This window comes from Microbacterium sp. IEGM 1404 (assembly GCF_030056775.1).
Taxonomy (GTDB): Bacteria; Actinomycetota; Actinomycetes; order Actinomycetales; family Microbacteriaceae; genus Microbacterium.
In genome coordinates, this window is record NZ_JASHKP010000002.1 from 942546 (window position 1) to 998501 (window position 55956).

Here is a 55956-nt window from a genome sequence, read left to right on the forward strand (position 1 = left end):
CGCGAAGCGTTCGGCTCATGCAGACCCGCCTCGACGCGGCTGCGGCCCGGCTCGGGTGAGGTCGCGGAGGAACCCCTAGGCCGCGCGCCGGCCCGACCGCACCCGGAACCACAGCGTCAGCTCGGCGAGCGCCCGCGCGGTCACCGTGGCATCCCCGGAGTCCAGGTCGTCGAAGCTGTCGCGGAACCCCTCCGGCGGTGCCGACGCCGACGTTCCGAGCGGTTCGTAGCCCATCGTCCAGTCGGGGAACCGGCGTTCCTCGACGGGCTCGGACACCAGGATCCGCACGTCGCGGTGACGGGGGTCACGACGGATGCGGTCGATGGCATCCCGGACCGCCGATTCGGGACCCTCGAGCACCTGCAGGAATCGGCCGCTGCGGTAGAGCAGCAGACCCGACAGGTCGGTGCCGACGTTGGCGACGCGGCTGGACTCCAGCAGCCGGGCGAGCTCGTCGTCACCGAACGGGGCGACGGCGCTGCTCGAGTAGGTCAGCGAGAACAGGTCGTCCGTCATCACTGCATCACCGACCCGGGGAAGACGTCGGGGACCTGGCGCAACTCGATCTCGGGCACGGCGTTCGTGGCATCCGCGTGCGCTTGGGCGACGGCCGCCATCCCGGCGACCAGTCCGGGGAAGCGGCCGACGAGACGCGAGCGTCCGTTGTAGGCCAGATAGCTGCCGTCAGCTTCGCGGTCGATGTACCCGAGGAAGACCCCGCTCGCACTGGCGACGTGGAATCCGTCCTCCACCCGCGCCCACACGACACCCGCACCGGGTCGATCGTCACCAGTCATGCGCGCTTCCTTCCGCCCCGGCAGGGTCCCCCTCCGAAAGTACACATGCCCGAAAGGCGCTCCAGCCGCTTGACAGGAGGACGGTCAGAGCACTGCGGCGAGGATCGCCTCGGCGTCGTCGGTTCCGGATGCCTCGACGATGCGCCCGCGCGCGAGCCGGTACATCGCGAACGAGGCGATGCTGACGCGGCGACGCGTCGCCGACACGTGCCGGAAGATCCCGGTGTGCGCGCCGCTCCCCCGCAGGTGGACGGCGAGGCGATCCTCCTCGACGACGATCTGGATGCGGCGCCACTGCCAATCCGGGAAGCCGCGCACCAGGTCGGCGTATTCGTCGAGCCACGCATCCGCCCCGGCGGGGAGGTGCGCGCGGCGCACGTCGGGGGCGAGGAACTCCCGCAGCGCCTCCGCGTCGTGGCGGTTCAGCGCGTCGAGGAACTCCTGGAACCACTCGCGCGTCTCCCAGGCCTCCACCCGCCCCATTATCCCCGCGCGTGAGTCGCCAGGATTTGTCGCCTCGGCTGGCAGAGAAGCGACAAATCCTGGCGACTCACGCGTTCAGGCGAGCTCCTCCGCCAGGCGACGGGCACCGCGGACGGCGATCGCGACGCTCGTGAGCGTCGGGTTCATCGTGTTCGCCGTGGGGATGAGGCCGTTGCCGCCGACGAACAGGTTCTCGAACCCCCACACGTGGGAGTACGGGTCGGCGACCGAGGTTGCGGGCTCGGTGCCGGCGCGCATCGTCCCCATGAAGTGGAGGCTCGAGCCGTTCGGCAACAGCCGCGGCTCGGCGGTGAACGAGCCGAGCGCCGCGCCCGCGCGCCGCAGCCGCTCGGTCGCCTCGGCGATCTCGGCATCCTCCCGCTCGGTCAACGCGTACTCGATCGTGAAGTTCGGCAGCCCGCGGTAGTCGAGCTCGTCGTCGCTGAAGGTCGCGCCGTCCTCGACGCGCGGGAACTTCCGCACGCCGAAGCCCATGTTGATGTACCCCCAGCGGTTCCCCGCGGCGGGGTGCGCGGGGTCGAGCGGGAACGGCGGGGTCTCGGCGTACATGATCTGCGCCGAATACGGGTGGTCGGGCTCGGAGAACGGGATGCGGTTGACTGCCGCGACCGGGTCGGCGGGGTTCAGCGCGCGCCGGTCGAGCTCGGCCTGCAGCTCGGCGTCGGACACGAGCTCGCTCATCCGCTCACCGTCGAGCACGACGGTGCCGATGACGACGTGGTGCTCCGTGAGGTAGCGGCCGAGGGGAGCCGGACGGATGCCGGAAGCCCACAGCAGCTGCGGCGAGCGGAACGCGTCGGCGGCGACGACGACGGCATCCGCCGGGACGAACGCCTCCTCGTGCGTGCGCAGGTCCTCCACCACGACGCCCCGCACGCGCGCATCGTCGTGCTCGATGCGCCGCACGAGCGAGAGGTCGCGCAGCTCGAACCGCCCCGCGGTGTCGGTGCCCGGCTCGATGAGCGGCCCCAGGACCGTATCGGTCCCGGCCCACCGCATCGTGCCGTCGGGCTGCGGATCGCCGGCGACCGGCAGCGTGCTCACGCCGTAGCCCTCGGGGAGCTCGGCCCCGAACTCGCGGTCGAGGAGCGTACGGATCGCGGCGCCCACGGGCGAGTCCGAGAACGCCGCGCTCTGCTTGTGCAGCAGGTCCTCGGCGGTCGAGATGAGGTCTTCCCACTCGTCGTCGGGGATGAAGTCCAGCTTCTCGCTGAACGCCGGACGCGGGATCGCGCAGGTCCAGTGGGCGCCCTGACCCCCGACGTTGGTGGCGGCGGCCGCCGCCGGGAAGCTCGGGGCGTGCGCCGACCCTTCGCCGCCGAAGTCCAGCAGGTGCGTCCCCTGGCGCGCCGTGAACATGCCCTCCACGATCGTGCCGGACGGGATGCCGAGCGAGTCGCGGAACTCCCCCGCCTGCGGCCCCTGCGACCTCTCGCGGGCGCGGGCCTTCTCGTCGGGGTCGGCGATGTTGCGCACGCTCTCCCCCGGGCGCTCGGTGACCTGCGGTCCGGCTTCGAACATGATCACGCGCGCCTGCGGAAGCGACTCCAGCAGCACCCGCGCGTAGGCGGCGCCGATGGGTCCGCTGCCGACGACGGCGATCGTGGGGGTGTCGGACATGGTCTCTCCTTCGAGATCAGGCGGGCTGAGAGATCAGACGGGCTGGCGTTCGGCGTCGGTCACGGCATCGAGGGGTGCGGGCGCCTCGTCGGACAGGCGCCCGCCGGGGAGCAGCAGTGCGAAGACGATGCCGCAGGCGTAGACGAGCGCGAGACCGGCGAACACCGGAGCGAAGGTGTCATGGTAGATCACGGCGACGGCGTCCTGAACCTCGGGGGACGCGGCGCGGACCACCGCGGGAGTGAGGGTGTCGGCATCCAGACCGACCGGGAGGGACGCGGCGACACCGAAGCCGACCACGCCGCCGACGATCGCCGTGCCGACGGCCGACCCCACCTGGCGCACGAGGTTGGTGGTGGCGGTGACGGCTCCGAGGTCGGAGCGGGCGGCCGCGCTCTGCACGACGGCGAAGATGAGGTTCGTGAACGAGCCGGTGCCGATGCCGACCGCGGCCATCACGACCATGGGCACCCACAGCGGCGCCCCCGCCGGGAGCGCGGCCATGGTCGCCAGTCCCGCGGCCCCGAGCACCGTGCCGAAGACGGGGTAGAAGCGGTAGCGGCCCGAGCGGCTGACCAACCACCCGGTGAGCAGGTTGCTGACGAGCATGCCGAGCACGGTCGCGATCGGCACGAGACCCGACACGGTCGCGGTCGTGCGATAGGCCATCTGGATGTACGTCGGCACGTACGCGACGACGGCGAAGAGGCCAGCGCCGACGATGAGCGAGAGACCGAGGCAGGCGAGGATCGTGCGGTTGCGCAGGATGCGGGGCGGCAGGATCGGCTCGACCGCCCGTCGTTCGATGGCGACGAGGGCCAGGATGCCGACGACCGCCGCCGCCGTGCACGCGAGCGCCGCCGGGCGCAGGGCGTCGTCGCCGATCCAGGTCACGGCGAGCACGAGCGCGACGAGCGTGCCGGTGAAGACGATCGAGCCGGGGATGTCGAAGCGGGGGTGGGCGCCACCGGGGAGACGGGGCACGGCGACCAGGGCGAGCGCGAAGGCCGCGAGACCCACCGGGATGTTGATCCAGAACACCCACGACCAGCCCCAGAAGTCGGTGATGAGTCCGCCGACGACGGGTCCGACGACGATCGCGACCGGGAAGGCGGTGCCGATCACGGCCATGTAGCGGGGACGCTGGCGGGGGCTCGTGACGCGGGCGATGATCGTCTGCGACATCAGCTGGAGCCCCGCGGAGCCGAGGCCCTGGACGACGCGCGCGGCGATCAGCCAGCCGAGGTCGGGGGCGAAGCCGCACGCGAGCGAGGCGACGAGGAACAGGCCGAGCGACACGAGGAAGACGCTGCGCGGCCCGACGACGTCGCCGAGCTTGCCGAGCACGGGCAGCATCACGGTGGCGGCGAGGGTGTAGCCGACCATGATCCAGCTCATGTGCTCGAGCGCGCCGAGGTCACCGGCGATCGTGGCGAGCGAGGTGGAGACCACCGTGTGGTCGAGGGCGCCGAGGAACGACACCGCGAGAAGCGCGACGACGAGGATGCGCACGCGCGCGGGGGAGAGAGTCATACGTGGGGCGCCCGTACGACCGGGCGATCGACGCGACCGTATGTGCCGCTCCGGCTCCCTCACCGGGCGAACGGACCCGCGGGGCCCCGACGTCGGAGCCATCATACCCGACTTATGTCGATTTTCAACATTAGCGGAGGGCGTCGGAGAGCACCGACGCCGCCCCCGACAGGGCCTGCCCGCCGTCGACACCGATCTCCGCTCCCGTGAGGAACGCCGCGGCATCCGAGAGCAGGAAGGCGACGATCTCGGCGACCTCGACCGCCTCGCCGACACGGTGCAGCGGAATGATCGCGGTGCTCGCCTCGGCGAACGCGGGCGGCGCCGACGCCGTCATCGGAGTGCGGATGAAGCCCGGATGCACCAGATTCACCCGGATGCCGCGGGGCCCGAGCTCCGTGACGCTCGCGTGCGTAAGCCCGCGCAACGCCCACTTGCTCGCGGTGTACGCGGCCGTGTAATGCCCCGTGAGTCCCGCGACCGAGCCGATGTTGACGATCGAGGAGCCGGCATCCATGAGCGGGAGGAGCGCTTGGATGCCGAGCATCGCGCCGGTGACGTTGACGGCGAACACGCGGTCCCAGTCGGCGCGGGCGAGCTCTCCGATGCGCGCGCGGTGCGTGATGCCGGCGTTGTTCACCAGCCCCCGCACGCGCCGTCCGTCGAGCGACGCGGCGAGTGCGGCCCAGTCCTCCTCGCGGGCGACGTCGAGGCGTCGGTAGGCGAGCGATCCCCGCAAGGGCGCCGCGCGCTCGCGCAGCTCGGGGGCGTCGTCGGCCAGGTCCACCGCGACGACATCCGCTCCGAGCGAGGTCAGCGTCAGCGCTTCCTCCGCCCCCTGGCCGCCTCCGGCACCCGTCACCACGAACAGGTGATCGGCGATGCCCGGCAGACGCAGATCGGTCATCGCCCGGCCGGGGATCCCGCGACATCGGTGCGGTACCGCGCCCGCGAACGCTCCCGCGCCCGCGGCACGGGCGGTGCGGCGACCCGCTCTCCCACGACGTTGACGATCTCGCCGACGCCCTCGATGACCATGCGCACCTCGTCGCCGGGTTCGAGAGGCCGCGGGTCGAGCGCACCGCGGCGCCCCCACAGCTCGCCCAGGCATCCGCCGTGGCCCACCGTGCCCGACCCGAGCACGTCGCCCGGCACGACGACGGAGTTCCGCGCGGCGTACATCACCAGCTCGGGGAACGGCCAGCCCATGTTCGCCACGAGGTCGTCGCCGATGAGCTCGCCGTTGATGAACAGCTCCGCCCGCACGGCGAGGAAACCGTCGGCGTCGAGGTACGGCTCGAGCTCGTCGGCCGTGACGATCCACGGCCCGAGCGTCATCGCGAAATCCTTGCCCTTGGCAGGGCCCAGCCGCACCTTCATCTCGCGCGACTGCAGGTCACGCGCCGACCAGTCGTTCATCACGGTGTAGCCGAAGATGTGGGCGGCCGCGCTCGCGGCATCCAGGTTCTCCCCGTCCGAACCGGGCATGCCGCCGATGACCGCGGCCAGCTCGAGCTCGACGTCGAGCCGCTGCGTCTCGGGGATCGCCACGACGTCGCGGGTCGCCCGGACCGTATGCGGGTTGGTGAAGTAGAAGGTCGGGGCCTCGTACCACTCGGGCACGACCTCGCTCTTGCCGTCGACCGACGCGCTCACCCCCTCGACGTGCTCCTCGAACGCGACGAAGTCACGGATCGACGCCGGCACGAGCGGGGCGAGCAGACGCACGTCGGCCAGGGGCCGCGCCGCCGCGAGGTCACGTCGTCCGAACAGCGCCGAAGCCCGGTCGAGCCCCTGCGCGAGCACCTCGGCGACACGCAGCCCGTCGGGGAACGGGATCACCGCCGCACCGTCGACGAACCCCTCGCCGATGTCGGCGCCGTCGACCCACCGCGCGATCCTCACGCGTGCACCCGCGTGCGTAGCAGCGCCTCGGCGTTGCCCCCGAGGATCGCCGTCGCCTCGGCGTCGGCGAGCCCGGCCCCGCGGACGAACCCGACGGGGTCGTCGAGCCCCATGTCGAACGGGAAGTCGCTGCCGAGGAGCACCCGGTCGGCTCCCGCGACCTCGACGAGCCACCGCAGGGCGCGCTCGTCGTGCACGACCGTGTCGAACCACAGCTTCGCGAGGTAGGTCGAGGGCGCGTGCGCGCACCCGTGCGCCTCGGGCCGCACCTTCCACGCGCGGTCGGAGCGGCCGATCGCGGTGGGCAGGTACCCGCCGCCGTGCGCCGCCACCAGACGGAGGCCCGGATGCCGGTCGAGCACACCCGCGAAGATGAGGTGCGAGAGCGCGACGGCGTTCTCGGTGGGCTGGCCGACCGTGTTCGAGAGGTAGAACCGGTCGAGGCGCTCGTCGAGCGAGCAGCCGAACGGGTGCAGGAACACCACCGCCCGCAGCTCCGCGGCGCGCGCCCAGAACGGCTCCAACCGGTCGTCGCTCAGCTCGACGTCGCCGGCGAAGGAGGAGATCTCCACGCCCGCGAGCCCGCGCCCGAGCACCGCGTCGTCGAGCGCGTCGACCACGAGCTGCGGGTGCTGCAGCGGCACGGTGCCGAGACCCACGAGACGATCCGGAGCCTGGGCGACGTGCTCGGCGATGAGCCGGTTGGCTTCGCCGGTCGTCCACGTCGCGAGACCCTCGTTCGCCCACGGGTAGAAGTGGTTCGGCGACGGGCTGACCCACTGCCGGTCGACGCCCTGCGCGTCCATCGCGGCCAGACGTGCCTCGACGGAGGTCAGGCGCGGGAACCGCTCGCCGATCATGCGCCCCGACGCCTGTAGGCTCGCGAGCCCGTTGCGGCGCAGCTCGAGATCGGCCGCGGCCTGCACCTCCTCGGGCACCCGCCGCTCGACCTCGGCGTGCAGGCCCGGCATGAGCAGGTGGGCGTGGACGTCGACGACCTCGCTCATGCGGGCACCGAGGTGATCTGCGCGACGCGGAACATCAGGCCGCTCGCGTCCGCATCGCGGACGCCGTCGAGCTGCCACTGGGCGAGCTGCGCCGACGCGTCGACGATCGCCTCGGCCCGCGCCACACGACGCTCGTGGAACGCGTCCCACAGCGCCTGGTCGACGGCATCCCTGTCGATGAGGAGTTCCGTCAGTACCGCGGCGTCCTCGAGTCCCTGCGCGGCGCCCTGCGCGATGGTCGGCGGGCAGCTGTGCGCGGCGTCGCCGATGACGACGACGCGGCCGCGGTTCCAGGGCGCCTCGACGAGGTGTCGGGTGAACCAGGTGTAGTTGGCATCCGCCCCGGCTTCGATGTCGGCGCGGATGGAGTTCCACGGACCGTCGTACGCGCGCGACTGCTCGACCATGATCCGGCGAGCCTCCTCGGGGGAGGCGCCGGAGCGGTCTTCGGCCTTCTCGACCAGGAACGCGTACATCGTGTCGGCACCGGTGGGCGTGTACCCGGCGATGTACACCGGACCGCCGTAATACAGCTCGGTGCGGTCGACCCCCTCGGGAAGCGACACGAACGTGCGCCAGATGCCCATGCCGTTGCGCTCCGGAGACACGTGGATGCCGACGAGCTCGCGCACCGTCGAGTGCAGGCCGTCCGCGCCGATGACCAGGTCGTAGCTTCCCGCCGGCGCACCGTCGACCTCGAGGTCGACCGCGTCGCCGGACGGCGTGAGACCGGTGACCCGCCGGCCGAAGTGCACGCGGGCGCCGTGCTCCTCCACGGCGGCGAGGAGGATGCGGGCCAGGTCGGGTCGCGACAGCCCCATGGCCGAGGGGTAGTCTGCACCGCCCGTCTTGAGATCGGGGAGCGCTGCGACGATCGGGGCCCCGGGCCCCGGCGCGCGCAGGTTCAGGCCCTCGAACGCGTTGCCGGCCGCGGCGATCTCGTCCCACACCCCGAGCGCGTCGAACACGCGCAGGGCGTTCCCCTGCAGCGTGATGCCCGACCCCCGGGTGGGCAGCGACGGTTGCGCGTCGAAGACGTCGACCTCGACGCCCGCGCGGGCGAGGAAGATGGCGGATGCCAGGCCCGCGACGCCGGCTCCGGCGATCGCGACTTTCTGAACGGCGGTCATGTCAGAACCTCTCTGTTCTTTCCACGGGGATCAGGTTTACAGCAGGGCCACGGGATTCACCGGCGACCCGACGGCGCCGGTGATGGGGAGCGGCGGCGCGGAGAGCAGGAACTCCCAGCGCCCCGCCGACGCGCACGCCTCGGCGAGCGCGTCGAGGTTCCACATCTCGCCGATCGTGAGCCCGAGATTGGGGATCACGACCTGGTGGAGGGGCTGGAAGGCGGGCACGTCGAACTCGTTCGGCCGCACCTCGAACCCCCAGGTGTCGGTGGCGATGGCGGCGATCTCGGTGCGGTGCAGCCACCCGGCGGTCGTGAGCGACAGCCCCGGCGCGGGGCCGCCGGCGTAGTCGCCCCACCCCTCGCGCGTGACGCGGGCGAACTGCCCGGTGCGCACGAGCACGATGTCGCCGCGACCGACGGTGACGCCCTCGGCGGCCGCGCACGCGTCGAGGTCGGCGGCCGTGATGGCGTACCCGTCGGCGAGCTCACCGCTCTCGGGCGCGAGGTGCCGGCCGACGTCGAGCAGCACGCCGCGCGACACGATGACGTCGGCCGCGTGCTCGATGCCGGTGACGAGGTCGCCGTCGCTCGTGACGACGTCGCCCGCCCGGCGCCCGTTCCACGCGAACCCGTGGTCGAAGATGTGCCCGAGGCCGTCCCACTGGGTCGAGCACTGCAGGGGCATCGCGATGACGTCGTCGGCGCCGCCGATGCCGTGCGGGAAGCCCTGGTTGCCGCGCTCGGCATCCGTTCCCGTGTCGGTCATCGTGTGCACGGGGTTGGTCCGGCGGCGCCAGCCCTTCTGCGGTCCGTCGGTGTCGAAGCGCTGCGAGAGCGAGATGGAGCGCCCCTCGCGCACGAGCGCGGCGGCCTCGCGACGCTTCGCGGCGTCGATGAAGTTGAGCGTGCCGAGCACGTCGTCCTCGCCCCACCGCCCCCAATTCCGGTGGGCCTCGGCGCGCGCGGCGATCTCCGCCTCGGGGTTCTGCCGGTCGAGGTCGGCCGGATCCTCCGACGGCGCGCTCACGCGTTCTCCTCCGCGACGCACCGCACGACCTGCGTGCCGAGCGCGCCGATGGTCCCCGTCATGACGTCGCCGTCGCGGAGGAACCTCTTCCAGTGCTGACCGTTTCCGGCGGGACTGCCGGTGAGCAGCAGGTCGCCGGGGAGCAGCGGGTGGGTCTGGGACGCCGCGGACACCAGCGCGGGGACGTCGAACAGGAGGTCGGAGGTCGAGGCATCCTGCATGACCTGTCCGTTGAGCTCGAGCCGCACCGGGGTGTCGGCGGGGTCGACGAACCGGGCGGGCACGAGGAGCGGACCCGTCGGCAGGAACCCGGGCGCGTTCTTCGCCCGGTACCAGTCGGTGCCGATCTCCTTCATGTCCTTGCGGAAGACGAGGTCGCGCGTGGTGATGTCGTTGACGATCGTGTAGCCGGCGACGTGGTCGAGCGCCTCGTCGCGCGAGACGCGGAACGCCTCGCGCCCGATGACGACGGCGAGCTCCAGCTCCCAGTCGTGCACGTCGCTGGAGGCCGGCAGCACGAGCGGCACGTCGTCGCCGACGACGCACGCCGTGAGCCCGATGAAGAAGTAGGGCTCGCCGGTGCGGGCGCGCTCGTCCATCATGTCGGCCGCGAAGGCGCGGGCCTCCTCCGGCGTGCGGTCGGTGTTCTGCGTCAGGCCCGCCGCCACCAGCTCGATCACGTGCTGGCGGTAGTTGGCGCCGGTCTGCAGCACCTGCCGCGGCTCGACGGGCGCGGTGAGGGTGACATCCGACAGCGGATGCCACTCCCCCGGCGCCGCAGCGAGAGCTTCGAGGCGATCCCAGTCGGGGTCGGCGAGGAACGCGTTCAGGCCACCGCCGAGCTCGTCGTCGGCGAGCGCGCGGATGCGGTCGCCGGCGACGAGGCCGACGTGCACGGCATCCCCGTCACGGAAGCGCGCGAGGGCGAAAGGTGCGGTGGTCATGGTGGTGCTCACTCTCCCCGACCGGGATCGACGTTCAGCCCCGGCCCTGGACGGCGTAGGGGTTCAGCAGGGCGTCCTTGATCTCGTCGGGCACGCCCTCTTCGGTGGCGCTGGGGCCGTCGGCGGGCGGGAACGACTCGGTCATCGACATGGGCATGGCGCCGTTGCGGTACAGGTTGTTCGAGCCCTGCGACGGCTTCCAGGTGTTCGCCTCCCAGTCGGGGACGTAGTTGCGGTAGCCGCCGGTGTTGAGCTCGATGCGCAGCGTCGAGGGCTCGCGGTAGTAGAGGAACGTCTGCTCGCCGATGCCGTGGATGTTGGGGCCGTACTCGATCGGGATGCCGTTCTCCATGAGGGTGTCGGCGGCGATGAGCAGCTCTTCGCGGGTGTCGACCCAGAAGGCGTAGTGGTTGATGCGGCCGGCGCGGGTCGAGCCGTCGAGGACGACGCCGAGGTCGTGCGACTTCTCGTTCGTGGTCAGCACCGAGAACACCGAGATGGGCGCCTCGTCGAGGACGGTGCGCGCCATGAAGCGGAAGCCGAGGGTGTCGACGTACCACTGCACGAACGCGTCGACGTCAGAGGTCGCGACGGTGACGTGGTCGAGCTGGCGGGGAGCGCCCGCGACCGAACTGCGCTTCTCGGGACGGTCGGGGAAGATCGACGCGGTGTGGGGCTCGGCACGGTGACGCTCGACGTCCCAGTGCAGCGTCATGTTGTGGCCGAACGGGCCGGTGAAGCGGTAGGCGCGGCCGATGCCGCGGCCGTCGAACCACTCGCCCTGGATGCCGGTCGCCTCGACGCGCCTGGCCGCCTCTTCGAGGGCCTCGGCCGACGAGGTGCGCCAGGCCATGGTCTCGAGCGCGGGCTCCGCGCCGCGGACCACCACGACGGAGTAGGAGTAGTAGTCGCCCCAGCAGCGCAGGTAGACGCGGTCGTCCTCGCGCGCGACTTCGGTCAGACCCACCTGGTTGACGTAGAAGTCCACCGAGGCATCGACATCGGGCGTCGTGATCGCAACGAAGGACAGGTGCGAGAGAAGCTTGATCATCTTCGATCCTTTCGGTGAATCGGGCCGTTCCGACTCTTCTTCCACTATCCGACCGAAGTCGATATCAGGGAAGCCGATCCTGTGGATGCCGAGTATCGACCCGGTTTATTCCACCCCGAGGATGCCGTCGTCGTGGGCCAGCTCGTCGAGGTCACCGGGCCGCACGTCGGTGGCGACGGCATCCCGGAGCCTCCGGAGAGCCACGCGCTCGGCCGCCTCGCGTCTCGGAGCCGCGATGCGCCGGCCCTCGAGGTCGTCGATCTCGACGTGGATCGTCGCCGCCGCAGAGTCGGTCCGCACCTCCACGCGCCGCGGTCCGAGCGCGATCGCCGTCAGCGCGTCGCCCACCCCCGCGCCACCGAGCGCCCGGGTCACGCTGACCCCGATCCGCCCGCGGGCGAGGGCGAGGACGTCGGCCGTCGGCGTCGCGGCGTGCGCGACGACCTCGAGCGGCCCGCCGGCGAGCACGCGCGCCCAGCCGACGGCGTCCCTCAGCACCACCGCCGCTTCGGACGGCGCTCCCCACGCATCGACCACGACATGCGCCGCGGGCACCGGGGCGACCGTCGCGACGACATCGGCCCGCAGCCGGCGCCGGGCCACCACCACGGGCACACCCAGCACCCGAAGCCGCTCGTGGGCGGCGGCCGGCGCGGGCTGCGGTTCGTCCACCACCACCCCGAGGGCGTCGGTGAGCCGCTCCACACGGTCCCACCACGCGCCGCGACCGTCGACGACCCGCAGGACGCCGGCCTCATCGGCATCCGCGAGCCGCACGAGGGGCGCGAGTTCGGCCACGGCCGACCGGTAGGCGGCCAGGTCGGTCCCCACCGCCATCGCGCTCACGCGGCCACCCCCGCCCGCACGGCCGCGGCGGCGCCGTCGGCCACGGCGATGACGAACGCGGCATCCGCGCGCAGCTCGTCGTACTCCATCGCCGTCTCGCCCCGCAGCAGGGCCGCGAGCGCGCGCCACTCCGCGTCGTACCCGTCGCGCCGGTCGATCGGATACGCGGTCTGGATGCCGCGCCCGTCGCGGACCGTGGTGCGGGCGCTGCCCGCGTGCACGAACGGGGGCGGGAACTCGACGTCGATGCGCGCGCCGTCGGTCGCGACGTTCACCCGCCACAGCGAGTCCGCCCCGTCGGGCCCCATCACCGCGGTGAAACGCACGATCGCATCGGGCGAACGGAGGGCGAGGTCGAACCCGATCGGAGCGACCGGTCGCGCCCACACGACCTCGGTGGCATCCGGGACGAGATCGCGCACGAGCGGCAGATCGTGCACGGCCAGCCCGACGACCAGCTGCCGGACGATCCGCGCGCTCAGCTCGCGGTCGTCGGGGTCGATGGGCGGGCGAGCGGGCCCCGGTGCCGCGGGAAGGGGCGCGCCCGTGACGAGCTCGTGATACCTCCCGTTGGGCGCGAGCGACAGCGTCACCGACACCGACCGCACGCGATCGCGCGTGGCGTGCAGGTGGTGAGTGGCCCGCGACCACGCCGGGTCGAACAGGTGATTCGTGCCCACCACCAGGAGGGCGCCGGCGTCGGCGCACTCGGCGACGATCCGCTCCGCGTCTTCGAGGGTCGTCGCGAGCGGCTTCTCGCAGAAGATGGCGCGGCGCCCCGCGGCAAGGCTCGCGCGCACGTGCGCGGCGTGCTGCTCGGGCGGGCTGCACACGGCGACGACCTCGACCTCGGCGTCGGCCAGCAGCGCTTCCACGCCGGTCGAGGAGCGTGCGCCGAAGCGCTCGGCGATCACGGCGGCGCGCTCGCTGCCGCCGTCGCTGACGTGCACGAGGCGGAAGTCGCCCGCGGTCCGCGCCAGCGTCGGCGCGTGCAATGCCGCCACCCCGGGACCGGCCCCGATGATGCCCACTCCCCAGGTCATGTCGCTCCTTCGCGGCCACTTCAGTACGAATAGCACCGAAGTTCGAGACTAATGAACCATAGATGACGCGAAACCGGGAGCGGGAGGCCGCCCTTGTGTGAAGATCGAGCATGGCCAACGTCTCCACGCTCCGCTTCGGCGCACAGACCGACGAGGTCACGAGCCTGCTGCGGATCGTCAACATGGTCCGACTCGGCGAGGCGGTGACGCGTCCCGAGATCGGTCGCGTCACGGGACTCGGCCGCGGCGTCGTGACGCAGCGGGTCGATCGCGCCGTCGAGATGGGCTTCCTCGAGGACGCCGAGTACGCCCCCTCCTCGGGCGGGCGGGCTCCGCGCACGCTGCGCTTCCGCTCCGAGCGCGGACGGATCGTCGTGTGCGCGCTCGGCGGACTGCACATCCACGTGGGCGTCACCGACCTCGACGGCGAGATCCGCGCCGAGGCGCACCGGGTGTGGGACATCGCCAGCGGCCCCGACGAGACCCTCGCAGTCGCGACGTCGATGGTCGACGAACTCCTCGAGAGCGACGGGAACCCCGCGGTCTGGGCCGTGGTCGTGGGCCTCCCGGGCCCGGTCGACTTCGAGACCGGCCGGCCGGTCGCCCCGCCGATCATGCCCGGGTGGAACAACTTCGACGTCCGCTCGCGCTTCGAGGAGCGCTACTCGGCGCCGGTCTGGGTCGACAACGACGTGAACATCCTCGCCGCCGGGGAGCGCGCGCGTCGGCGCGAGGACAACCCCGACCTCATCTACTGCAAGGTCGGCACCGGCATCGGCGCGGGGCTCGTGTCGCACGGGCGCCTGCACCGCGGCGCTAACGGCGCCGCCGGTGACATGGGCCACGTCCGGGTTCCGGGGGCGGAGCAGCAGTGCCGGTGCGGGAAGATCGGATGCCTCGAAGCCGTCGCCGGCGGCTGGGCCCTCGTGCGCGACGCGCGCGAGGCTGTCGCGGCCGGGGGCACGGGTGCGATCGCGGACATCCTCGCCTCGGGCACCGAACTCGCCCCCGAAGACATCTCGAAGGCCGCCGAGCGGGGCGACGCGCTCGCGATCTCGCTCATCCAGGCCTCCGCGCGGCAGATCGGCGAAGCGGTCGCCGCTCTCGTGAACATGTTCAATCCGAGCGTCATCGTCATCGGCGGAGCCGTGGCGGCCGCGGGCGAGCTGTTCCTCGCCGAGGTGCGCCACCGGGTCTACGAGCTCTCCCTGCCGCTCGCCACGCGGGACCTGTCGATCGTGACCAGCGTCAACGACGCCCGCGAGCCGTTGCGCGGCGGGGTGGACCTCGCACGAGAGCAGCTGTTCGAGGCGGTGTTCCCGCGATGGTTCGCCGAGGGTCGCCCGACGCTCGCGGCGATCCGCGGCGCGGCGATCCCCGCCTGACACTTCTTCCTATTTGCGACATTAGTCGGTAGATTCGGGACCTATGATCCTGACCGCGCTGCGCGACGATGCGCTGCACACCCTCCCCGACGGGTACGTCCTCCGCCTCTCCCTTCCCTGGATCCGCTCCCTGCCCCTCGCCGGTCTCGTCGACCCCGAGGTGCGCATCGACGGGCGATCCGCCCGCGCGACCGTGGAGCTCGGCGACCGCCGCGTCGACCCCGCCGACCTCTCGGCCGAGCCGCTGTGGTGGCACGTGCAGGACCGCGTCGCCCTCCGCGTGACGGATGCCGCGAGCCCTGGCATCCACGAGGTGTCGGTGTCGTTCCGGCTGGAGGTGCCGTACCTCGACGGCGGGCCCGACGGCCCCCTCCGTCTGCCCTTCTTCTTCACCCGCGAGCTGGACACCGAGACGCCGACGACGGGTGTCTCGCGAGACGTCGGGAGCCGCGTATGAGCGGGCTGCCGGCGGGCTGGACGCTGTCGGCGAGCGCGTTCAACCTCACGCCCGAGGTCGTGCGCGCCGAACGCACGGCCCCGGATCTCGCGGTCGCCCTGGTCGAACGGGGGCTCGCGTCCGCGATCGAGGTGGAGCTCGGGCAACTGTGGCGCGGCTACCCGGCGGCCACGCTCGCCGAGGCGCACGACCTGCGCGATCGCCTCGACGCGGTAGGCGGGCGAGTGAGCATCGTCGGCGTGAGCATCGACGAGTGGGACGGTCACCGCCGCCGCACCGACGACGAGCGCCTCGCCTTCCTCGAGCCGCAGCTGCGCACCTCCGCGGCGCTCGGCGCGCAGGGCGTGCGCCTCCCGATCGGCCAGGCGGGCGCGGTGCTCAAGCGCGCGCTGCCCCTGCTGGAGGAACTCGACCTCGTGCTGTACGAGGAGGCGCAGGGGCACCAGACGCCGGCCGCGTCGCCCGAGGCCTACGCGCGGATCGCCGAGATCGACAGCCCCCACGTGCGCCTGCTGCTCGACATCAGCATGCTCATGCCGGCGCTCCCCGTGACGTACCTTGAAGCGCTGTCCCGCGGTGGCGTCGACCCGGCGCTCGTGACGCTGCTCCGGGACCACTGGCGCGAGCCCGGAACCCACGGCGCGGTCGTCGACCACCTGCGGTCGGGCCGAGTGCCGGGACCGGTGCACACGCTGTACATGAACCTGCTCGTGCGGTTCGGGCGCTCGGACGTCTCGGACGTGGCATCCGTTCTGCCCCTCATCGGCGGAGTGCACCTGAAGTTCTGGGACCTCGACGACGCCGACCACCGACTTTCCGACCCCCTTCGCGACGTGGGCGCCGCCCTCGCCGCGACGGGCTACACCGGCACGCTCTGCAGCGAGTGGGGCGGCCAGGAGTGGCTCGACGACGACCCGTGGGAGATGACCTCGCGTCACCTCGCACGGGCCGCCGCTCTCCTCTCCGACCGTCCATCCCCTCACGCGTGAGTCGCCAGAATGTGTCGCCCGGAGCCCGCTCGCAGCGACACATATTGGCACCTCAGGCGCTCGCGCATCAGAACAAGGAGCACCCATGACCGACCGCCCCATCAAGTGGAGCTACATGGACCACTGGCGGGCCCAAGGACCCGCCGGACCCTACGACCAGTGGCAGTCGAAGCTGGCGATGAAGCGATTCCTCCAGCAGGTCGCCGCCGTCGGATTTGACGCGATCGACACGTTCGACTTCCGGATCTGGCAGATCTTCGAGCAGTACGGGTCCGTCGCCAACTACCAGGAGTTCGTGCAGGAGCAGGGCCTCGAACGGATCGTCAACACGTTCCACGGGGTCTACTACTCCCCCGACCGCTACGCCCCCGAGGTGCCCGCGACCCACGCCACGATCCTGGAGGACTTCCAGCGGACGCTGGACATGTGGTCCGGCATCCAGCTCGACAACATCATCGTGATGCCCGGGTCCCGCTACTTCGACGAGGCCGGCGTGCCCGACGACGGGCTGAAGCACGCGGCCGACATCTGGGGGAAGGTGGGCGAACTCACGCAGCAGTACGGCGTCAACCTCACCTGCCACCACGAGTTCTACGCCGGCATCCGCACGCGCGACCAGATCGACCGCTTCTACTCCTACGCCGACCCGCGCTACGTGAAGTTCTTCGTCGACACCGCGCAGCACTGCATCGCCGACGTCGACCCGGTCGATGTGTACGAGACGCACCACGCGCGCGTGACCGGTTTCCACTTCAAGGACACCCGCCACAAGGACGTCAACGACGACTACCGGATGTTCCCGGATGCCGAGGTATCGGCGAAGACGACCGAGAAATGGTTCTACGAGATGGGCACCGCTGAGGGGCTCGTCGACCTCGAGGCGATGATGCGCTCGGTGCGCGACAACGGCTACACCGGCTGGATCAGCGTCGAACACGACAAGGCCGACAAGCTCGGCGGCGACTACGCCGAGAGCACCGCGATCTCGCGCTGGTACGCCAAGAACGTGCTGGACGGCATCTACAACGAGGAGGTCGCGCGATGAGCGACGTGCGCTGGGCCTACGCCGTCAACCAATGGGACACGAACATCGACTCGTTCGTCCGCAAGCGCGAGCACGAGCGGGCGTTCAAGACCGTGTCGATCAGCGGCTTCTCGGGCATCGAGCTCACCGCCGTGAGCTTCGGCGCGTGGGAGCCGCTCGGGACGCCCCAGCAGATCGCCGACCTCTACGGCTCGCTCGAGGCGTTCCGCGAGGTGCTGTCCGCGTGCGCGCTCGACGCCGTGAGCAGCTACGTGTACGACCCCTCCGTCGGCTTCGAGGTCGAGATGGGCCGGGGCCCCGACCCGCTGGATCCGGCGTCGGTCGGCGAGATCACCCGCACCGCACGCTGGTTCGCGGATGCCGTCCGCCGCCTCGGCGGGAGCGTGCTGGTCGTGCGCGCCGCCCCCTCGGCGTGGCAGACGGGGCCCCTCTCCGACGAGCAGATCGGTGTGCTCGCCGACCTGTGGAACACGGTCGGCTCGGCCGTTGCCGAGGATGGCATCGCCCTCGGTCTGCACGTCGACTTCCTCTCGGCGCTGCGCCTGGGGGATGGCATCCATCGCCTGCTCGCCGCCACGGACCCGACCAGGGTCGGTCTCGCGATCGACACCGCCGAATACGCGATCGCGGGGATCGATCCGGTCGCGCTGTACCGGCGGTACGCCGACCGGGTCGTCCACGTGCAGCTGAAGGACGCCCGCGAGACGGTCGACGACGCCGAGGCGTCGACGCCGCACGCCGAGCAGTTCGTCCGCACCGAGGGCGGCCCGCGCAAGATCCTGCGGTGGTTCTACGAGCCGAGCGACGAGCGCGCGCTGGTCGACTTCGAGGCTTTCGTCGGCGCCCTGGCCGAGCACGGCTACCGCGGCTGGATCGTGGTGGAGTCCGACCAGAGCCCTCACCCGGCCGAGAGCACGATGGTCGCGGGCTGGTACGTGCAGAAGGTGCTGCGCCCTCTGCTGGGCTGAGGTTCCGCCCTTCGCGTGAGTCGCCAGGATTTGTCGCCTCGGCATGCCGAGAAGCGACAAATCCTGGCGACTCACGCGCTCGTCAGCGCGGGAGCAACCTGGCCGCGCGGTAGATCTGGTCCACGACGCGCATCGTGCCGACGGCGCGGCGGGCGTCGAGGATGCTGTCCGCGCCGGTGGTCAGCACGTCGCGCAGGTGCTCCAGCTGCCGGGCGTAGCTGTTCTCGGCGGGGTCGACCGCGACCTCGCGCAGCACCGTGCCGTCGGGGGTCGTCACGCGGAGGGTCGCGCCCCACTGCGGCACGATGACGCTCGTCGCACGCAGCGTGGCCGCGACCCCGAAGACCCGCACCTCCATCGCCCCGGCGTCGTCGCCGAGGAACGACGCCCGGACCGCGGCCGGGATGCCACCGGGCAACAGCAGTTCGGCGTCGGTCTGCAGGTCGATGCGGGGGTCGACGTCGTACGTCCGCATCGACGCCGAGACGACCTCGGGCTCACCCCACGCCGCCCGGAGCAGATCGACCGCGTAGCAGCCGACGTCCATCACGGCGCCGCCGGCGAGGTCGCCGTCGAGGCGGATGTTGCCGGGCTTCACGACGAAGTGCGGGATGCTGAAGTCCACCTCCACGCGCCGCACGTCGCCGAGGACCCCCGACCCGATCGTGGCGAGGAGCTCCGCGATGAACGGATGCAGGCGGTAGTGGAAGCCGACGAACGCGCGTCGGCCGTTGGCATCCGCCGTGTCCGCGATGGCCGCGGCGGTCGTCCCGTTCGCCGACAGGGGCTTCTCGCACAGCACGTGCTTCCCGGCCTCGAGCGCCCGCGTCGCCCACTCGGCGTGGACGATCGGCGGTAACGCGAGGTAGACGAGATCGACCCGGGGATCCGACAGCACCGCGTCGTAGTCGCCCCACGCGGGGAGGTCGAGCCGGTCGGCGAACGCACGCGCCCGCTCCGGATCCCGCGCGCCGATGGCCACGACCTCGACACCGTCGACGGTCCGCGACGGCTCGACCATCGCGCGTTCCGCGATGCCGCCCGCCCCCAGGATGCCGATCCCGATCATGCCTCTCCCTCACTCATAAACGCGATCCACGCGCATAAACACGGTGTGCTCGCGTTTCTGGGCGCGAATCGCGTTTATGCGTGACACGGCCGCAGCCCGGACGCCGGCCCGCCCCGCCCCGCCCGCCCCGCCCGCGCCTCACCCCTCGCCGTTGTAGTACGGCCAGGGGTTGATGCGGCGGTCGCCGCGGCGGTCGGGGCCGGTGAGCGTGACTTCGCCGGTCGCGGCCCACTCGACGCCGCGCGGGAACATCCGGATGAACTCGATGCGCCGGAACGTGTCGATGTCGTGCCCGATCGTGATCGTGAACGACCGGCCCGCGCCGTACTCGTTGATCCATGCGAGCGGCTGGTCGGTGTTGATCCCGGGCAGCGCCGCGATGCCCTCCGGCGGGATGTCGACGGGGTAGTGCGACATCGGCCACACGGGTGCCTTCTCGTACGCCTCGAGGTCGTCGAACGTCGTCAGCAGCACCTGGGCGCCCTCGTACATCTGCACACCGACGAGGATGTCGTCACCGGTGACGGTCCAGGTCTCGTTGATGCCCTCGGTGATGGGATGCCGGGGCTCGGCGGTCCGCAGCAGGGCTTCGCCCCACGGGCGGGGGCGCAGCCCCGTCTCCCACGCGCTGAGCTTGGCTCCGCGCATGACGTTGTACTCCTCGGGGTAGCCCCAGCGGTCCTCCTGGGCGGCGGAGCCGTGGAACCACACGATGCCCTTGCCCTCGTCGTGCACGAAGCGCAGGATCGCGGCATCCGTCTCGGCCCCGAACCCGGTCGCGATGTCGTGGTAACCGTCGCGGCCCTCGAACACGACGATCAGCACGTCGTACTTGTCGATGACGCTCGCCGGCAGCCCGCGCGGGTCCTCGACGACCCGCACGTGGAAGCGCCCGGTGTCCTCCAGGAGCGTCGTGATCCACTGGTTGTGCAGGCGGAAGCTGCGGTGGGCGTTGTCGTGCTCGACGGTCATGTGCCCCGAGAGGATCAGCACGTTCAGCACGGCTCAGTCCTTTCGCGAGAACGCGGCGTCGAACAACTGGTGGGGCGGGGTGATCTCACCGAGCTTGCGGACGAAGGCGAGCGCTTCGGGGCCGCCGACGAGCCGGTCCATGCCGGCGTCCTCCCACTCCACGCTCGTCGGACCGTCGTAGCCGATCGCGTTCAGCGCGCGGAACAGCGGCTCCCACGGCACGGCGCCGTGCCCGGTGGAGACGAACGTCCAGCCGCGCCGCGGGTTGTCCCACGAGAGGTGCGAGCCGAGCACGCCGTTGCGGCCGTCGAGGTTCGTGACCGACTCCTTGCAGTGCACATGGAAGATGTGCTCGGCGTAGTCGAGGACGAAGGCGACCGAGTCCAGCTGCTGCCAGACGAAGTGCGACGGGTCGAAGTTGAAGCCGAAGCTCTTCCGGTGGCCGATCGCCTCCAGCGTCTTCTTCGCGGTCCAGTAGTCGTACGCGATCTCGGACGGGTGCACCTCGAGCGCGAAACGCACCCCGACCTCTTCGAACACGTCGAGGATCGGATGCCACCGGTCGGCGAAGTCGCGGTATCCCGCGTCGATCATCGCTTCGGATGCCGGCGGGAACATGGCGACGTACTTCCAGATGCTCGACCCCGTGAAGCCGGTCACCGTCGAGACCCCGAGCTTCGCGGCGAAGCGCGCCGTGTTCTTGAGGTCTTCCGCGGCGCGCTGCCGCACGCCCTCGGCATCCCCGTCGCCCCACACGCGCGACGGCACGATGTCGTGGTGCCGCTCGTCGATGGGGTCGTCGCACACGGCCTGGCCGACGAGGTGGTTCGCGATGGTCCAGACCTTCAGTCCGTGGCGCTCGAGGATGTCGAGACGCGACTGGACGTAGTCGGCGTCGTCCCAGCGCGAGACGTCGATGTGGTCGCCCCAGCAGGCGATCTCGAGGCCGTCGTAGCCCCACTCGCCCGCGAGACGCGCGACCTCTTCGAAGGGCAGGTCGGCCCACTGGCCGGTGAACAGGGTGATCGGGCGTGCCATGACGAAACCTTTCACGAGACCGGAACGGGGGATGCCACGCTCGTCCACGCGGCGGCTGCGGCGGAGCTGCGCTCGACCGCGTCGAGCACCTGCTGGACGCGGAGTCCCTCGGCGAACGAGGGGTGCGGGTCGGTCCCGCTGTCGATCGCGTCAACCAGGTCGACCACCTGGTGGGTGAAGCCGTGCTCGTAGCCGAGCAGGTGACCGGCCGGCCACCACGCGGCGACGTACGGGTGCACGGCCTCGGTCACGAGGATCTGGGTGAAGCCCTGGCGTCCCTCGGGTGCCGTGCGGTCGTAGAACCGCAGGCTGTTGAGGTCTTCCAGGTCGAACGCGAGCGCCCCGCGGTCGCCGGACACTTCGATCGTGAGCGCGTTCTTGCGGCCCGTGGCGAACCGCGTCGCCTCGAACGACGCCAACGCACCGTTGGACAGCCGGCCGGTGAAGATCGCGGCGTCGTCGACCGTGACGTCGCCGACGCCCTCCCCGGCCGAGCCCGAGAGCCCCGACCCGGCCGCCTGCAGCGGACGCTGCTTCACGATCGTCTCGAGCGTGCCGGTGACGCTGTCGATGTCGAGCCCCGTGACGAACCGGGTCATGTCGATGATGTGCGCGCCGATGTCACCGAGCGCCCCCGACCCGGCATGCTCCTTCTGCAGACGCCAGGCGAGCGGCATCCCGGGGTCGACGAGCCAGTCCTGCCGGTACGCCGCGCGCACCTGCTGCACCGCTCCCACCGCCCCCTCGGCGATCATGTCGCGCAGCAGCGTCACCGCCGGGACCCGCCGGTACGTGAACCCCACCATCGACCGGATGCCGCGCGCCCGCGCCCGCTCCGCCGCCTCGGCCATCGCCTCGGCCTCGGCCACGGTGTTCGCCAGCGGCTTCTCGCACAGGACGTGCTTGCCGGCCTCGAGCGCCGCGATCGCGATCTCGGCGTGGGAGTCGCCCGGAGTCACGATGTCGACGATGTCGATGTCGTCCCGGGCGATCACCTCGCGCCAGTCGGTGGCCGATTCCGCCCAGCCCCACTTCGCGGCGGCGGATGCCACGGCATCCGCGTTCCGACCGACGACGACGGTCATCTCCACCGGGCGCGTCAGATCGAAGACGTGCGGCGCCTGCCGCCACCCGACCGAATGCGCCGCCCCCATGAAGCCGTAGCCGATCATCGCCACGCGCAGGGGCCGGGCGGATGTCATGCCAGCACCAGCTCGCGCTCGACCGGCACGCGGTTCGTGACGTAGCGGCCGGGGCCGCCGTCGACGCCCGGCATGATCTGCATGTAGAGCAGACGCATCGTCAGCACCACCTCGACGGTGATCGTCTCGCCCGCCGCGGGCGGCGTGTCGAGGTGGATCCGCACGTCAGGGCGGTCGGCGACGAACCACAGGGTGTCGGACTGCTCCGGCAGCTCCTCGACGCGGTACTCGCGACCCTCGAGGACGAACCGGAGGTCTTCCGTGGGGATCGCGACGCCGTTCACGGTGGCGGCGACGCCGTCGACCGCCGACAGCCAGAGGCTGCGGTACCACGGCAGCTGTACCGAGACGGCGAGCCCGTCGTCGGTGCGACGAACGTCTTTCTCGGCGAAGAGCGAGTTGTGGGTGGCCACGGGGACTCCTAGGCGAAGGTGTCGACGAAGTGCTCGTGCGCGACCGGCGGCACGGGCTCGAGCTTCTGCGTCGTCTCGGGGCTGTAGGGGTGGTTCTTCGACGGCACCGGCTCGTCGGCCGGCGGCATGAAGACGGGCTTGCCGTCGTCGCCGAAGTACATGAGGTCGAGGTCGAACGCACCCTGGTTCTTCAGGCCGAAGCTGACCCAGTTCTCTTCGAAGGGGGCACGGGCGAGCTCGTAGCAGCGGAACTTCCAGAACTTCCACTCGCCGTCCTGCTTGAGGAAGTCGATGGCGTACTTGCACCACACCCAGTGCGCCCAGACCTTCTTGCCGAGTACCTCGTCGGGCGAGTACATGTCGGGGAACGCCTCGGCGACCCGGGGGTCGGTCAGGCCCGATTCGGTGCCGGCCATGAGCCAGACGCCCTTCGCGGTCTCACCGTCGGCGGCGACCTCGATCACCGGGGTGTTGGTGGTGTGGAGGATGAGCTTGCCCTCGGGGTGGGGGCGGCCGCGGTGGTAGTCGGTGACGCTCTTCCACGTCGTGTACTGACCGGCGTTGGTGTAGCGCGCGCGGATCCCCTCGGTGCCCTCCTTCACCCACATCGGGATGATCTGCTCGTCCTCGAACGCGTTGTGCAGGTGCATGTAGCGGTTGAACAGGTTCTCGACCTGTCCGCGGTCCTCGGCGCGCTGCGCGAGGGACTGGGCGGCCTCGACCTGCTCGCGCAGGCGCGCGATCTCGGCGACGAGGTCCGAGAGGGATGCCTCGGTGGTGGTGTTCGACACGGATACTCCTTCGTACGTGATGGGGTGTCAGGCCGGCTGGCGCGCGGCGACGGTCTCTTCGATGGCGGTGCGCATGAGCGCGTGCTGCTTCTTGACGAGGTCGATGGGGTCGCTCTCACCGAGATCGCTGAAGGCGTGGCCCTCCCACTCGCTGGAGAGGTAGCCCCGGTATCCCCCGTCGACGAACTGCTTCACGATGCGCGGGATGTCCATGGCGGGCTCCTGGCCGTCGGGCCCGATGTCGTAGAACTTCGCGTGGACGTGGAAGATCTGCGGCATGATGTCGAGCCACTCCTCCGGCGGCACCAGCCCGTGCATGTTGAACGCGAGGCGCGTGAACGGTCCGAATCGCAGCGGGTCGACACCCTCGCCCGAGAGGTAGTCCTCGAAGGTCTGGTTGCGCACGTGCATGGGGGCCGGCTCGTGCCAGATCTCGTCCATGACCGGGAAGTGCTTCTCGTCCATGCCCATCTGGCCGAGTGTGCGCAGCAGAGTCGGGGAGAGGGAGTGCATCGTCGAGGAGAAGTCGGCGGTGAAGCCGAGGCGGTCGCTGCCGAGCTCCTCGTACACCTCGCGGATCTCGAGCACCTTCGGGTCGTTCGGGCCGGAGGGCGCGTGGATCTCGTAGGCGAGCTTCTGGTCGTACTTCTCAGCGAGGGGCAGCAGACTGCGCAGCAGTTCCTTCCCCGCCGAGCGGATGACGACCGTGCGGAAGCCCAACGTGTGCGCCGACTTCAGCTGGCGGGCGAAGAACTCGTGCTCCTCGTCGGGCGTCATGTCGCGGTCCTTGCGGCGCCCCATGTCGAGGTTCGTGCCGACCGCGCTGGCCTCGAGGCCGTATCTCTCGAGCGAGTCGAACCACAGCTGCACGAAGTCGTCGTCCACGTCGGGGTACGACCGCAGCAGCTGCGCGAAGTTGAACTCGACGCCCGGGCCGATGCCCTGGTCGTGGACCTCGCGGATCAGCGTCTCGGGCGTGTACAGCCCCGCGGCGAACTCGCTCGTCATCGAGTAGAGGGTGGTCCCGAGCTGGATGCCGGTCCCGGCGATGCCGTCACTCATGGCGGGTGTCCTTTCAGGCGCGCACGGCGTGCGACAGGTGGGTGTCGAGGGTGCGCCGGGCCTCGGCGGCATCCGTGATCATGCGCGAGCCCGCGGCCGCGGCGGCCGTGCGCTGGATGACCTGCTCGGCGCGGATGATCTCGAACGGGCTCTGCCAGTGGTTCCAGTGCCAGCCCTCGTACTCGCTGGACACGGCGCCGCTGTAACCGTTGTCGACGAGAAGGGTGATGAGGTCGGCGACGGGCACCGAGGGCTCCTGGCCGTTCTCGTCGATGCCGAAGAACTTGCCGTGCACGTGCTTCACCCAGGGCATGATCTCGAGCCAGTCGTCGACCCGCGCCGGACCGAAGAGTCCGGTGCCGTTGATGCCGAGATCGATGCCGAGGTCGGGGCGGCCGTACTGGTGCGAGAGGCCGATGAAGCGGCCGAACCGCTGACCGTGGTCGGCCTGGTCGGCGGGCGGACCCTGCTCGTAGTACTCGTCCCACAGCGCGACGACGGCGGCGAGCAGCTCCTCCGACGCGCCCCGGCGGCGGTACGCCTCGAGGAGCGAGGGCGCGAAGCCGGTGACGGTGGCGCCCCAGTCCATCGTGAACCCGAGGAACGGCGAACCGACCTGCTCGTACCGGTCGCGGAGGGCGAGGATGCGCGGGTGCGAGGCGTACTGGTCGGCGTGCACCTCGAGCGCGAGGGTGACGCCGTACTCCTCGGCGATGGGGGCGAGGGCCTCCATCGAGTCGGGCGTCAGCGAGATCTGCACGCGCGCGATCGGGAAGCCGAGTTTCGCCGCCGCCGCGATCTGCCGGCGCATGTAGGCGATGAGCTCGTCCTGGTCCATGAGCTTGTCGGGGCGCAGGCCGATGTCGGCGTTGACCGCGAGCGAGGTGCGGACGAGGCCGACCTCGTCGATCAGGTCGGAGAAGCGCCCGGCGAAGTGGTCGTCGATGTCGGGGAACCCGCGGAAGCTGGAGAATCCGATGATCTCCAGGCCCGGCCCGAAGCCCTCGGCCGCGGTCTTGCGGATGAGCTGGTCGAGGTCGTACTGGCGCCCGTGGAACGCGCGGGTGAAGCTGTAGAGCGTGACGCCCTGGATGGGCGTGCCGAGCGCGGTCATGCGAGGGCCTCCTCGGCCTGACGAACCGTCATCGTCTTCGTGTCGTGCTCCTCGATGTGGAGCACCTCGTCGTCGGCGATGATGATGTACGGGATGTAGAGCGTCAGATCGACCCGGACCTCGTGCTCGCCGGCATCCAGCGCGAGGTCTCCCGAGAGCACGGCGGAGTCGGTGGGGAACCACCACTCCTGCGTGTTCGTCGTCATCTCGCCGAACGTGAACTCCTCGCCGTTCATCTCCCAGCGGAGCGTCTCGGTCGGGGCCTCGACCCCGTCGATCGTGAGCTTCGCCGCGGAGATGCAGGATGCCGGCAGCGCCCGGTACCAGGGGAGGCGGACCTCCACCGCCGCACGTCCGTCGCGGGCACGCAGCGTGCCCTGTTCGATGATGCGATCCGGGATCACCGCGACCTCCTCGTCGGTGCGGCCGAAGCCGCGAACTTCTTTGTTCTGATTTCTACACTCTATTGTCTGATTCTGGCATAAGCAAGGAATCAGGCGAGGGATGCCGCGATCGCGCGAGCCCCGCGGACCGCGAGCGCCACAGATGTCAGCGTGGGATTGCAGGCCGTCGCAGTCGGGATGACGCCGTTGCCGGCGACGAACAGTCCCGGAACGCCCCAGACCTGACCGTCGGTGTCGCACACGCTCTCGCCGTCATCGGCGGCACCCATGCGCGTCGAGCCCTGGTAGTGCAGCGACGACCCCAGCGGGAGGGTGAAGGGCCGGTCGCCGACCGGATCGCCGACCGCCTCGGCCAGACGCGTGATCTCCGCGCGGGCGCGCTCGATCACCTCATGGTCGCGGGCGGTGAGGGTGTAGTGGATGCGGGGAGCCGGCATCCCGTACCCGTCGACGTGCGCGTCGTCGAACTCGACGCGGTCGTCGGCCCGCAGGTCCTTCGCGCAGAACAGCCCGAGACCGACGATCGACCCCGGCACGACCGGGTCGTCCTCGGCGAGCGCGATCGGCGAGGCGTCGAGCTGCATGATCTGCCCGTGGAACGGCACGGCGTCGGTGAACGGCACCCAGCTGACGCCGCTGTACTCGGCGAGTCCGGTGGCCGGAGCGTCGGCCCCGAGGGGGGCGACGTCGCGCAGCCGCGACGCGAACACCACCTGCGCCTGGTCGTTGAGGTATCGGCCGAGGGCCGGCGGGCGCACGCCCGAGGCCCACAGCAGCTGCGGCGTCCGCAGCGCGTCGGCGGCGACGACGACCGCCCGCGCGGCGATCTCGTGCACCTCGCCCGAGCGCAGGTCGCGGACGACGACGCCCGCCGCGCGCCCGTCGGCGAGGACCACCGAGGTCACGAGCGACTCGTCGAACAACGAGAACGCCGGGTTCGCCCGCGTCACATCGCCCAGGACCACGTCCGACCCCGACCACACCAGGCGCCCGTCGTCGCGCCGGTGCACGGCCAGCGGCATCCGCTGCACCTTCGTCGCGTCCGTGCGTCCGTCGTCGACCGCGGCAGCCAGCCGTTCGCGCACGATCTCGCCGAACGGGGCGGAGTCGAAGGCGTCCCGCGTGACGCCGAGCAGACGCTCGGCCTCGGCGAGGAGTTCGTCCATGTCGGGGAGGAACCCGATGCGCTCGCTCTCGTTCGGCCACGGGCACGCGCCGGTCCAGTGGGCGGCCATGCCGCCCACGTTGCTCGACATCGCCGCGACCGGCAGGCCGTCCTCGCCCTCGAAGACGTAGCCGTCGTCGAGCAGGAACGTTCCGGGACGCGCCCCGCGCACCCCGGCCTTGGCGGCGCCGGGGCTGGCGACCTTCGTTCCCCGCTCCCCCGGGCCCTCCGACGCGACCTGCGCACGCGTGCGCTCGGCAGGCTCGGCGATGTTCTTCACGTGCGCGCCGGGCGGGTCGGACACGGTCGGACCCACCTCGAACATCGCGACCGTCAGGTCCGGCGCGCGCTCCGAGATCACGCGGGCGTACGCCGCGCCCGTAGGGCCGCTGCCGACGATCGCGACGTCGACCGACGCGGGGTACTGCCGCCCGCTCATGCCGTGCGCCCCAGCTCGACGATGTGGGCGACGGATGCCGCGGACTCGGTCGTGGGGTAGTACTCCAGGCCGATCGGCCCGTCGTAGCCGCTCGCGCGCAGCAGGCGGAAGCGCTCGGCCCAGTCGAGGTCTCCCGTCCCCGGCTCCCCGCGCCCGGGGGCGTCGGCGAGCTGCACGTATTTGACGAGGTCGCCCGCGTTCTCGAGCTCCGCCTCCATGTCCTCGCCCTCGACGGCCGAGTGGTAGATGTCGTAGAGCACACCGAACTGCGGCGAGTCCACGCCGCGCGCGACGTAGACGGCCTCGGACGTGCGGTCGAGCAGCGAACCCGGGTGGTCGACGCGGACGTTCACGGGCTCCAGCACGAGCGTGACGCCCGAGCCGTCGATCTGCGCGACGGCCTTCCGGTAGATCTCGATCAGCTTGTCCAGCTGCACCTGCCGCTTCCAGCCGCCGAAGCCCGTGCCGCTGCCGACGACGATGCGGGCGCAGCCGAGGTCCTGCGCGATCGCGACGCCCTCGTCGAGCTTGCGGTAGAACTCCGAGTGGTCCCACGGCGGGATCATGAACTGCGTCCGCGGCTCGGCGAGCTGCGCGGTGAGCTGCGTGCCGGTCTCCTCCAGCGCAGCCTTCAGGGCCGGGAGGTCCTTCGGGGTCGCGGGGGCGTCCACGCCGGTCGGACCCCAGATCTCGACGGCGTCGAAACCGGCCGCGGCCGCCGCGCGCACGCGGTCGTGGTATTCGCCGGCCTCGGTGAAGAGCAGTTCGATGTTGGGGGCGAGCTGATACATGGAGGTCTCCTGGGGTCAGAACATCGGGTGATCGTGGACGGCATGCCCGGGGACGGGCTGCAGCACGTCCCAGTGCTCGACGATCCGGCCGTTCTCGAATCGATAGATGTCCGCGACGGCGGCGTCGGGGGCGCCGGGGCGGGAGGCTTTCACGTGGACCATGGCCAGGTCGCCGTCGACGAGGATCCGCTGGATCTCGAACCGGGAGTCGGGCGTGCCGGCGAACTTCGGCGTCAGCATCTCGATCGCCGCGGCAGGGCCGTCGGGCACGTTCGGGTTGTGCTGGATGTAGTCGTCGGACACCAGACGGGCGAAGGCATCCCCCACTCTCTTCTGCGTGTAGAAGAGGTCGCAGAATGCTTCGAATGCGGCACGGTTGCCGGTCATGGTCAGCCCTTCAGCCCGCCGGCGAAGCCCTGGATGAAGCGCTTCTGGGCGAACAGGTAGAAAGCGAGGATGGGGATCATCGAGATGATGACGATCGCGAAGATCTGGTTCCACTGGGACACGAGCGAGCCGATGTAGTAGTACATGGCGACCGGGAGCGTCTGCGCCTTGGATCCGCCGAGGAATATCAGCGACGTGAAGAAGTCGTTCCAGACGATCAGGCCGGCGAGGATCGCGACGGTTCCCGTGGCCGGCGACATCAGCGGCAGCACGATGCGGAAGAAGATCTGCGTGCGGCTGGCTCCGTCGATCGCAGCGGCCTCCTCGTACTCGGTGCCCAGGCCCCGGAAGAAGCCGGCGTAGAGGAAGATCGCCAAGGGCATCAGCATCCCCGAGTAGAGGAGGATCATGCCCCACGGCGTGCCCGTCAGTCCGAGGGTGCGGGCGCCGATGTACAGCGGGACTGTGCCCAGCTGAGTGGGCAGGACGATCGCGATGAGGAACAGGTAATAGACGGCGCGGCTCCAGCGGCGGGTGCTGCGGGCGATGACATAGCCGGTGAGGGACCCGAGCAGGACCAGGAGCAGGATGCTCCCCGCCGTGATGATGACGCTGTTCACCAGGCCCAGCACGACGTTCGAGTTGCCCGTCGCGGTCAGCACCTTCGTGAAGTTGTCGAGAGAGGGAGCCGTCGGCAGCGCCAGCGGCGACGAAGAAACGCTTTCCTGGTCGCCCTTGAGCGAGATCGTGACGAGCAGGTAGAACGGTGCGAGGTAGAGAAGGGCGACGATCCAGAAGCCGACTTCGCGCAGCGCCGAGAGTTTGGTGTAGCGGAACATGGGGTTCAGTCCTCCGCGGAACGGCCCTGCCCGACGCGCTGCTGCACGACGGCGAAGACCAGGATGATGAGGGTGAGCAGGAGCGCGAGGGCCGCGCCATAGCCGAAATTGCCCAGCGAGAACGCCTGCTTGTAGACCTCTGTCGCCAGCGTCGCCGTGGCGTTGGCCGGGCCTCCCCCGGTCAGCGCCATGATCTGATCGAAGATCCGCAGGCCGTTGACGAGCCCGAGGGTCGTGGCGATAGCGACAGCGGGGCGGATCGACGGCAGAGTCACGTGCCAGAAGCGCTGCCAGAGGTTCGCGCCGTCGATGGCCGCGGCCTCTTCGATCTCGACGGGAACGGCCGCGAGCCCGGCCATGTAGATGACCATGGCGAACCCGATGTTCTGCCAGACCACGACGATGAGGACGGTCCAAATCGCCCAGGTCGGGTCGGCGAGCCACGACCGGGCGAGGTCTCCGAGACCCACCGCGCGCAGCAGGATGTTGAGCGGGCCGTCGAACTGGAAGATGAACTTCCAGATGTAGGAGGTCGCGAGGGGGCTGAGCACCACGGGCATGAAGAACAGGGTGCGCAGGATGTAGCGGGTCTTCAGGACGCGGTTGAGGCCGATCGCGATGCCGAGTCCGGCGACGTTGGAGAGGATCACCGAGCCGAACGCGAGGAAGAGCGTGTTGCCCAGGGCCGCGACCTTGGTCGGATCCGCGAAGATCTTGCGGAAGTTGTCGAACCCGACGATGTCGAAGTCGCCGATGCCCGTCCAGTTGGTGAAGGCGAAGAAGCCTCCGACCGTGGTGGCGACGTAGTGGATCGAGAGAACCATGAGGATGCCGGGCAGCGCCCACCACCAGTAGCCGAATTTCAGCAGGCCGGGGCGACGGGGGCGGGGCCGGCGCCGGTTCCCCGCGCGGCGCGGCACGATCACCGCTTCGGTTTCGGAGTGCAAGGTGGCGGTCATCTCATCCTCTGTGACGTCATCGTGGGGGGATGGGGACAGCGCCGGTCGGAGCCGACGAGGCTCCGACCGGCGCGGGAGGTCACTGGTCCCAGGCGGTGTCCAGCGAGGCGAGCACCGAGTCGACCGTGCTCTGACCGGTCAGTAGACCCTGGACACCCGTGGCCAGCGCGTCGTAGACCGAGGCGTTGGGCCAGTCGGAGTTGGCCAGCGGCGTGAAGTCACCGTTGTTGAGCAGGTCGGCGACGTCGGCGTAGATCGTGCTCGACAGGTCGAGCGACGACAGTCCGCTCACGGGGAGGCCACCGGAGGCCTGGGCGAACAGGTCGGCCTGCGCCGGCTCGGCCAGCCAGTCGAGGAACTTCTTCGCGGCCTCCTTGTTGGGGGAGGCGGCGTTGATGCCGAGGGAGTAGGTGGGGCTGGCCACACCGTAGGCCTTGTCGCTGCTCTTGGCCGGGGGGAACGCCTCGGCGATGAACTTCTGATCGGGGGCCGCCTTCTGCAGCTCCGACGCCGATCCGAGCGGTCCGAAGAAGCCGACGGTCGAGCCGGAGCTCATGCCGTTGGTGATGGCGTCGAAGCCGGCGCCCTCAGCGCCTCCCTGGAAGCAGCCCGAGTCGTACAGCTTCTTGACGGTCTCGAGGGTGTCCTTCCAGCCCTGGCTGTCGGCGAAAGTGACCTTGCCGTCGAGGCGTTGCTGGTTCCAGTCCGGGGTCTCCGCGTAGACGCGGGTGGCGGCGATGATGGATGCCGTGATGCCGGCGTTCGGCACGGTCGAACCGGCCAGCACGAACAGCGTCTTGCCGGCGGAGGCCGCGGTCTGGCACTGCTGGAGGAGGGTGCTCTCGTCCTTGGCGAACGTCGTGATGCCTGCCGCGGTGGCGGCGGTCTGGTTGTAGACGATGCCCGCGTACGAGATGCCGAGCGGCTGGCCGTAGACCTTGCCGTCGACGGTGACGAGGTTCTCACTGCCGGCCGGGATCATGCTCGCGGCGGTGTCGTCGAGCGGCTCGAGGAAGTTGGCCTTGGCCAGCGGGATGACGCTGCGAGTCTGGCCGCTGCCGGCCTCGGTCTCGAGGACGTCGGACGCGTTGCCGGCCTGCAGCTGGGTGCGAAGGGTGTCGCCGTAGGTGTCGTTCGGCTGCGGGTTGAGCGTGATCTGCACGTCGGGGTTCGCCGCCTGGTATTCCTTCGCCAGGACCTCGAACGGGCTCTCGATGTTGTTCGACGTGGCGTACGTGAGGGAGAAGGAGTTCGATCCTCCCTGCGAGGCATCGCCAGAACCCGAACCGGAGCAGCCGGCGAGGACCAGGGCTGCGGTGGCGGGGAGAGCGATGAGACCTGCGATCCGCGAAGCGCGGCGGGATTGAGTCATGGCCAGCCTTTCTGACGACGTTGTCGGCGGCTCCTTCGGTGGAGCGCCTGTGCTGTGATCCTCAGTATCAAGGGGATGCGCCGAAAAAGCACATAAGTGTCGTAGATAGAGCACATAAGGCCCGCCCGGGCGTATGGCATCCACCCCCGCGATAACTCACGTGCGGCACATAGACCCCGTGGATACACTGGCGTCACGCATATCCGAGCGAAGGATCACATCGTGGTGACCGATCATGCGACGCTGTCGCGCCTCGACCTCAACCTGCTCATCGCGCTCGACGCGCTGCTCACCGAGCGGAGCGTGACGCGGGCGGCCGACCGGCTGCACCTCAGCCAGCCCGCCCTCAGCGCCTCGCTCGCGCGGCTGCGCACGCACTTCAACGACCAGATCCTCGCGCGGCGCGGGAACACGTACGAGCTCACGCCGTTCGCGGTGCGTCTCACCGATCACACGAGCACGGCCCTGGAGGCCGCCCGGCGCGTCTTCGAGAGCCAGGCGTCGTGGTCGCCCGCCGAGTCGACCCGCGAGTTCTCGATCTACGGCTCCGACTACGGCTTCGTCACCGTGGGCACCGTCGTCTCGCAGCTCGCCGCCGAGCAGGCCCCCGGGGTCCGGTTCCGCTACATGCTGCACAACCCCGGCATCGTCGAGGACGCCGCCAACCGCCTCCGCTCCGCCGACGCCATGGTCATCCCGCACGGTCCGGTCTCGGAGCTGCCCTACCTCGACCTGTGGCAGGACGACTGGCTCGCCGTCGTCTCCGACGACAACGACGAGGTCGGGGAGTCGCTGACGATGCAGAACCTCGCCGACATGCCGTGGGTGCTGACGTTCCAGTCCCGCTCGGCGTTCACCTCGGCCGCGCGCCAGATCCAGCAGCTGGGCGTCGAACCGCACATCGAGGTGGTGCTGGAGAGCTTCCTCCCGGTGGGGCACTTCGTCAGCGGCACGCGCCGCGTGGGTCTCGTGCAGTCGGCTCTCGCTCCGCACCTGCTGCGCATCGGCGGCATCCGCGTCGTGCCCCTGCCGTTCGCCGCGACACCGATCGTGAGCGCGCTGTGGTGGCATCCCTCGCACAACCGCGATCCCGAACACGAGTGGATGCGCGGACTGTTCGCCGAGGCCGGCCGCCGGGTCGCCGCGGGGCACGCGCCGCACTGAGTCCCGCTCTCCTGCATAAACGCGATTCGCGCACATAAACACGGTGTGCACGCGTTTCCACGCGCGAATCGCGTTTATGCCTGGGTAGGGGTCGGCTATCAGTGATCGTGATGGAGCGCATCCGGATGCCACCGCGCCCATCGCTGGCCATCCTCGGCGCCCCCTGGCTACGGTGAAAATCAGAACCAACGTCCTGATTCTGTAAATCGCGCGTTCGTCCCCCTCCCGATGCCCGCTCAGTGAGGAGCACCCCATGGCACAACCGTTGCGCATCCTTATCGTCGGCGCCGGGATCGGAGGCCTGAGCACGGCCTCGGCCCTCGCCCGGATCGGCGCGGAAGTCGACGTCATCGACGACAAGCCCGAGATCAGCGTCGCCGGCGTCGGCTTCGGCCTGCGCATCAACGGCCTCCGCGCGGTGCGCGACATCGGTCTCCTCGAAGACGTGCTCGCGATCGGCCACCCCGCGCCCGGGATCGACAACTACGACGCCGACGGCACGCTCCTGAGCACCATGAGCTACGGCACGCAGGATGAGGGGCTCCCCGGCTGCGTGACGATGTCTCGCATCGCCTTCCTCGAGCTCGCCGCGAAGCACGCCCTCGACAACGGCTGCACCTTCCGGATGAGCACGACCGTCACCGACATCGCCCAGGATGCCGACACGGCCACGGTCACGTTCAGCACGGGCGACCGCGCCGACTACGACCTCGTGCTCGGTTTCGACGGCCTCCACTCGCAGATCCGTCGCGAGTACTTCGGCGAGAAGTACGCTCCCCGCCCCGTCGGCGGAGTGGCGTGGCGCGCGGGACTCCCGAACCGCCGCAAGATCATGCAGCCCATCATCTGCCAGGGCTACGGCGGCAAGATCATGCTGACGCCCCTGTCGGAAGACCTCATGTACATGGTGCTGACCGTGGCGGAGGAGGGGCGCCCGCGTTACGACGCCAGCAAGATGGCCGAGATCATGCACGATCGTGCGGCCGCGCTGACCCGCGGGTCGGAGTTCCTGGCCGATGCGCTCGAGGACGTCCGCCACGCCGAGAACGTGGCCTACACGCCCTATTCGACCGTGTGGGTGCCGTACCCGTGGTTCCGCGGCCGCGTGATGATCCTGGGCGACGCGGCGCACACGATGACCCCGTACCTCGGGTCGGGGGCGGCGATGAGCATCGAGGACGGCGTCGTGCTCGCGCAGGAGCTCGCGAAGGACCAGTCGCTGCTCGACGCGCAGCTGAACTTCATGAAGCGCCGCCTTCCGCGCGTGCGCGCGGTGCACGAGAGGTCGATCGAGTCGATGCTCGAGGAGTTCGACTCCGTCACCGAAGAGACCTACCGCGCCCGCATCGACCACCTCCGCCACGACGAGCCGATCGCCAATGAGTACGCGAACCGCCTCCTGCGGATGCCCTACTGAGACCCCCGAGGAGACGCCCGTGTCGCACACCCCCACCCGCACCCTTGTCGTGGATGCCGCCCGGGAGAGCGCCTTCCGTCCGCTGAACGGCGTGGGCGGCGTCCCCGGCCCCGTCGAGGGATACCCCGAATTCCCCGACATGACGCCGCTGTGGCGGGAGGCGGGGGTGGCGGTCGTCCGCTCGTTCGACTGGGTGTCGCGCCTCGACACCCGCGACAACCCCACGAGCCTGTTCCCCGACTGGAGCGCCGACCCCGACGACCCGGCGAGCTACAACTTCACCGCGACCGACGAGTGGGTGGAGGCGGTGCACGCGATCGGCGCGGAGGTCCTGTTCACGGTGGCCAGTTCCATCCCGAAGAACAAACTCCCGGCCGAAGACGTCGAGCTCTACGGCAGGGTCGTCGAGCACGTCGTCCGCCACTACTCGGCAGGGTGGGCGGGCGGACCCGCGAAGCCCGTCCGCATCTACGAGTTCGGCGACCAGCCCGACTTCGGCCCCCTGCACTTCGGCGGGCGCCCCGAAGAGTTCTACGCGATGTACCGCGCGTTCTGCGAGGCGGTTTCCCGCGTCGACCCCTCCCTGACGGTCGGTGGGCCGTCCCTCGCCTTCGCGCTCGAGGCCGACGCGCCCTACCGCGAGGGCTTCCTGGAGTTCGTGCGCGAGAACGACCTCCCCCTCCACTTCTTCTCGTTCCTGTGGTTCACCGACGGCAGCCGCGATCCGCTGGACTACCGCTACGTCGCCCGCGAGCTGCGGACCGTGCTCGATCGTCACGGGTTCACCGATACCGACCTGACGCTCTCGTACTGGAACTACCTCGCGGTGCCCAGCAGCTCGGCCCCGGCCGCCGAGAAGGGCGCGTTCCAGGTCGCGACGGCGATCGCGCTGCAGGACACGGTGATCGACCACGCGTTCTTCTTCCGCGCCGACAGCGGCCGCGACCCGCACTACGGTTTCGTCGACCCGGGCGGCGTCGGAGACGTGGACGGCACCCCCGACGAGCGTTCCCGCGCACTGGCCCTGGCCGGACGCGCCCTCACCGGGCGACGCCTCGCCGCCTCGGGCGGGGACGAGTCGGGCCTGGCCGTCGCCGCCGGACGCGACGGCGACACCGTGCGCGTGCTGGTGTCGAACTACGTCGCCCCCGACAGCGCCCTCGCCCCGCGCGAAGAGGACCGCTTCACCTTCCGCATCCCGATCGGCGAGCAGCGGATCGAGCTGGGCCTGACCCTGCCCCCGCAGCGCCCCGACCTGGCATCCGCCGGGGTCGAATCGGCTCGGATCCAGGTGCAGAACCTCCCCTGGACGGATGCCATCGTGCACGCCACGATCACGTCCCTGGACGGCGTGGTCGAGGGTCCTCACCCGGTGACGGTGTCCGCCACCGGCGCCCTCCAGCTCGATGTGCCCCTGCCGCCGCAGTCTGCGATCCTCGTGGAACTGACGGCGTGAGCACAGGGGGTCCCGTGAGCGGCGTATCGGAGCCCAAGCAGCAGCGCAGCCGCGACTCGTTCGCGAAAGTGCGCGCCGCCGTCCTCGAGCTCCTGCACGAGCGCGGGACCGGTCAGTTCTCGCTCGCGGAGGTCAGCGCGCGGGCCGGCGTGTCGATCGGGTCGATCTACGGACGGGTGCCGGGCAAGGCGGAGCTGCTGCGGGCCGTCCAGACCCAGGAGTTCGATCGCCTCGACGCCGAGACCGAGCAGCGCGTGAGCGCGGCGGGGGTCGGGGCCGCGAGCTTCGCGAGCGCAACGGCCGAGATCGTCAGGGCCTACGCCGGGATCTTGCGCGAGAACCGCGACCTGTTGTCGCCCTTCTTCCTCCTGGGGGTGGAGGATGCCGAGATCCTCGCGCGCGGGCGACGCTCCGGTGACGCGGGGCAGGCGGTCTTCCTCCGCGCGCTCTTCGCCGCCGCCGCGGAGCACGGCGTCGACCTCCCGACGGAGAGCGCCGTCTGGGCGTTCGAGATCTTCTACAGCCTGTGCGTGCGGTACCTCGGCCTCGGCGTGACGGCGACCGCGAGCCCCCACGACACCTACGCCTGGCCCGACCTCCTCGAGCGCCTCTCGCGCACGGTGTACCTGACGATCGCGGCGGGCTGACCCGGCGCGTGGCCGCTCACCGGCCGATCCGGCTCCCGCGCGCCGCTACCCCACCGGCACCGCCCGCATCGCCGACCGGATGAGGTCGTGCTGGCGCCGCACGAGCAGCAGCGGGTCGACCTCGCCGAGTTCGGCGAAGGCGTGCCCCTCCCACTCGCTCGACCAGAAGCCGCGGTATCCGCCCTCGACGAACACCCGCACGAGCTCGGGGTAGTCGATCGCGGGCTCCCGGCCGTCGTCGTCGATGTCGTAGAACTTCGCGTGCACGTGCAGGATCTGGGGCATGATGTCGGCCCACTCCCGGGGGTCGACGTGCCCGTGCATGTTGAACGCCAGGTGCGCGAACGAGCCCAGGCGGCCGGGGTCGAAGTCACGCCCGCGCAGGTACGCGAGGAACTCCTGCTGACGCGCCTGCATGGTGGCATCCGTCGCCCAGATCTCCTGGAGACGCGCGACCGCTTCGTCGTCGAGCCCCGCGCGACGGACCGCTCGCAGCAGCGTCGGCGACATCGCGTGCATGGTGGACGAGAAGTCGGCGACGAAGCCGAGCAGCGGCGAGTCCAGCTCGGCATAGGTCTCGCGCACCCGCAGGATCGGCTCGGCGTTCGGGCCCATGGGTGCGTGGATCTCGTACGCGAGCTTCAGCTCGAGGTCCTCCGCGATCGGCAGCAGCCGGCGTAGCAGCTCGGGCTTGGCCGACTGGATGCGCACGAGCGGGAACCCGAGCTTCTTGGCGCCCTCGAACATGAGGGTCGAGAACTCGAACTCCTCGTCGGGGGTCATGTCGCGATCGCGCCGGCGCCCCATGTCGAGGTTGGCGCCGAACGAGCTCTCGACGAACCCGTGCCGGTCGAACGCCGCGCGCCACGTGCGCACGAAGTCGTCGCCGACCACCGGGTAGGTCGGGACCATCTGGGATGCCACGATCTCGATGCCGGGGCCGATCCCGAGATCCGCGACCCGGTCGAGCAGGCCGTCGAAGTCGTACCAGCCGGCGCGGAACTCCGCGCTCGCGGAGTAGAGCGTCAGACCGAGCAGGAACGGGTCGTCGTCGGTCGCGGGCGGCGCGGGAACCGTCTCGTGCACGAGAGCCGGGGGTACGGCATCCGTCTCGACGACCGTCAGGGACTCCACGTCGTGGACCACGTTCGGCACGTACATGCCGGGGCCGCCGTCCTGGCCGGGCGCGATCTGCATGTAGGGCAGGCGCAGCTCGCCGTGCAGCACGACGTCGTGGGTCTCTCCGAGCGCGACGGGTTCGACCCGTCGGACCACCAGCAGCGGGTGCTCCTGCAGGAACCACAGCGTCTCGCTCTGCTCGGGCAGCTCGTCGAGGCCGTAGCGGCGCTCGCCCAGCTCGAACCGGAGGTCGTCGGCATCCACCGCCTCTCCGTCGATCGAGAGCGCGAGCGAGGTGACCGACGAGAGCCAGAGGCTGCGGTACCAGGGAATGGTCAGCCGGAGCGCGAGCCCGTCGGGGTGGGTGCGGAGGCTGTCGGCGTGGAGGAGTCCGTTGGGCATGACGCGCCTCAGAGCCGGTCGGCGATCTGGCGGATGAGCGAGTGCTGGCGGCGCACCTGCTCGATCGAGCGCCACGGTTCGCGCTCCCCCTCGTACTCGCTGGAGAGGTAGCCGGTGTACCCGGCGTCCTTGAGCGCGCGGAGCACCGGCTCCCAGGGGATCTGCTTGTCGTCGAGCTCCTCGTCGATGTCGTGGAACTTCGCCTGGATGAACACGACGTTCTCGATCACGTCGAACACGTCGTTGGGGTCGACGTGGATGCCGTCGAGGAACGCCGGACGCCGACCCGGCAGCTCGCCGACCTTCAGCGGGATCGGGCGGTCCTGGAAGATCCCGGTGTCCAGCAGCAGCCCGAAGTGCTTCGTGCCGGTGCGGCGGATGAGGGCGATGTAGTCCTCGACCACCTCGTGCTTGATCGGGGTGGGCGAGTGGATCTCGGGGCAGATGATGACGTCGAGCTCCTCCGCGAGCGGGAGGGAGGCCTCCACGGCCTCGGTCCAGATCGGGTGGGGGACGAGGTCGCTGGACACGACGCCGATCTTCGGCCGGACGAACCGGAAACCGAGGCGCTTCGCCAGACGCAGGTCGCGCTGCAGGACGGCGGCGCCCTCTTCGGCGGTCATGTCGCGGGCGTTGGGGCCGCTGGAGTGCAGGCGCGTGTCGATCCACGAGCCGTAGTTCGTCGGCTCGAGGCCGTACTTCTGCAGCAGCGCGAACCACTGCTCGACCCACTCGTCGGAGGGGTTCGGGTAGTTCGGGATGTGCGCTTCGCCGAGGATCTCGAGGCCCGTCGCGCCAAGGTCGGCGATCGAGGCCATCGCGGTCTCGAGGTCCAGGACCGTGCCGAAGTCGCTCATGTAGCTGTACAGCGAGACGCCGTACCGGAAGGGGGCACCGGATGCCTCGGGCGCGAGCGTGACGTGCTTGGTCACGCGGTACGTGCTGGGCTGGTGCTCCTGCGGGATGTACGACATGCGCAGCCGGAGCTCGATCGACAGCTCGTGCACGCCGTCGGGCAGACCGCCGGCGAGCGGCACGGTGATGATCGCCGCGTCCTCGAGCGGCCAGCGCACGCCGTCGCCGTCCCACAGCTCGGCGAGCGTGTACTGCCGTCCCTGCAGCGTCCACAGCGGCACGTCGGGGGCGACGTCGACGAGCCCGGGGATGCTCACGCCGATCCCGTCGATGAGGGACGCGGCCATGCCGCGGTACGACGGCATGCGGACGCGGAACTGGAAGCCGGTGATCTCGTCGCCCTCGCGGACGTTGCGGAATCCGACGGACTGGATGAGGTCTCTTTCGAGAAGCATCGTCGCTCACTCTCTGTGGGGTTCGCCTTCGACGCTACCCTCTTATGCCTCATTCAGACATAAGCGTTCCTGATCCCGCGCATCAGCCGACGTCCGGCGGGCTCGCGCAGGCGTGAGTCGCCAAGATTTGTCGCCTCGGTGCGCCGAGAAGCGATAAATCCTGGCGACTCACGCGTCTGTCAGGCGGTCTCGCGGGCGCGAGCGTCCTCGGAGGGCGAAGCGACGGCGTCCGGGCGACGCGTCGCGACGAACGTCGCGACCGCCACGGCGACCGCCGCGACGCCGACGACGCCCACGGCCGTCGTCAGCCCACCGAGGGCGGCGGCGAGGATCCCGATGAGGATCGGCGTCAGGAACTGGCCGAAGAAGAATGACGCCGTCCACAGGCCCGTCACCCGCCCGCGCTCGGCGAAGGTCGTGGTGGCGACCACCCACCGCAGCAGCGTGGGCAGGACGAGTCCCGAACCGAACGATGCGACGATCGCCCCCGCCACCACGCCCGGGACGCCCGGCACGATCCAGATGACGAGGAGGCCCACGGCCTGGAGTCCGAACGCGATCGGCAGCAGGCGCACGTCCAGCCGACGAGCGAGGGTGGCGAAGAGGATGCCGCCGGCGGCGGTCGCCAGGGAAGCGACGGCGGCGACGGCGCCGATGACCGCGGTGTCGTCCGCGGCGACGCCGGCCCCGACCAGCAGGTAGCTCACCTCGATGATCACGACGTAGAACGTGAAGCCGCCGAACACCGTCACCAGCAGCCGTGCGCCGATGCGCCGCCACGGGACCGCGACGCGCTCGGAAGCCTCCCGCGCCGACGCGCCCGAGGCCGCGCGCGGCTCCCACAGCAGGAAGAACATGGGGATCGCGAGGACGAGGCTCACCGCGTACACCCAGAACGGCGTGTGCCACCCGCCACCGCCGAGCGCACCGCCGAGCGCGATGAACACGGTGGCGGCGAGGGTGGTGACGACGGTCTGCGCGGCGAGGTAGCGGTTGCGACGCTGGTCGTGGAAGTAGTCGACGATGAGCGCGGTGCAGACGGTCATGATCGCCGCCTCGCAGATGCCCACCAGCACACGGCTGACGAGGATCTCCGTCAGGCCCTCCATCCACGCCGGAGCGGTGCCGACGAGGGCGTAGACCACCATGGCGACGAGGAGCAGGGGTTTGCGTCCCACCCGATCCACGATCTGCCCCGCGAAGGGCGCCATGAGGGCGATGAACAACGCCGGGAGGGCGACGATCATCGGAACGAGGACCTCGGACCCCGGCGTCGCGGCGAAGTGCGCCGAGAGCTGCGGGAGCACGGGGGTGATGAGCACGGAGCCCAGCACCGGCATGCAGCTCCCGGCGAGGAGCAGGATGCCCTGGGCGGTTCCCGCGCGGTGGATACGGTGCGTGGTGGTGGAAGCGGACGTCATCGTCGGATCTCCTTAGACCGGACCGCCTCGCGTCGTCGCGAGGACGCCTCCATTGGACGCCCGTACCGCCCGTCGCGGGAAGCGCCGATCACTGATCCCCGCTATCGCTCTCCCCGATGCGCCCCGCCCCCGCGCGCGTGAGTCGCCAAGATTTGTCGCCTCGGCACGCCGAGAGGCGACGAATCTTGGCGACTCACGCCTCTGAGTGGAACACCTCGGAGGCGATGCGGAACGCCGTGTTCGCGGCGGGGACGCCCGAGTAGATCGCGGACTGCAGGATGACCTCGCGGATCTCGTCGATCGTCAGGCCGTTGCGGATCGCGGCGCGCAGGTGCATCGCGAGCTCCTCGTGGTGCCCGTGCGCGATCAGCGATGACAGCACGGCGATCGAGCGGGAGCGGCGGTCGAGCCCGGGCCGCGACCAGATGTCGCCCCAGGCGACGCGCGTGATGAAGTCCTGCCAGTCGGCGGTGAGCTCGGTGGCGGCGGCGGTCGCGCGGTCGACGTGCGCGTCCGAAAGCACCTCGCGGCGCACCGTCATGCCCTGGTCGTGGCGCTCCTGGTCGGTGGCCATCAGGCGTCCTCTCCCGAGACGGTGGCGAAGAACGAGCGGAGGACGGATGCCACGGCCTCCGGCTGCTCCGCGGGCGGCAGGTGTCCCGCGTCGTCGATGCGCACCGCACGCCCCCGCACGACACCGTCGGCGATCTCGACGGCCTTCTCCTCGGGCGCGACGGCGTCGAACTCGCCCCAGGCCGCGAGCACCGGCACCCCGATCGCACTGAGCGACGACCGCACGTCGTACGCGGCGAGCGCCTCGCAGCAGCGGGCGTAGCTCTCGTCGTCGGCGTCCTGCAGGGCGTGCAGCAGTCGTCCGCTGAGTTCGGGGCGCCGGGCCATCGAGTCGGGGGCGAACCAGCGCTGCGCCGAACCGATGATGAGGCTCGAGGTGCTCTGCGTGCGCGCCTGCGCGGCCCGCGCGGTCCACGACTCCGCGTCGCCGAGCTTCGCCCCGGATGCCACGATCGCGGCGGCCCGCAGCCGTCCGCCGTGGCGCAGCGCCAGCTCGAGGCCCGTGGCCCCGCCGAGCGAGACGCCGGCGTAGAGGAACGTCTCGTCGGGGACCGCCGCGGCGACGGCGTCGGCCAGGTCGGCGACGGTGAACGGGCCGGTCGCCACGGGACCGGCGCCGTGGCCGGGGAGGTCCCACGCCGCGACGCGGAAGTCGTCGGCGAGGAGCGGCACGACGTCCTCCCACAGGATGGTCGAGGTGCCGAGCGACGGCCCCAGCACGACGAGCGGGGCGTCGGCGGGGCCGACGGGGGCGGTGAGCGCGATCATCGGGGATCCTCCGTACGGGCCAGGCGCGGCGCGAGGCCCACGTAGCCGGCGGGGTCGAGCAGCGCGTCGATGTCGAGGTCGCGGGTCTCGGGCAGCGCGCGCAGCGCCTCCCCGAGGTCGCCGTCGCTGCCGACGAGCGCCGCGAAACGGTCGGCCCCGATCAGCGGGACGAGCACGCCGCGCAGCCGTTCGCTGACGATGCGGCCGCCGGTGAGGGCGAGGTTGCGGGCCACGGCATCCGTGTCCACGCGCAGATGCGCCGCGAGCGAGGACGCGTGCCACGACGCACCCAGCGCGAGGCGCAGCAGTTCGCGCATCGTCGGCCATTCCGCGTGCCACGCGCCGTCGGGGCGCTCGTCGACCGCGAGGGCGGATGCCAGGTGCAGCGTCGCGGCCAGCTGCGGCGCACGGAGAGCGGCGGAACGGATCAGCACGGCCTCGGCCGGATTCTGCTTCTGCGGCATGGCCGAAGACCCGCCGCCCGTGCCCTCGGCGACCTCGCCGATCTCGGTGCGGCTGAGCGTCGCGACGTCGGCCGCGAACACGCCGAGCGCGTCGACCGCCTGTGCCAGCGCGTCACCCAGCTCGGTCACGGGCCAGCGCGTCACGTGCCACGGCGCGTCGGGGGCATCGAGCCCCGCGGCCTCGGCGTACGCCGCGGGCAGGGCGGCCGCGGCATCCACCGATCCCGTGATCTCCACGAACGACGCGAGGGTCCCGGCGGCCCCGCCGAGCTGCGCGGGGAAGACGAGCGCATCCAGACGCGCCAGAGACCGACGGATGCCGCGCTCCCACGCGGCCGCCCGGGCACCGACGGTCGTCGGCACGGCGTGCTGCGTGAGCGTGCGGGCCGCGGCGACGGTGTCGGCGTGCGTCTCGGCGAGGCTCCGCAGCCACTGGCCGGTGTGCGTGAGGGAGGCGATCACCTGCGCGACCGCGGCGCGCGCCACGATCATCGCCGCGGTGTCGAGGATGTCCTGGCTCGTCGCCCCGCGGTGGATCCAGGGGCGGCATTCGGCGGGCACACGGCCCTTCAGCTCGCCGACGAGCGGGATCACCGGGTTGCCGCCGGCCACCGACGCGGTCGCGAGCGCGTCCAGATCGATGCCGAGCGAGGGCGAGCCGTACTTCTCGTCCAGGCCGAACGCGTGGTCCACGGCGACCGCGACCTCGCGGGGCGCGATCCCCCGGTCGGCGTACGCCGTCACGAGGGCGCATTCCGCACGCACGAGCGCGTCCAGGTACGCCCGATCCGAGACGAGGCTGTCGTGACCGACGGTCGCCGGCGAGAGGAGGCCGGCGTCGAGGGGGTCAGAAGGCAAGGAAGACCGTCTCCTTCTCGCCCTGCAGCCGGATGTCGTGGTGGAGGTGTCCGTCGGGCGTACGCGTCGCCACGAGGCTAGCGCGCTCCTCCGCGTCGAGCGAGGACAGCAGCGGGTCGGCGGCGAGCGCGGTGTCGTCGCCCGGCACGTAGATCCGGGTGTGCAGCTTGTTCGGGAGCCCTCGAGCGAACACGATGGCCGCGAAGAAGGCCGCCGTGCCGCCGGGCTCGCGGGTCCAGAACTCGAAGTGCCCCTCGTCGTTCGTGAAAGCGCGACCGAAGCCGGTGAACGTGTGGTCGTCGCGGCGGAACGCGCCGCGCGCGCGGGGCACCGAGCCGTCGGCATCCGCCCCGAAGATCTCGACGAGGGCATCGGGGATCGGGGCCCCCGCGCCGTCGTACACGGTGCCGCCGAGCACGATCGCGCCGGGCGAGTGCGGGAAGACGACCTCGTGCTGCTTCGGGAACTCCAGGCCGTACGCGAAGAACGGGCCGACCGTCTGACCGGGGGTGGCGCGGTGGGTCTTGGCGGGCGTGCTCATCACTCGTCGCCCTCCTGTTCGAAGTACGTCTGATCGGGGCCGTCGACGACGATGTCGAAGCGGTAGCCGGTGGCCCACTCGGGGGAGGTGAGGGCGTGGTCGTAGACGCCGACGAGGGCGTCGCGGTCCTTCTGCCGGTGGATGCTGTTGTAGATCGGGTCGAGCGCGAACAGCGGGTCGCCGGGGAAGTACATCTGCGTCACGAGGCGCTGCGTGAACGACGTGCCGAACACCGAGAAGTGGATGTGGGCGGGACGCCAGGCGTTCCGGTGGTTCTTCCACGGGTAGGGGCCGGGCTTGATGGTCGTGAAGGCGTACTCGCCCTGGTCGTTGGTGACCGCGCGGCCGGCGCCGGTGAAGTTCGGGTCGAGCGGGGCGGGGTGCTGGTCGCGCTGGTGGATGTAGCGGCCGGCGGAGTTGGCCTGCCAGATCTCGATCAGCTGGTTCGCGAGCGGCCGCCCCCACGAGTCGAGCAGGCGTCCGCGCACCGTCAGGCGCTCGCCGAGCGGCTCGCCGGCGTGCTGCAGCGTGAGGTCGGACTCGATCGCCGCGACGTCGCGCTGCCCGAAGGCGGGCGAGAACAGCTCGATCGTCTCGGGGTCGACGAGCTTCGGGTTCTTCGTGGGGTGGCGGAGCACGCTCGACCGGTACGCGGGGAAGTCGTAGGCGGTCGCCGGCACATGCTCGCCCGCGGCCTCGCGGGCGTCGAGGGCGGCGTGCGCGGCCTGGATCTCGCGGGTGATCTCGTCCTGCGTCGCCTGGTCGGGGGCGGCGAGCAGCGACTCGGGTGCGGCTGCGGGGGTGCGGGTCATCGGGTCTCCTTCGACCGCTCCATGCTCCGGCACGCGCCGGTACGCGCGCCAGTGCGTTCCCGCTGAATGGGAGTCATGGCATCCTGAGTCCATGGCGAACTCCCCCTCGGGCGACTCGGTGACCGACCGCCTGGTGCGCATCCTCGAGACCTTCACCCCCACGCGCACCGCGCAGACGACCGCCGAGATCGGCCGCCGGGCCGGCCTGCCGAGCTCGTCGGCGCACCGGATCGTGAACGAACTCGTGGATGCCGGACTCCTTGAGCGCGACGAGGAGAGACGCGTGCGGGTAGGCATGCGCCTGTGGGAGCTGGCGACCCGGTCGTCGCACGCGCTGCGCCTGCGGCAGGCGGCGCTGCCCTTTATGGAGCGCGTGCAGCAGCGCGTGCGCGAGCACACGCAGCTCGCGATCCTCGAGCAGGACGAGGCGCTGTTCCTCGAGCGGCTCAGCGCGCCGGACTCGGGGGCGAACATCACGCGCGTCGCGGGGCGGCTCCCCCTGCACGCCTCCTCGTCCGGGCTGGTGCTGCTCGCATTCGCCCCGCACGACCTGCAGGAGCGGGTGCTCCGTCAGCCGCTCGCCCCCGTCACGCCCGCGACGATCACCGACCCCACCGTCCTGCGCCGCACGCTCGCCGAGATCCGGACGCTCGGCCGGGTCATCGCCCCGGGCTACGTCGACGAGGTGTCCACCGGTGTCGCGGTGCCCGTCCGCGACGAGACCGGCGCGGTCATCGCGGCGCTGTCGGTGGTGCTGCCGCGCGACGCCGAGACGCAGTTCGCCCTCGGCGAGCTGCACCGCGCCGCCCGCGACACCGAGCGCGCCCTCGGCTACCGCCGCTGACCCCGCTCGTTCGCGCGAGTCGCCAAGATTTGTCGCATCCGGCGCCCGAGAAGCGACAAGTCCTGGCAACTCACACGGGGGGAAGGCGGCCCGTTCATCGGGAATCGCGCAGCGATGGGGAGGCGATCCGGCGATCATCGGGCGGGTACCCGTCGAAGGAGACGCCATGACCCCCACCGTCCGCACCCGTGTCGCGATCGTCGGCGCCGGCCCCGCGGGACTCCTGCTCTCGCACCTCCTGGATGCCGCCGGCATCCCCTCCGTCGTCATCGACCAGCGCTCGCGCGACGAGATCGAGAGCACGATCCGCGCCGGCATCCTGGAGCAGGGCACGGTCGAGCTGCTCGACACCCTCGGCGACGCGTCGCGCGTGCGCACCGTCGGACACCGCCACGACGGCATCGAGCTGCGCTTCGCCGGCGAGGGCCACCGCATCGATTTCGCCGACGCCGTGGGCCGCGCCGTCTGGCTGTACCCGCAGCACGAGGTGCTGAAGGACCTCATCGCCGCGCGCCTCGCCGCGGGGCAGGACCTGCGGTTCGGCGTCACGGCCGACAGCGTCGTGGATGCCGAGACCGACCGCCCGCGCGTGATCGCCCGGGACGCCGACGGGCAGCCGTTCGAGATCGAGGCGGAGTTCGTCGTCGGATCCGACGGGTCGCGCAGCGTCGCCCGCGCCGCGGTGACCGGGTCGAGCACCGGCGGCTACTTCCGCGAGTACCCGTTCGCGTGGTTCGGCATCCTGTGCGAGGCGCCGCCGAGCTCGGACGAGCTGATCTACAGCAACTCCCCCGACGGCTTCGCGCTGATCAGCCAGCGATCCGCGACCGTGCAGCGGATGTACTTCCAGTGCGATCCCGAGACCGACACCGCCGCGTACTCCGAAGCGCAGCTGTGGGACGAGCTGCAGAAGCGCGTGCCCGGCACGACGCTGACGCAGGGGCCGATCTTCCAGCGCGATGTGCTGCGCTTCCGGAGCTTCGTCGCCCACCAACTGCTCCGCGGTCGGGTCGCGCTCGTCGGCGACGCGGCCCACACCGTCCCGCCCACGGGCGCGAAGGGCATGAACCTCGCGGTCGCCGACGTGCGCCTGCTCGCCGAGGCCCTGCGCGCGCTGCTCCTCGAGGGCGACGACCGCGCGCTGCTGACGTACCCCGAGCGGGCGCTGCGCCGCATCTGGAAGGCGCAGCACTTCTCGTGGTGGATGACGAGCCTGCTCCACGTGGCCCCGGATGCCACCGACTTCGACCGCCGCCGCCAGCTCGGCGAGCTGCGCTCGGTGGTGGAGTCGGAGCACGGCCGCGCGTACCTGGCCGAGGCCTACACGGGCTGGCCGTTAGGCGCGTGAGTCGCCAAGATTTGTCGCCTCGGCTCGCCGAGAAGCGACAAATCTTGGCGACTCACGCGAACGGGCTACTCCTTCGAGAACGGGGAGGGCACCACCGGCACCGTGCCGGTGTAGCCCTCGCGCTCCTCGGCGAGCTCGGCGATGCGCTTGCGGCACGCGAACCAGCCGATCGCGATGCAGATGCTCGCCCCCAGCGCGACGAGCGCGGTCGCGGGCGAGTCCACGAACACCAGCACGAGCACGATCGCCAGGAACGCCAGGGTCAGGTACCCCGTGTAGGGAGCCCAGAACAGCCGGAACTTCGGACGCACCAGCTCACCGCGGTCGGTGAGGCGCTTGAACTTCATCTGGCAGAGCATGATGGTCGCCCAGGTGACGAGGATGCCAACGGCGGCGACGTTCAGGACGGTCTCGAACGCATCGCTCGGGGCGACGAAGTTGATGACGACGCCGAAGAGCGCGACGAACGCCGTGATCGCGATGCCGCCGTACGGCACGCCCGCCTTGTTCATGCGGGCGGCGAACCTCGGAGCGGAACCGGCCACCGCCATCGACCGGAGGATGCGGCCGGTGGAGTACAGCCCCGCGTTCAGCGACGACAGCGCCGCGGTCAGCACCACGAGGTTCATGATCACGTCGACGCCGGGCACGCCGATCGAGGCGAAGAACGTCACGAACGGGCTCTCGTCCTTCGAGTACGCGGTGAAGGGCAGCAGGAGCGACAGCAGCAGCACCGAGCCGACGTAGAACACCGCGACGCGGATGATGACCGAGTTGATCGCGCGCGGCATGACCTTCTCGGGGTTCTTCGTCTCGCCCGCGGCCGTGCCGATCAGCTCGATCGAGGCGTAGGCGAACACGACGCCCTGCATGAGGATGATCGCGGGCAGGATGCCGTTGGGGAAGAAGCCGCCGTTGTCGGCGATGAGCGAGACCCCGACGGGGGCTCCGGTGGGCGTGCCGAAAACGACGAAGTAGATGCCCACCAGCAGGAACGCCACGAGGGCCGTGACCTTGATGAGCGCGAACCAGAACTCCAACTCGCCGAACACCTTCACCGACACGAGGTTGACCGCGAGCACGGTGACGAGGGCGGCGAGCGCCCACACCCACTGCGGGACGGCGCCGATCCACGGCACGTACTTGCCGAAGAAGTTCATGTAGAGCGCTGCCGCGGTGATGTCGACCATCGTCGTCGTGGCCCAGTTGATCCAGTAGAACCAGCCCGACACGAACGCGGCCTTCTCGCCGAAGAACTCCCGCGCGTACGAGACGAACGAGCCCGACGTGGGGCGGTGCAGCACGAGCTCCCCGAGCGCGCGGAGGATGAAGAACGCGAAGAGCCCGCACACGGCGTACGAGAGCACGATCGCCGGACCCGCCTGCGCGAGGCGCCCTCCGGCGCCGAGGAACAGGCCGGTGCCGATCGCGCCGCCGATGGCGATCATCTGCACCTGACGCGAACTCAGGCGCTTGTGGTACCCCTCGTCCTCGAGGTGCACGGTCGAGGTGGTGGTCGGCTCGGCAGCGCCGCCGGAGCCCGCGGGAGTGGTGTCAGTCACCCGTCCATCATCGGCACCACGGCCCGCTCCGAGGCGAAGCGCGCCGTGCGTTCTCAGAGCCAGTGCTTGCGTTTGAAGGTCAGCCACAGGCCGAAGGACGTCGCCGCCATCAGCGCCAGAGCCATCGGGTAGCCCAGAGTCCAGTCGAGTTCGGGCATGTTCTTGAAGTTCATACCGTAGATCGCGCCCACCAGTGACGGCCCGAACAGGATCGCCGCCCAGCCGGAGATCTTCTTGACCTGCTCGTTCTGCTCGAGCGACGTCTCGGTCTGCCGGTGAGTGACGAGCGTGGCGTTGACGGTGAGGGCGTTGTCGAGGATCGCGCGGAGGGAGGCCAGCTTGTCGCACTGCCGCAGGACGTGGTCGAGCACGTCGCGGAGCGAGCGCTGCAGCTCGATCTCCACCCCGTACTTGTCGGCACCTCGCAGCAGCGCCTCCAACATGTCGCGCAGCGGTTCGGTCGCCCGCTGGAAGTGGATCACCTCGCGCGCGAGTTCGTAGATGCGCTGCGTCAGCTCGGCGTCGCCCCCACCGAAGAGCTGGTCCTCGATCTCGTCGACGTCGTTCTGCAGCCCCGCCGCGACGGGGTCGTACTGGTCGACCACCTCGTCGAGGATCGCGTACAGCACGGCTTCGGGGCCGCGCGCGAGCAGCTCCGGCTGACCCTCGAGGCGCCGACGCACCCGCGCGAGGTCGGGCACCTCCGCCTGCCGCACCGTGACGACGTAGTCGGAGCCGACGAAGACGTGCAGCTCTCCGAAGTGGACCGTCTCGGTCGCGTCGTCGTAGCGCGCGGGCCGCAGCACGGCGAACAGGTTGTCGCCGTAGCGCTCGAGCTTCGACCGCTGATGCCCGGCGAGGGCGTCCTCGACCGCGAGCGGGTGCAACGAGAACTCCGCGGCCACGCGCTCGAGCTCGTCGGAGGACGGGCGCAGCAGGCCGATCCACGCCATGCCGCCGTGGGCCTCCATGTACTCGAACGTCTGGTCGAGGCTCGACGGGTTCTCGATGCGGTGACCGTCGACGTACACGGCGCTGTCGATGATGGGCATGAGTACGTTCTACCCCCCGAAGATGGACATCGGATGCCGATGGCGCGGGGCGCCGGGACGTGGCATCCGTCCTCAGCCGACGGGTTCGATCGCGGGTCGCCGGGAGGCGGCGGTCACCGCACCGATGCTCGCCGCGATGACCAGCGCGATACCGGCGATCTCGAGCCACGACAGGTGCTGTCCGAGAAGGAGGAAACCGGCGATGGACGCGGTCGCCGGGCCGAGGCTCATCATGATCGCGAAGGCGGATGCCGGGAGGCGGCGCAACGCGATGAGTTCGAGCGCGTACGGCACCGTCGACGACAGCAGGGCGACCGCCGCGCCCAGCGCCAGGATGCCGGGCTGGAGCAGCGCGGAACCGGCCTGCAGGACACCGAAGGGCAGCGCGATCACGGCGCCGACGGTCATCGCGAGCGCGAGGCCGTCCAACCGCGGGAACTCCCGCCCCACGCGCGCGGAGGCGAGGATGTACAGCGCCCAGCTCACGGCCGCCGCGAGGGCGAACACGACGCCGAGGGCATCGAGTCGGTCCCATCCGCCCGCCCCGAGCGCCCCCACGCCCGCGAGGGCGAGACCGGCCCACAGCCAGCGGGCGAGTCCGGACGCCGTGAGGATCGACAGGGTCAGCGGACCGAGCACCTCGATCGTCACGGTGACGCCCAGCGGAAGCCGCTCCAGCGCGAGGTAGAACAGCCCGTTCATGGATGCCAGCACCACACCGAACCACACGACCGAACGCCACGCGCCCGCCGTGTGGCCGCGCAGCCGCGGCCGGGCGATGGCGAGCAGCAGCAGGGCCGAGAACACCAGGCGCAGCATGACGATGCCCAGCGGCCCGGTCGCCGGGAAGAGCATGACCGCGAACGAGGCGCCGACCTCCTGGCACGCGAGCCCCACGAGGACCAGGGCGGCCGCGGACCCCCGACCCGAGCGCGCGGTCATCGTGCGACCACCCGGGCGGTCACTGCGCGGGAGGGCAGATGGCGATGGTGCTGAGGTTGTTGCGCATCTGCTCCGCCGTCCACGGCAGACCGGCCTCGGGGACAGAGCGGCCGTCGGCGGCGGGCGCCTTCGACGCGATCGCCGCGAGCTCCCACGCGAGCCACGCGCCGGCGTTCTCGTTCGCTCCGGAGTTGTTCAGCACCACGGCGACCGACATGCCGGTCGACGGGTCGGCGAACGCGCCCACGATGTAGCCGGGGACGGAGCCGAACTGCCCGATGAGCGAACCGGCCTGGTAGGCGGCGCCCGTGGCGGTGTACCAGGTGGGGGCATCGCCGCTGGCGGGCAGTGGGGAGGCGAAGCGGGTGTTGTCCTGGGGCAGCAGCGCGCCGGTCGCGAGGGCCTGCGCGTACCGGCCGAGGTCGGTGATGTCGGTCACGACGCCCGAGTCGCCGGCCCCGAGACTCGCCGAGGTCACGGTGTAGTCGCCGGGGTCGGTGCAGTTCCATGCGCCGTCGGCATTGGGCCGCGACCAGTACCCGTTGAGCGGATCGGCCGACGGTGCCGCGGCGGCGGGGCCCGGGAGCGAGGTCGCGTCGAGTCCGAGCGGGCGTGCCACGCGCTCGGCGATGAGATCGGAGAGCGTCTCTCCCGTGGCGCGTTCGACGGCCATGCCCGCGAGGAGGTAGTTCGTGTCGGCGTTCGCGTACGCCGCGCCCGGCGCGTTCTGCCGGGGGCTGGCGATGCCGTACGCCATGAGCTCGCGGACGTTCCAGACGCGGTCGGGGTTGGTCAGCACCTGGTTCGAGAGGTACGACTGGTACCCGCCGAGGCCCGACGTGCCGTTGCACAGCTGACCGAGGGTGATGTCGTCGAATCCCGGGAGGCCGCTGACCCAGTCGGTCACGGGGTCATCGAGCGAGAACGTGCCGTCGGCGGCGAGCTCGTAGACGATGTCGCAGGTCATCGCGCGCGTCACGTCCGCGGCGCGGAAGCCCATGTCGGCGGTGACCTCGGCCCCGCCCGGACCCTGCGTCCCCAGGCCCGAGACCCAAGAGCCGCTCCAGGGCGCCCAGACACCGACGATCGCGCCGGTCGAACCGGTGATCGCCATCGCCGAGGTCACGGCATCCCGAAGCTGGGAGACCGTGTCGTCGGGCAGCGCGCCCTGCGCCTGCTCGGGAACGTCGATGGATGCCGTCGCCTCCGGCGTGCACCCCGTAAGGGTGACGGCGATGATGCTGGCTCCCGCGACCACGACGGCCACTGATCGGCGCCAACCCCACATGTCCACCCCCGGATGATTCCGCGCACGACGAATCGCGCGCTCGAAGAATTCAAACACACGCTGAACACACGCAGCGCCGGGGTGCACGGTCGCGGAGTCACGGCTCGATCACGGTTGCGGATGCAGACGGCATCCATGGACGTTCGGGGTTAGGTTCGCCTAACCCGTTGCGTATGATGTCGGCATGAACGCCGTCGCCTCGTTCACCGCCGCCCTGCGGGAACGATCGAGCGCTGCACACGCCCCGTCCGAGCTCGCGGACTTCATGGCCGATCTCATCACCGGCGCGGGGACCCGCGAGGACTACATCGCCCACGTCTCGCAGCAGTGGTTCATCTACGCCGCGCTCGAGGCCGGCGCGGATCTGCTGCGCGACGACCCGGTCGCCTCGGTGTTCCTCAGCGACAAGCTCACGCGCCTGCCCGCGATCGAGGCCGACCTGGCGTTCCTCGTCGGTGCCGACTGGCGCGAACGCATCGCTCCCCTCCCGACGACCCAGGCCTACGTGTCGCGGATCCGCCGTCTCGCGGTGCGCTGGCCCGGCGGCTTCGTCGCCCACCATTACACGCGCTACCTCGGCGACCTCTCGGGCGGCCGGTCCATCGGCCGCGCTCTGCAGCGCCGGTTCGGCTTCGAGACCAACGGCATCGGCCTCTATCTTTTCGCCGAGATCGCCGACCCCACGGCGTTCAAGCGCGTCTACCGGGAACAACTGGATGCCGCCCCGTGGGACGACGACGAGAAGGAGCGCGTCATCGACGAGGTGCTCGTCGCCTACCGCTTCACGACCGAACTGTGCGCCGACCTCGCGCGGGCGAAGGCGTCGCACGTCGCCTGAGCCGGGCGCTCAGGCCTGCGCCGCCTGCTGGCGGCCGAGCCAGGCCTGCTTCATGAACCGCCGGACGTCCTCATCGACGCGGATGTCGCTCGGGCGGAGCGGACGCGAGAGGTAGAGGCCGTCGAGCGAGGTGAGTCGGCTGAGCGCGACGTAGGTCTGCCCGGGGGCGAACGCCCCTGCTCCGAGGTCGACGACCGCGCGGTCGTACGTCTTGCCCTGCGACTTGTGGATCGTCACCGCCCACGCCAGCCGGAGCGGGAACTGCGTGAACTCGGCGACGATCTCGCGCGAGAGGTTCTTCGTGCCGGGATCGTAGGCGTAGCGGTAGCGCTCCCAGACGGCGGGCTCGACGTCGTGCTCGACACCGTCGACCTCGACCCGCACGCTGTCGCCGGCGATACGGGTGACCGTGCCGATCGTGCCGTTGACCCACCGCGGCCCCTCGCCGAACTGGGCCGAGTCGTTGCGCAGGAACATCACCTGCGCGCCGATCTTGAGCGTCAACGCGAGCTCGGCCGGGTAGTTCGCCTCGCCCCGCCCGAAGTCGCCCGAGATCTCGGCGTTCGCCGTCTGCGTGCGACCGACGAGCTCTTCGAGGTGTCGGCGGTTGATCTCGTTGACGCGGTCGTTGCGGGTCGCCAGCGTGATGATCGGGTGCTCGCCGTCGGCGGGGTGCGGCGGCGTGCGGGCACCGGCGGAGTTGAGGATGCCGGCCATGTCGGCCGTGACGCGTCCGTACCGCACGGCGTTCAGCAGCGACTTGAAGCCCGGGTCGGACTGCCGGTGGATCTCGACCAGCTCGTTCACGTGCAGGTCGGCGCCGTGACGGCCGATGTCGATGAGTCCGTCGCCCGAGGTCTCGCCGGACCAGACCTTCGCGTCGAAGAACCAGAACGAGCGGTAGTGATCGCGGATGTAGCGCGCCTCGTCACCGCGCGGCGGCACCGGTGCGAGCTGGTACGGGTCGCCGAACATCACGATCTGCGTCCCGCCGAACGGCTCGGCGCGGCGACCGCGGGCCTGCCGGAGCGAGCGGTCGATGGCATCCATCAGGTCGGCGTTCACCATCGAGATCTCGTCGATGACGAGGGTGTCGATCGCGTTGAGGAGCTTGCGGGTCGCATCGTTCTGGTCGATGTCGCCGTTCGCGATGAGCCCGATCGGCAGCCGGAACAGCGAGTGGATCGTCTGCCCCTCGACGTTCAACGCGGCCACGCCCGTCGGCGCGCACACGGCGATCTGCCTCTTCGTGTTGTACGCCAGGTGCTGCAGGAGCGTCGACTTGCCCGTGCCCGCGCGGCCGGTGACGAACACGTGCTCGCGCGTGTCCTCGATCAGCCGGAACAGCGCCTGCTGCTCGGTCGAGAGAGGGGGCGTGGTCACCGGTTCATGCTAGTTCGCGCGGGATGCCGCGGGCGGGAGCGCTGTGGACGGCCGGCGCTTTCATTCCGGTGGCTCGGTGTGGCTGACGAGCCAGCGCGCCTGTCCCACGAGGACGTCTTCGACGTGGCTACGGAAGCGGGGGCACTGGGTGATGTCGTGCGCTCGGCAGCGCAGGGCGTGCTCGGTCATCGCCCGCGCCTGCGCGATGTCGGCGGCGCGGCGGTCGAGTTCGGCCACGTGCTCCTCGAGCACGCGGTGCCGGTCGGGGGCACCCTCGTCCAGCAGCACGCGGATCTGGTCGAGCGACATCCCCGCCGCCTTGTTGCGGAGGATCACCGCGATCCGCACCAGGTCCGCGTCGCCGAAGAGGCGCCTCCCCGCCGGGTTCCGCGCCGGGTGCAGCAACCCGGAGTCCTCCCAGTGCCGCAGCACGTGCGTCTCGAGCCCGAACCGCGCGGCTGCGTCGCCGATCGTCTCGCCATTTGACTTCATGTCGACATGAAGTCACACGATGATCGCGAACGCAAACGGAAGGAGCCCGTCATGTACGAGGCCATCATCATCGGCGCTGGACCCGCCGGCCTGCAGGCCGCCCTCACCCTCGGGCGCATGCACCGCCGCACGCTGCTCGTGGACTCGGGCGAGTATCGCAATGCCACCGTCGATCACGCGCACAACCTCCTGGGCAACGACGGCGTCGCGCCCGCGGATCTGCGCGCGCGGGGCCGCGAGGAGCTCGCCGCTTACGCGACGGTCGAGATCCGGGACACCGCCGTCTCCTCGGTCGCGGCAGATCCCGACGGTGTGCGTGTGGACGTGGACGGCGAGATCCTTCGCGCCGAGTATCTCGTCCTCGCCACGGGCCTCGCCGACGACCTCCCTCCGATCCCCGGACTCGCGGAGCACTGGGGCCACCGGGTCGCGAACTGCCCGTTCTGTCACGGTCACGAATTCGCGGAGCGCCCGGTCGCCGTACTGAACGCCTCGCCGCACGCCGCGAAACTACGGGGAATGCTCGAGCCCGTGGCATCCGAGGTCGTCGTGCTCGACCCGGCGCGCGTGCTCCGGGTGGACGGGGTCGACGAGGGACTGCACCTCACCCTGGAGGACGGCTCGACTCTCGAGGTCGCCGGGGCGTTCGTCGCCCCCGTGTCCCGGCAACGCGCGCCCTTCGCGGAGCAGCTCGGCGTCGCGTTCCAGGAATCCGGCGCGGTGCGGGTCGATCCCTTCGGCCGCACGAGCGTCGAACGCATCCTCGCCGCCGGCGACATGGCCCACGCCGACCACTTCCCCGGTTCCATGGCCACGCTCGCGGCGGCGATCGCCGCGGGGCAGCTGGCGGCCGTGGCGATCGTGCAGGAGCTCGCCGCGCCGCGCTGAGGCGTCCCCGACCGCCATATTCCGCTCGCGTGCAGGTCGCCTTCTTAGACTGGGTGCGTGCACGCGACGGACGGGGGCCCGGCAGCGCCTACGGGTG

58 protein-coding genes (2 of these 58 running past the window's edge) are annotated in these 55956 nt (G+C 70.7%); 15 read left to right on the plus strand and 43 right to left on the minus strand.

From position 1 onward, the window contains the following. Nucleotides 1-59 carry the end of a type II toxin-antitoxin system HipA family toxin gene (locus tag QM517_RS10095; RefSeq protein ID WP_283287125.1) on the plus strand. The gene continues 1126 nt to the left of window position 1, outside the view, so 59 of the gene's 1185 nt are visible here — the last part of the coding sequence; the start codon falls outside the window, past its left edge; the stop codon is at nt 57-59. Nucleotides 60-75: 16 nt separating this feature from the next. Here QM517_RS10095 and QM517_RS10100 read toward each other — a convergent pair whose 3' ends face one another. The 14 genes from QM517_RS10100 to QM517_RS10165 form a co-directional block, all read right to left on the minus strand. Further along, complete coding sequence (locus QM517_RS10100) at nt 76-516, minus strand: BLUF domain-containing protein (protein WP_283287126.1); 441 nt, start codon at nt 514-516, stop codon at nt 76-78. After that, the gene (locus QM517_RS10105; protein WP_283287127.1) at nt 516-797 is read right to left on the minus strand and encodes a hypothetical protein; all 282 of its coding nucleotides are present in this window, start codon (nt 795-797) and stop codon (nt 516-518) included. Before QM517_RS10105 ends, QM517_RS10100 begins: the two co-directional genes overlap by 1 nt. 84 nt (nt 798-881) lie before the next feature. Further along, nucleotides 882-1271 carry an ester cyclase gene (locus tag QM517_RS10110; protein ID WP_283287129.1) on the minus strand — a complete coding sequence of 130 codons (390 nt, stop codon included), beginning with the start codon at nt 1269-1271 and terminating at the stop codon, nt 882-884. Between the two features lie 84 nt (nt 1272-1355). Further along, complete coding sequence (locus QM517_RS10115) at nt 1356-2921, minus strand: GMC oxidoreductase (RefSeq protein ID WP_283287131.1); 1566 nt, start codon at nt 2919-2921, stop codon at nt 1356-1358. A 33-nt stretch (nt 2922-2954) separates the two neighbouring features. Further along, nucleotides 2955-4454 carry an MDR family MFS transporter gene (locus QM517_RS10120; RefSeq protein WP_283287133.1) on the minus strand — a complete coding sequence of 500 codons (1500 nt, stop codon included), beginning with the start codon at nt 4452-4454 and terminating at the stop codon, nt 2955-2957. Nucleotides 4455-4584: 130 nt separating this feature from the next. Further along, entirely contained in the window at nt 4585-5361 is a 777-nt protein-coding gene (locus tag QM517_RS10125) for an SDR family NAD(P)-dependent oxidoreductase (protein ID WP_283287135.1), read from the minus strand. Next, the gene (locus QM517_RS10130) at nt 5358-6359 is read right to left on the minus strand and encodes a fumarylacetoacetate hydrolase family protein (RefSeq protein WP_283287137.1); all 1002 of its coding nucleotides are present in this window, start codon (nt 6357-6359) and stop codon (nt 5358-5360) included. The genes QM517_RS10125 and QM517_RS10130 overlap by 4 nt, the downstream gene beginning before the upstream one ends. After that, on the minus strand, nt 6356-7366 hold the full coding sequence (locus QM517_RS10135) for an amidohydrolase family protein (protein WP_077051224.1): 1011 nt from the start codon (nt 7364-7366) through the stop codon (nt 6356-6358). Before QM517_RS10135 ends, QM517_RS10130 begins: the two co-directional genes overlap by 4 nt. Then, on the minus strand, nt 7363-8496 hold the full coding sequence (locus QM517_RS10140; protein ID WP_283287139.1) for an FAD-dependent monooxygenase: 1134 nt from the start codon (nt 8494-8496) through the stop codon (nt 7363-7365). The genes QM517_RS10135 and QM517_RS10140 overlap by 4 nt, the downstream gene beginning before the upstream one ends. 36 nt (nt 8497-8532) lie before the next feature. Further along, entirely contained in the window at nt 8533-9525 is a 993-nt protein-coding gene (locus QM517_RS10145; protein WP_283287141.1) for a cyclase family protein, read from the minus strand. Then, nucleotides 9522-10469 (minus strand): fumarylacetoacetate hydrolase family protein, encoded by a 948-nt coding sequence (locus QM517_RS10150; RefSeq protein ID WP_283287143.1) that lies wholly within the window; start codon nt 10467-10469, stop codon nt 9522-9524. Before QM517_RS10150 ends, QM517_RS10145 begins: the two co-directional genes overlap by 4 nt. A gap of 34 nt (nt 10470-10503) precedes the next feature. Beyond that, the gene (locus QM517_RS10155; protein WP_283287144.1) at nt 10504-11520 is read right to left on the minus strand and encodes a VOC family protein; all 1017 of its coding nucleotides are present in this window, start codon (nt 11518-11520) and stop codon (nt 10504-10506) included. Nucleotides 11521-11625: 105 nt separating this feature from the next. Then, nucleotides 11626-12366, minus strand: coding sequence for a hypothetical protein (locus QM517_RS10160; RefSeq protein WP_283287147.1), 741 nt, complete (start codon nt 12364-12366; stop codon nt 11626-11628). Next, nucleotides 12363-13409, minus strand: coding sequence for a Gfo/Idh/MocA family protein (locus QM517_RS10165; RefSeq protein ID WP_283287149.1), 1047 nt, complete (start codon nt 13407-13409; stop codon nt 12363-12365). Before QM517_RS10165 ends, QM517_RS10160 begins: the two co-directional genes overlap by 4 nt. A 110-nt stretch (nt 13410-13519) precedes the next feature. On the opposite strand from QM517_RS10165, the gene QM517_RS10170 reads away from it, so the two are divergent. The 5 genes from QM517_RS10170 to QM517_RS10190 all read left to right on the plus strand — a co-directional run bounded on the left by QM517_RS10170 (nt 13520) and on the right by QM517_RS10190 (nt 18253). Next, a complete protein-coding gene (locus tag QM517_RS10170; protein ID WP_283287151.1) occupies nt 13520-14794 on the plus strand; it encodes an ROK family protein in 1275 nt (424 codons plus the stop codon). A gap of 43 nt (nt 14795-14837) precedes the next feature. Then, nucleotides 14838-15251: a hypothetical protein gene (locus QM517_RS10175; protein WP_283287152.1), complete on the plus strand. Its 414-nt coding sequence runs from the start codon at nt 14838-14840 to the stop codon at nt 15249-15251. Then, nucleotides 15248-16240: a hypothetical protein gene (locus tag QM517_RS10180; RefSeq protein WP_283287154.1), complete on the plus strand. Its 993-nt coding sequence runs from the start codon at nt 15248-15250 to the stop codon at nt 16238-16240. Before QM517_RS10175 ends, QM517_RS10180 begins: the two co-directional genes overlap by 4 nt. Before the next feature lie 85 nt (nt 16241-16325). Next, nucleotides 16326-17285, plus strand: coding sequence for a sugar phosphate isomerase/epimerase family protein (locus QM517_RS10185; RefSeq protein WP_283287156.1), 960 nt, complete (start codon nt 16326-16328; stop codon nt 17283-17285). Continuing rightward, nucleotides 17282-18253, plus strand: a complete 972-nt coding sequence (locus tag QM517_RS10190) for a sugar phosphate isomerase/epimerase family protein (RefSeq protein ID WP_283287158.1) — start codon at nt 17282-17284, stop codon at nt 18251-18253. The genes QM517_RS10185 and QM517_RS10190 overlap by 4 nt, the downstream gene beginning before the upstream one ends. An 82-nt stretch (nt 18254-18335) precedes the next feature. Here the strand turns inward: QM517_RS10190 and QM517_RS10195 are convergent, their stop codons facing one another. From QM517_RS10195 to QM517_RS10265, 15 genes are all read right to left on the minus strand, one after another. Next, nucleotides 18336-19322, minus strand: a complete 987-nt coding sequence (locus tag QM517_RS10195; protein WP_283287160.1) for a Gfo/Idh/MocA family protein — start codon at nt 19320-19322, stop codon at nt 18336-18338. A gap of 138 nt (nt 19323-19460) precedes the next feature. Beyond that, on the minus strand, nt 19461-20324 hold the full coding sequence (locus QM517_RS10200; RefSeq protein WP_283287161.1) for a ThuA domain-containing protein: 864 nt from the start codon (nt 20322-20324) through the stop codon (nt 19461-19463). Nucleotides 20325-20327: 3 nt separating this feature from the next. After that, entirely contained in the window at nt 20328-21332 is a 1005-nt protein-coding gene (locus QM517_RS10205) for a sugar phosphate isomerase/epimerase family protein (RefSeq protein ID WP_077051411.1), read from the minus strand. An 11-nt stretch (nt 21333-21343) separates the two neighbouring features. Beyond that, entirely contained in the window at nt 21344-22534 is a 1191-nt protein-coding gene (locus tag QM517_RS10210) for a Gfo/Idh/MocA family protein (RefSeq protein ID WP_283287165.1), read from the minus strand. Then, nucleotides 22531-22947, minus strand: a complete 417-nt coding sequence (locus QM517_RS10215) for a C-glycoside deglycosidase beta subunit domain-containing protein (RefSeq protein WP_077051210.1) — start codon at nt 22945-22947, stop codon at nt 22531-22533. The genes QM517_RS10210 and QM517_RS10215 overlap by 4 nt, the downstream gene beginning before the upstream one ends. Nucleotides 22948-22955: 8 nt before the next feature. Further along, nucleotides 22956-23738 (minus strand): nuclear transport factor 2 family protein, encoded by a 783-nt coding sequence (locus tag QM517_RS10220; protein WP_283287167.1) that lies wholly within the window; start codon nt 23736-23738, stop codon nt 22956-22958. A gap of 27 nt (nt 23739-23765) precedes the next feature. Next, the gene (locus QM517_RS10225; RefSeq protein ID WP_283287169.1) at nt 23766-24800 is read right to left on the minus strand and encodes a sugar phosphate isomerase/epimerase family protein; all 1035 of its coding nucleotides are present in this window, start codon (nt 24798-24800) and stop codon (nt 23766-23768) included. A gap of 13 nt (nt 24801-24813) precedes the next feature. Then, complete coding sequence (locus QM517_RS10230; protein ID WP_283287170.1) at nt 24814-25914, minus strand: sugar phosphate isomerase/epimerase family protein; 1101 nt, start codon at nt 25912-25914, stop codon at nt 24814-24816. Further along, nucleotides 25911-26318, minus strand: coding sequence for a C-glycoside deglycosidase beta subunit domain-containing protein (locus tag QM517_RS10235; RefSeq protein WP_077051206.1), 408 nt, complete (start codon nt 26316-26318; stop codon nt 25911-25913). The genes QM517_RS10230 and QM517_RS10235 overlap by 4 nt, the downstream gene beginning before the upstream one ends. An 89-nt stretch (nt 26319-26407) precedes the next feature. Then, nucleotides 26408-27922 carry a GMC oxidoreductase gene (locus QM517_RS10240; RefSeq protein ID WP_283287172.1) on the minus strand — a complete coding sequence of 505 codons (1515 nt, stop codon included), beginning with the start codon at nt 27920-27922 and terminating at the stop codon, nt 26408-26410. Then, a complete protein-coding gene (locus QM517_RS10245) occupies nt 27919-28713 on the minus strand; it encodes a TIM barrel protein (protein WP_283287174.1) in 795 nt (264 codons plus the stop codon). Before QM517_RS10245 ends, QM517_RS10240 begins: the two co-directional genes overlap by 4 nt. 15 nt (nt 28714-28728) lie before the next feature. Next, nucleotides 28729-29100 carry a nuclear transport factor 2 family protein gene (locus tag QM517_RS10250; RefSeq protein ID WP_283287176.1) on the minus strand — a complete coding sequence of 124 codons (372 nt, stop codon included), beginning with the start codon at nt 29098-29100 and terminating at the stop codon, nt 28729-28731. Between the two features lie 2 nt (nt 29101-29102). Beyond that, nucleotides 29103-29939, minus strand: a complete 837-nt coding sequence (locus QM517_RS10255; protein WP_283287177.1) for a carbohydrate ABC transporter permease — start codon at nt 29937-29939, stop codon at nt 29103-29105. 5 nt (nt 29940-29944) lie between these two features. Beyond that, nucleotides 29945-30898 (minus strand): carbohydrate ABC transporter permease, encoded by a 954-nt coding sequence (locus QM517_RS10260; RefSeq protein WP_283287179.1) that lies wholly within the window; start codon nt 30896-30898, stop codon nt 29945-29947. Nucleotides 30899-30977: 79 nt separating this feature from the next. After that, entirely contained in the window at nt 30978-32270 is a 1293-nt protein-coding gene (locus QM517_RS10265) for an ABC transporter substrate-binding protein (protein WP_283287180.1), read from the minus strand. Between the two features lie 225 nt (nt 32271-32495). On the opposite strand from QM517_RS10265, the gene QM517_RS10270 reads away from it, so the two are divergent. The 4 genes from QM517_RS10270 (at nt 32496) to QM517_RS10285 (ending at nt 36954) form a co-directional block, all read left to right on the plus strand. Continuing rightward, a complete protein-coding gene (locus QM517_RS10270; RefSeq protein WP_077051410.1) occupies nt 32496-33434 on the plus strand; it encodes a LysR family transcriptional regulator in 939 nt (312 codons plus the stop codon). Between the two features lie 253 nt (nt 33435-33687). Further along, the gene (locus QM517_RS10275; RefSeq protein WP_283287183.1) at nt 33688-34851 is read left to right on the plus strand and encodes an FAD-dependent monooxygenase; all 1164 of its coding nucleotides are present in this window, start codon (nt 33688-33690) and stop codon (nt 34849-34851) included. 19 nt (nt 34852-34870) lie between these two features. Beyond that, entirely contained in the window at nt 34871-36307 is a 1437-nt protein-coding gene (locus tag QM517_RS18660) for a GH39 family glycosyl hydrolase (protein ID WP_283287184.1), read from the plus strand. 14 nt (nt 36308-36321) lie between these two features. Next, a complete protein-coding gene (locus tag QM517_RS10285; RefSeq protein WP_283287185.1) occupies nt 36322-36954 on the plus strand; it encodes a TetR/AcrR family transcriptional regulator in 633 nt (210 codons plus the stop codon). 45 nt (nt 36955-36999) lie between these two features. Here the strand turns inward: QM517_RS10285 and QM517_RS10290 are convergent, their stop codons facing one another. The 8 genes from QM517_RS10290 to pcaH all read right to left on the minus strand — a co-directional run bounded on the left by QM517_RS10290 (nt 37000) and on the right by pcaH (nt 45222). Then, nucleotides 37000-38475: a C-glycoside deglycosidase beta subunit domain-containing protein gene (locus QM517_RS10290; protein WP_283287186.1), complete on the minus strand. Its 1476-nt coding sequence runs from the start codon at nt 38473-38475 to the stop codon at nt 37000-37002. Between the two features lie 8 nt (nt 38476-38483). Beyond that, nucleotides 38484-39785, minus strand: coding sequence for a C-glycoside deglycosidase beta subunit domain-containing protein (locus tag QM517_RS10295; protein WP_283287187.1), 1302 nt, complete (start codon nt 39783-39785; stop codon nt 38484-38486). A gap of 179 nt (nt 39786-39964) precedes the next feature. After that, nucleotides 39965-41206, minus strand: a complete 1242-nt coding sequence (locus QM517_RS10300) for an MFS transporter (protein ID WP_283287188.1) — start codon at nt 41204-41206, stop codon at nt 39965-39967. Nucleotides 41207-41399: 193 nt separating this feature from the next. After that, nucleotides 41400-41780: a 4-carboxymuconolactone decarboxylase gene (pcaC, locus tag QM517_RS10305; RefSeq protein WP_283287190.1), complete on the minus strand. Its 381-nt coding sequence runs from the start codon at nt 41778-41780 to the stop codon at nt 41400-41402. Continuing rightward, nucleotides 41780-42547, minus strand: a complete 768-nt coding sequence (locus QM517_RS10310) for an alpha/beta fold hydrolase (RefSeq protein WP_283287192.1) — start codon at nt 42545-42547, stop codon at nt 41780-41782. Before QM517_RS10310 ends, pcaC begins: the two co-directional genes overlap by 1 nt. Then, nucleotides 42544-43869, minus strand: a complete 1326-nt coding sequence (locus QM517_RS10315; RefSeq protein ID WP_283287194.1) for a lyase family protein — start codon at nt 43867-43869, stop codon at nt 42544-42546. Before QM517_RS10315 ends, QM517_RS10310 begins: the two co-directional genes overlap by 4 nt. Next, nucleotides 43859-44410, minus strand: a complete 552-nt coding sequence (pcaG, locus tag QM517_RS10320; RefSeq protein WP_077051192.1) for a protocatechuate 3,4-dioxygenase subunit alpha — start codon at nt 44408-44410, stop codon at nt 43859-43861. The genes QM517_RS10315 and pcaG overlap by 11 nt, the downstream gene beginning before the upstream one ends. Continuing rightward, a complete protein-coding gene (gene pcaH / locus QM517_RS10325; RefSeq protein WP_283287196.1) occupies nt 44410-45222 on the minus strand; it encodes a protocatechuate 3,4-dioxygenase subunit beta in 813 nt (270 codons plus the stop codon). Before pcaH ends, pcaG begins: the two co-directional genes overlap by 1 nt. A 91-nt stretch (nt 45223-45313) precedes the next feature. Between pcaH and QM517_RS10330 the strand changes: the two genes are divergently transcribed. Beyond that, complete coding sequence (locus QM517_RS10330) at nt 45314-46066, plus strand: IclR family transcriptional regulator (protein WP_077051190.1); 753 nt, start codon at nt 45314-45316, stop codon at nt 46064-46066. Between the two features lie 166 nt (nt 46067-46232). After that, nucleotides 46233-47414: a 4-hydroxybenzoate 3-monooxygenase gene (locus tag QM517_RS10335; protein WP_283287197.1), complete on the plus strand. Its 1182-nt coding sequence runs from the start codon at nt 46233-46235 to the stop codon at nt 47412-47414. Between the two features lie 65 nt (nt 47415-47479). Here the strand turns inward: QM517_RS10335 and QM517_RS10340 are convergent, their stop codons facing one another. The 4 genes from QM517_RS10340 to QM517_RS10355 form a co-directional block, all read right to left on the minus strand. Further along, nucleotides 47480-48916, minus strand: coding sequence for an amino acid permease (locus tag QM517_RS10340; protein ID WP_283287318.1), 1437 nt, complete (start codon nt 48914-48916; stop codon nt 47480-47482). Nucleotides 48917-49029: 113 nt separating this feature from the next. Next, nucleotides 49030-50028, minus strand: coding sequence for a magnesium/cobalt transporter CorA (gene corA, locus QM517_RS10345; protein WP_077051187.1), 999 nt, complete (start codon nt 50026-50028; stop codon nt 49030-49032). 72 nt (nt 50029-50100) lie between these two features. Continuing rightward, on the minus strand, nt 50101-50970 hold the full coding sequence (locus QM517_RS10350; RefSeq protein ID WP_077051186.1) for an EamA family transporter: 870 nt from the start codon (nt 50968-50970) through the stop codon (nt 50101-50103). 19 nt (nt 50971-50989) lie between these two features. Then, the gene (locus QM517_RS10355) at nt 50990-52258 is read right to left on the minus strand and encodes a serine hydrolase domain-containing protein (protein ID WP_283287320.1); all 1269 of its coding nucleotides are present in this window, start codon (nt 52256-52258) and stop codon (nt 50990-50992) included. A gap of 184 nt (nt 52259-52442) precedes the next feature. Between QM517_RS10355 and QM517_RS10360 the strand changes: the two genes are divergently transcribed. Then, a complete protein-coding gene (locus tag QM517_RS10360; protein WP_283287200.1) occupies nt 52443-53096 on the plus strand; it encodes a biliverdin-producing heme oxygenase in 654 nt (217 codons plus the stop codon). 9 nt (nt 53097-53105) lie between these two features. Here the strand turns inward: QM517_RS10360 and QM517_RS10365 are convergent, their stop codons facing one another. After that, a complete protein-coding gene (locus QM517_RS10365; protein ID WP_283287201.1) occupies nt 53106-54479 on the minus strand; it encodes an ATP-dependent DNA helicase in 1374 nt (457 codons plus the stop codon). Between the two features lie 60 nt (nt 54480-54539). Continuing rightward, nucleotides 54540-54971, minus strand: a complete 432-nt coding sequence (locus tag QM517_RS10370) for a MerR family transcriptional regulator (RefSeq protein ID WP_283287202.1) — start codon at nt 54969-54971, stop codon at nt 54540-54542. Between the two features lie 51 nt (nt 54972-55022). Here QM517_RS10370 and QM517_RS10375 point away from each other — a divergent pair, with 51 nt between their 5' ends. Together QM517_RS10375 and QM517_RS10380 are read left to right on the plus strand one after the other, a co-directional pair. Further along, nucleotides 55023-55859, plus strand: coding sequence for an NAD(P)/FAD-dependent oxidoreductase (locus QM517_RS10375; protein WP_283287203.1), 837 nt, complete (start codon nt 55023-55025; stop codon nt 55857-55859). Nucleotides 55860-55916: 57 nt separating this feature from the next. Beyond that, nucleotides 55917-55956 carry the start of a hypothetical protein gene (locus QM517_RS10380; protein ID WP_283287204.1) on the plus strand. The gene runs 1043 nt beyond the window's last position, so 40 of the gene's 1083 nt are visible here — the first part of the coding sequence; its start codon is at nt 55917-55919; the stop codon falls past the right edge of the window.

Excerpts from the sequence above, each read along its gene's own strand:
- corA (WP_077051187.1), bottom strand. The coding sequence starts at position 50,028 with ATGCCCATCATCGACAGCGCCGTGTACGTCGACGGTCACCGCATCGAG.
- QM517_RS10260 (WP_283287179.1), bottom strand. The coding sequence starts at position 30,898 with ATGACCGCCACCTTGCACTCCGAAACCGAAGCGGTGATCGTGCCGCGC.
- QM517_RS10115 (WP_283287131.1), bottom strand. The coding sequence starts at position 2,921 with ATGTCCGACACCCCCACGATCGCCGTCGTCGGCAGCGGACCCATCGGC.
- pcaC (WP_283287190.1), bottom strand. The coding sequence starts at position 41,780 with ATGGCCACCGACCAGGAGCGCCACGACCAGGGCATGACGGTGCGCCGC.
- QM517_RS10225 (WP_283287169.1), bottom strand. The coding sequence starts at position 24,800 with ATGAGTGACGGCATCGCCGGGACCGGCATCCAGCTCGGGACCACCCTC.
- QM517_RS10370 (WP_283287202.1), bottom strand. The coding sequence starts at position 54,971 with ATGAAGTCAAATGGCGAGACGATCGGCGACGCAGCCGCGCGGTTCGGG.
- QM517_RS10190 (WP_283287158.1), top strand. The coding sequence starts at position 17,282 with ATGAGCGACGTGCGCTGGGCCTACGCCGTCAACCAATGGGACACGAAC.
- QM517_RS10240 (WP_283287172.1), bottom strand. The coding sequence starts at position 27,922 with ATGAGCGGGCGGCAGTACCCCGCGTCGGTCGACGTCGCGATCGTCGGC.
- QM517_RS10230 (WP_283287170.1), bottom strand. The coding sequence starts at position 25,914 with ATGACCGCGCTCGGCACGCCCATCCAGGGCGTCACGCTCTACAGCTTC.
- QM517_RS10310 (WP_283287192.1), bottom strand. The coding sequence starts at position 42,547 with ATGATCGCGCTCACCGCCCCCGTCGGCCCCGCCGACGCCCCGCTCGTC.
- QM517_RS10210 (WP_283287165.1), bottom strand. The coding sequence starts at position 22,534 with ATGACATCCGCCCGGCCCCTGCGCGTGGCGATGATCGGCTACGGCTTC.
- QM517_RS10125 (WP_283287135.1), bottom strand. The coding sequence starts at position 5,361 with ATGACCGATCTGCGTCTGCCGGGCATCGCCGATCACCTGTTCGTGGTG.
- QM517_RS10175 (WP_283287152.1), top strand. The coding sequence starts at position 14,838 with ATGATCCTGACCGCGCTGCGCGACGATGCGCTGCACACCCTCCCCGAC.
- QM517_RS10250 (WP_283287176.1), bottom strand. The coding sequence starts at position 29,100 with ATGACCGGCAACCGTGCCGCATTCGAAGCATTCTGCGACCTCTTCTAC.
- QM517_RS10355 (WP_283287320.1), bottom strand. The coding sequence starts at position 52,258 with ATGTGGGGTTGGCGCCGATCAGTGGCCGTCGTGGTCGCGGGAGCCAGC.
- QM517_RS10375 (WP_283287203.1), top strand. The coding sequence starts at position 55,023 with ATGTACGAGGCCATCATCATCGGCGCTGGACCCGCCGGCCTGCAGGCC.
- QM517_RS10150 (WP_283287143.1), bottom strand. The coding sequence starts at position 10,469 with ATGACCACCGCACCTTTCGCCCTCGCGCGCTTCCGTGACGGGGATGCC.
- QM517_RS10135 (WP_077051224.1), bottom strand. The coding sequence starts at position 7,366 with ATGAGCGAGGTCGTCGACGTCCACGCCCACCTGCTCATGCCGGGCCTG.
- QM517_RS10105 (WP_283287127.1), bottom strand. The coding sequence starts at position 797 with ATGACTGGTGACGATCGACCCGGTGCGGGTGTCGTGTGGGCGCGGGTG.
- QM517_RS10185 (WP_283287156.1), top strand. The coding sequence starts at position 16,326 with ATGACCGACCGCCCCATCAAGTGGAGCTACATGGACCACTGGCGGGCC.
- QM517_RS10255 (WP_283287177.1), bottom strand. The coding sequence starts at position 29,939 with ATGTTCCGCTACACCAAACTCTCGGCGCTGCGCGAAGTCGGCTTCTGG.
- pcaG (WP_077051192.1), bottom strand. The coding sequence starts at position 44,410 with ATGAGCACGCCCGCCAAGACCCACCGCGCCACCCCCGGTCAGACGGTC.
- QM517_RS10180 (WP_283287154.1), top strand. The coding sequence starts at position 15,248 with ATGAGCGGGCTGCCGGCGGGCTGGACGCTGTCGGCGAGCGCGTTCAAC.
- QM517_RS10155 (WP_283287144.1), bottom strand. The coding sequence starts at position 11,520 with ATGATCAAGCTTCTCTCGCACCTGTCCTTCGTTGCGATCACGACGCCC.
- QM517_RS10170 (WP_283287151.1), top strand. The coding sequence starts at position 13,520 with ATGGCCAACGTCTCCACGCTCCGCTTCGGCGCACAGACCGACGAGGTC.
- QM517_RS10100 (WP_283287126.1), bottom strand. The coding sequence starts at position 516 with ATGACGGACGACCTGTTCTCGCTGACCTACTCGAGCAGCGCCGTCGCC.
- QM517_RS10275 (WP_283287183.1), top strand. The coding sequence starts at position 33,688 with ATGGCACAACCGTTGCGCATCCTTATCGTCGGCGCCGGGATCGGAGGC.
- QM517_RS10295 (WP_283287187.1), bottom strand. The coding sequence starts at position 39,785 with ATGCTTCTCGAAAGAGACCTCATCCAGTCCGTCGGATTCCGCAACGTC.
- QM517_RS10165 (WP_283287149.1), bottom strand. The coding sequence starts at position 13,409 with ATGACCTGGGGAGTGGGCATCATCGGGGCCGGTCCCGGGGTGGCGGCA.
- QM517_RS10300 (WP_283287188.1), bottom strand. The coding sequence starts at position 41,206 with ATGACGTCCGCTTCCACCACCACGCACCGTATCCACCGCGCGGGAACC.
- QM517_RS10360 (WP_283287200.1), top strand. The coding sequence starts at position 52,443 with ATGAACGCCGTCGCCTCGTTCACCGCCGCCCTGCGGGAACGATCGAGC.
- QM517_RS10245 (WP_283287174.1), bottom strand. The coding sequence starts at position 28,713 with ATGTATCAGCTCGCCCCCAACATCGAACTGCTCTTCACCGAGGCCGGC.
- QM517_RS10195 (WP_283287160.1), bottom strand. The coding sequence starts at position 19,322 with ATGATCGGGATCGGCATCCTGGGGGCGGGCGGCATCGCGGAACGCGCG.
- QM517_RS10120 (WP_283287133.1), bottom strand. The coding sequence starts at position 4,454 with ATGACTCTCTCCCCCGCGCGCGTGCGCATCCTCGTCGTCGCGCTTCTC.
- QM517_RS10330 (WP_077051190.1), top strand. The coding sequence starts at position 45,314 with ATGGCGAACTCCCCCTCGGGCGACTCGGTGACCGACCGCCTGGTGCGC.
- pcaH (WP_283287196.1), bottom strand. The coding sequence starts at position 45,222 with ATGACCCGCACCCCCGCAGCCGCACCCGAGTCGCTGCTCGCCGCCCCC.
- QM517_RS10290 (WP_283287186.1), bottom strand. The coding sequence starts at position 38,475 with ATGCCCAACGGACTCCTCCACGCCGACAGCCTCCGCACCCACCCCGAC.
- QM517_RS10265 (WP_283287180.1), bottom strand. The coding sequence starts at position 32,270 with ATGACTCAATCCCGCCGCGCTTCGCGGATCGCAGGTCTCATCGCTCTC.
- QM517_RS10350 (WP_077051186.1), bottom strand. The coding sequence starts at position 50,970 with ATGACCGCGCGCTCGGGTCGGGGGTCCGCGGCCGCCCTGGTCCTCGTG.
- QM517_RS10205 (WP_077051411.1), bottom strand. The coding sequence starts at position 21,332 with ATGGCACGCCCGATCACCCTGTTCACCGGCCAGTGGGCCGACCTGCCC.
- QM517_RS10140 (WP_283287139.1), bottom strand. The coding sequence starts at position 8,496 with ATGACCGCCGTTCAGAAAGTCGCGATCGCCGGAGCCGGCGTCGCGGGC.
- QM517_RS10335 (WP_283287197.1), top strand. The coding sequence starts at position 46,233 with ATGACCCCCACCGTCCGCACCCGTGTCGCGATCGTCGGCGCCGGCCCC.